The organism is Pseudohongiella sp. O18 (genome assembly GCF_021729085.1).
Lineage (GTDB): Bacteria > Pseudomonadota > Gammaproteobacteria > Pseudomonadales > Pseudohongiellaceae > Pseudohongiella.
In genome coordinates this window covers 457564-513700 of record NZ_JAJSAR010000002.1, presented here as the reverse complement: position 1 = coordinate 513700, position 56137 = coordinate 457564, and the positions used below count along the sequence as shown (strand labels likewise).

62 protein-coding genes and 1 tRNA gene (2 of these 63 running past the window's edge) are annotated in these 56137 nt (G+C 54.5%); 27 read left to right on the top strand and 36 right to left on the bottom strand.

All coding sequences use genetic code 11. From position 1 onward, the window contains the following. The 4 genes from selB to LVD14_RS09665 form a co-directional block, all read left to right on the top strand. Window positions 1-1845: the 3' portion of a selenocysteine-specific translation elongation factor gene (gene selB, locus LVD14_RS09680; RefSeq protein WP_237133881.1), read on the top strand. Its footprint begins 51 nt before the window's first position; 1845 of the gene's 1896 nt are visible here — the last part of the coding sequence; the start codon falls outside the window, past its left edge; the stop codon is at window positions 1843-1845. A gap of 12 nt (window positions 1846-1857) precedes the next feature. Then, window positions 1858-1952, top strand: a tRNA-Sec gene (locus tag LVD14_RS09675). A gap of 165 nt (window positions 1953-2117) precedes the next feature. After that, window positions 2118-2579 (top strand): MarR family winged helix-turn-helix transcriptional regulator, encoded by a 462-nt coding sequence (locus LVD14_RS09670; protein WP_237133880.1) that lies wholly within the window; start codon window positions 2118-2120, stop codon window positions 2577-2579. Between the two features lie 28 nt (window positions 2580-2607). Then, on the top strand, window positions 2608-4425 hold the full coding sequence (locus LVD14_RS09665) for an MDR family MFS transporter (RefSeq protein WP_237133879.1): 1818 nt from the start codon (window positions 2608-2610) through the stop codon (window positions 4423-4425). Here LVD14_RS09665 and LVD14_RS09660 read toward each other — a convergent pair. Then, window positions 4416-4907: an AAA family ATPase gene (locus LVD14_RS09660; RefSeq protein WP_237133878.1), complete on the bottom strand. Its 492-nt coding sequence runs from the start codon at window positions 4905-4907 to the stop codon at window positions 4416-4418. The genes LVD14_RS09665 and LVD14_RS09660 overlap by 10 nt on opposite strands. 41 nt (window positions 4908-4948) lie before the next feature. Continuing rightward, window positions 4949-5716, bottom strand: a complete 768-nt coding sequence (locus LVD14_RS09655) for a CPBP family intramembrane glutamic endopeptidase (RefSeq protein ID WP_237133877.1) — start codon at window positions 5714-5716, stop codon at window positions 4949-4951. Between the two features lie 190 nt (window positions 5717-5906). Between LVD14_RS09655 and LVD14_RS09650 the strand changes: the two genes are divergently transcribed. Together LVD14_RS09650 and LVD14_RS09645 are read left to right on the top strand one after the other, a co-directional pair. Next, the gene (locus tag LVD14_RS09650; RefSeq protein ID WP_237133876.1) at window positions 5907-7094 is read left to right on the top strand and encodes a PQQ-dependent sugar dehydrogenase; all 1188 of its coding nucleotides are present in this window, start codon (window positions 5907-5909) and stop codon (window positions 7092-7094) included. A gap of 22 nt (window positions 7095-7116) precedes the next feature. After that, window positions 7117-7512, top strand: a complete 396-nt coding sequence (locus LVD14_RS09645) for a DoxX family protein (protein WP_237133875.1) — start codon at window positions 7117-7119, stop codon at window positions 7510-7512. Here LVD14_RS09645 and LVD14_RS09640 read toward each other — a convergent pair. After that, entirely contained in the window at window positions 7491-7943 is a 453-nt protein-coding gene (locus LVD14_RS09640) for a hypothetical protein (protein WP_237133874.1), read from the bottom strand. The genes LVD14_RS09645 and LVD14_RS09640 overlap by 22 nt on opposite strands. Before the next feature lie 57 nt (window positions 7944-8000). Next, a complete protein-coding gene (locus tag LVD14_RS09635; protein ID WP_237133873.1) occupies window positions 8001-9266 on the bottom strand; it encodes a helix-turn-helix domain-containing protein in 1266 nt (421 codons plus the stop codon). A gap of 188 nt (window positions 9267-9454) precedes the next feature. Here LVD14_RS09635 and LVD14_RS09630 point away from each other — a divergent pair, with 188 nt between their 5' ends. Together LVD14_RS09630 and LVD14_RS09625 are read left to right on the top strand one after the other, a co-directional pair. Beyond that, complete coding sequence (locus LVD14_RS09630; protein ID WP_237133872.1) at window positions 9455-12409, top strand: TonB-dependent receptor domain-containing protein; 2955 nt, start codon at window positions 9455-9457, stop codon at window positions 12407-12409. 163 nt (window positions 12410-12572) lie between these two features. Further along, window positions 12573-13886 (top strand): serine hydrolase domain-containing protein, encoded by a 1314-nt coding sequence (locus tag LVD14_RS09625; protein ID WP_237133871.1) that lies wholly within the window; start codon window positions 12573-12575, stop codon window positions 13884-13886. 2 nt (window positions 13887-13888) lie between these two features. Here the strand turns inward: LVD14_RS09625 and LVD14_RS09620 are convergent, their stop codons facing one another. Both LVD14_RS09620 and LVD14_RS09615 read right to left on the bottom strand, forming a co-directional pair. After that, window positions 13889-14065 (bottom strand): DUF2256 domain-containing protein, encoded by a 177-nt coding sequence (locus tag LVD14_RS09620; RefSeq protein ID WP_237133870.1) that lies wholly within the window; start codon window positions 14063-14065, stop codon window positions 13889-13891. Window positions 14066-14068: 3 nt separating this feature from the next. After that, window positions 14069-14827, bottom strand: coding sequence for an SDR family oxidoreductase (locus LVD14_RS09615; RefSeq protein WP_237133869.1), 759 nt, complete (start codon window positions 14825-14827; stop codon window positions 14069-14071). A 201-nt stretch (window positions 14828-15028) separates the two neighbouring features. Here LVD14_RS09615 and LVD14_RS09610 point away from each other — a divergent pair, with 201 nt between their 5' ends. Both LVD14_RS09610 and LVD14_RS09605 read left to right on the top strand, forming a co-directional pair. After that, window positions 15029-15559 carry a GNAT family N-acetyltransferase gene (locus LVD14_RS09610; RefSeq protein ID WP_237133868.1) on the top strand — a complete coding sequence of 177 codons (531 nt, stop codon included), beginning with the start codon at window positions 15029-15031 and terminating at the stop codon, window positions 15557-15559. 63 nt (window positions 15560-15622) lie between these two features. Next, window positions 15623-16735 (top strand): histone deacetylase, encoded by a 1113-nt coding sequence (locus LVD14_RS09605; protein ID WP_411268273.1) that lies wholly within the window; start codon window positions 15623-15625, stop codon window positions 16733-16735. Window positions 16736-16749: 14 nt separating this feature from the next. Here LVD14_RS09605 and LVD14_RS09600 read toward each other — a convergent pair whose 3' ends face one another. From LVD14_RS09600 to LVD14_RS09580, 5 genes are all read right to left on the bottom strand, one after another. Further along, window positions 16750-17829: a GGDEF domain-containing protein gene (locus LVD14_RS09600; protein ID WP_237133867.1), complete on the bottom strand. Its 1080-nt coding sequence runs from the start codon at window positions 17827-17829 to the stop codon at window positions 16750-16752. A gap of 286 nt (window positions 17830-18115) precedes the next feature. Then, window positions 18116-19945: a matrixin family metalloprotease gene (locus LVD14_RS09595; protein WP_237134643.1), complete on the bottom strand. Its 1830-nt coding sequence runs from the start codon at window positions 19943-19945 to the stop codon at window positions 18116-18118. A gap of 119 nt (window positions 19946-20064) precedes the next feature. Next, window positions 20065-20370: a hypothetical protein gene (locus LVD14_RS09590; protein WP_237133866.1), complete on the bottom strand. Its 306-nt coding sequence runs from the start codon at window positions 20368-20370 to the stop codon at window positions 20065-20067. 199 nt (window positions 20371-20569) lie between these two features. Next, window positions 20570-20893: a TfoX/Sxy family protein gene (locus LVD14_RS09585; protein ID WP_237133865.1), complete on the bottom strand. Its 324-nt coding sequence runs from the start codon at window positions 20891-20893 to the stop codon at window positions 20570-20572. Between the two features lie 96 nt (window positions 20894-20989). Continuing rightward, the gene (locus LVD14_RS09580) at window positions 20990-22057 is read right to left on the bottom strand and encodes a helix-turn-helix domain-containing protein (protein WP_237133864.1); all 1068 of its coding nucleotides are present in this window, start codon (window positions 22055-22057) and stop codon (window positions 20990-20992) included. 129 nt (window positions 22058-22186) lie between these two features. Here LVD14_RS09580 and LVD14_RS09575 point away from each other — a divergent pair, with 129 nt between their 5' ends. Then, entirely contained in the window at window positions 22187-23020 is an 834-nt protein-coding gene (locus tag LVD14_RS09575; protein WP_237133863.1) for a DUF2306 domain-containing protein, read from the top strand. 66 nt (window positions 23021-23086) lie between these two features. Beyond that, window positions 23087-23599 (top strand): CIA30 family protein, encoded by a 513-nt coding sequence (locus LVD14_RS09570; protein WP_237133862.1) that lies wholly within the window; start codon window positions 23087-23089, stop codon window positions 23597-23599. Here LVD14_RS09570 and LVD14_RS09565 read toward each other — a convergent pair whose 3' ends face one another. The 3 genes from LVD14_RS09565 to LVD14_RS09555 are packed head-to-tail and all read right to left on the bottom strand — an operon-like array spanning window position 23600 to window position 25424. Next, complete coding sequence (locus LVD14_RS09565) at window positions 23600-24520, bottom strand: PhzF family phenazine biosynthesis protein (RefSeq protein WP_237133861.1); 921 nt, start codon at window positions 24518-24520, stop codon at window positions 23600-23602. It lies immediately after the preceding gene. Window positions 24521-24538: 18 nt separating this feature from the next. Beyond that, complete coding sequence (locus LVD14_RS09560; RefSeq protein ID WP_237133860.1) at window positions 24539-25027, bottom strand: GNAT family N-acetyltransferase; 489 nt, start codon at window positions 25025-25027, stop codon at window positions 24539-24541. After that, entirely contained in the window at window positions 25020-25424 is a 405-nt protein-coding gene (locus LVD14_RS09555; protein ID WP_237133859.1) for a rhodanese-like domain-containing protein, read from the bottom strand. Before LVD14_RS09555 ends, LVD14_RS09560 begins: the two co-directional genes overlap by 8 nt. Before the next feature lie 143 nt (window positions 25425-25567). On the opposite strand from LVD14_RS09555, the gene LVD14_RS09550 reads away from it, so the two are divergent. Next, window positions 25568-26533: a helix-turn-helix domain-containing protein gene (locus LVD14_RS09550; protein WP_237133858.1), complete on the top strand. Its 966-nt coding sequence runs from the start codon at window positions 25568-25570 to the stop codon at window positions 26531-26533. Window positions 26534-26541: 8 nt separating this feature from the next. Here LVD14_RS09550 and LVD14_RS09545 read toward each other — a convergent pair whose 3' ends face one another. After that, window positions 26542-27027 carry a hypothetical protein gene (locus LVD14_RS09545; RefSeq protein WP_237133857.1) on the bottom strand — a complete coding sequence of 162 codons (486 nt, stop codon included), beginning with the start codon at window positions 27025-27027 and terminating at the stop codon, window positions 26542-26544. A gap of 267 nt (window positions 27028-27294) precedes the next feature. On the opposite strand from LVD14_RS09545, the gene LVD14_RS09540 reads away from it, so the two are divergent. The 3 genes from LVD14_RS09540 to LVD14_RS09530 all read left to right on the top strand — a co-directional run bounded on the left by LVD14_RS09540 (window position 27295) and on the right by LVD14_RS09530 (window position 31149). Then, complete coding sequence (locus LVD14_RS09540; RefSeq protein ID WP_237133856.1) at window positions 27295-27672, top strand: helix-turn-helix domain-containing protein; 378 nt, start codon at window positions 27295-27297, stop codon at window positions 27670-27672. Further along, complete coding sequence (locus LVD14_RS09535; RefSeq protein WP_237133855.1) at window positions 27672-28976, top strand: type II toxin-antitoxin system HipA family toxin; 1305 nt, start codon at window positions 27672-27674, stop codon at window positions 28974-28976. Before LVD14_RS09540 ends, LVD14_RS09535 begins: the two co-directional genes overlap by 1 nt. Before the next feature lie 328 nt (window positions 28977-29304). After that, window positions 29305-31149 (top strand): M61 family metallopeptidase, encoded by a 1845-nt coding sequence (locus tag LVD14_RS09530; protein ID WP_237133854.1) that lies wholly within the window; start codon window positions 29305-29307, stop codon window positions 31147-31149. Window positions 31150-31231: 82 nt separating this feature from the next. Here LVD14_RS09530 and LVD14_RS09525 read toward each other — a convergent pair whose 3' ends face one another. From LVD14_RS09525 to LVD14_RS09515, 3 genes are all read right to left on the bottom strand, one after another. Then, the gene (locus LVD14_RS09525; protein ID WP_237133853.1) at window positions 31232-31459 is read right to left on the bottom strand and encodes a hypothetical protein; all 228 of its coding nucleotides are present in this window, start codon (window positions 31457-31459) and stop codon (window positions 31232-31234) included. Continuing rightward, window positions 31432-31905, bottom strand: a complete 474-nt coding sequence (locus LVD14_RS09520; RefSeq protein ID WP_237133852.1) for a glutathione S-transferase N-terminal domain-containing protein — start codon at window positions 31903-31905, stop codon at window positions 31432-31434. Before LVD14_RS09520 ends, LVD14_RS09525 begins: the two co-directional genes overlap by 28 nt. A gap of 192 nt (window positions 31906-32097) precedes the next feature. Beyond that, window positions 32098-32523, bottom strand: coding sequence for a nucleotide triphosphate diphosphatase NUDT15 (locus LVD14_RS09515; protein ID WP_317622729.1), 426 nt, complete (start codon window positions 32521-32523; stop codon window positions 32098-32100). Window positions 32524-32745: 222 nt separating this feature from the next. Between LVD14_RS09515 and LVD14_RS09510 the strand changes: the two genes are divergently transcribed. Both LVD14_RS09510 and LVD14_RS09505 read left to right on the top strand, forming a co-directional pair. Next, window positions 32746-33123 carry a hypothetical protein gene (locus LVD14_RS09510; RefSeq protein WP_237133851.1) on the top strand — a complete coding sequence of 126 codons (378 nt, stop codon included), beginning with the start codon at window positions 32746-32748 and terminating at the stop codon, window positions 33121-33123. A gap of 110 nt (window positions 33124-33233) precedes the next feature. Beyond that, window positions 33234-33710 carry a Rid family hydrolase gene (locus LVD14_RS09505; RefSeq protein ID WP_237133850.1) on the top strand — a complete coding sequence of 159 codons (477 nt, stop codon included), beginning with the start codon at window positions 33234-33236 and terminating at the stop codon, window positions 33708-33710. Between the two features lie 104 nt (window positions 33711-33814). On the opposite strand, the gene LVD14_RS09500 is transcribed toward LVD14_RS09505, so the two are convergent. The 5 genes from LVD14_RS09500 to LVD14_RS09480 all read right to left on the bottom strand — a co-directional run bounded on the left by LVD14_RS09500 (window position 33815) and on the right by LVD14_RS09480 (window position 36096). Beyond that, window positions 33815-34270, bottom strand: coding sequence for a Rid family detoxifying hydrolase (locus tag LVD14_RS09500; protein WP_317622161.1), 456 nt, complete (start codon window positions 34268-34270; stop codon window positions 33815-33817). A 53-nt stretch (window positions 34271-34323) separates the two neighbouring features. Beyond that, window positions 34324-34728, bottom strand: a complete 405-nt coding sequence (locus tag LVD14_RS09495; RefSeq protein WP_237133849.1) for a nuclear transport factor 2 family protein — start codon at window positions 34726-34728, stop codon at window positions 34324-34326. A gap of 69 nt (window positions 34729-34797) precedes the next feature. Then, the gene (locus LVD14_RS09490; RefSeq protein WP_237133848.1) at window positions 34798-35208 is read right to left on the bottom strand and encodes an SRPBCC family protein; all 411 of its coding nucleotides are present in this window, start codon (window positions 35206-35208) and stop codon (window positions 34798-34800) included. Window positions 35209-35318: 110 nt separating this feature from the next. After that, window positions 35319-35624, bottom strand: coding sequence for a DUF2007 domain-containing protein (locus LVD14_RS09485; protein ID WP_237133847.1), 306 nt, complete (start codon window positions 35622-35624; stop codon window positions 35319-35321). A 145-nt stretch (window positions 35625-35769) separates the two neighbouring features. Next, the gene (locus tag LVD14_RS09480; protein WP_317622728.1) at window positions 35770-36096 is read right to left on the bottom strand and encodes a GFA family protein; all 327 of its coding nucleotides are present in this window, start codon (window positions 36094-36096) and stop codon (window positions 35770-35772) included. Window positions 36097-36313: 217 nt separating this feature from the next. Between LVD14_RS09480 and LVD14_RS09475 the strand changes: the two genes are divergently transcribed. After that, window positions 36314-36652: a hypothetical protein gene (locus LVD14_RS09475; RefSeq protein ID WP_237133845.1), complete on the top strand. Its 339-nt coding sequence runs from the start codon at window positions 36314-36316 to the stop codon at window positions 36650-36652. Window positions 36653-36890: 238 nt separating this feature from the next. Here the strand turns inward: LVD14_RS09475 and LVD14_RS09470 are convergent, their stop codons facing one another. From LVD14_RS09470 to LVD14_RS09460, 3 genes are all read right to left on the bottom strand, one after another. Next, window positions 36891-38093 carry a serine hydrolase domain-containing protein gene (locus tag LVD14_RS09470; protein WP_237133844.1) on the bottom strand — a complete coding sequence of 401 codons (1203 nt, stop codon included), beginning with the start codon at window positions 38091-38093 and terminating at the stop codon, window positions 36891-36893. Window positions 38094-38177: 84 nt separating this feature from the next. Continuing rightward, window positions 38178-39185, bottom strand: coding sequence for a hypothetical protein (locus LVD14_RS09465; RefSeq protein ID WP_237133843.1), 1008 nt, complete (start codon window positions 39183-39185; stop codon window positions 38178-38180). A 132-nt stretch (window positions 39186-39317) separates the two neighbouring features. Continuing rightward, entirely contained in the window at window positions 39318-39899 is a 582-nt protein-coding gene (locus tag LVD14_RS09460; RefSeq protein WP_237133842.1) for a TetR/AcrR family transcriptional regulator, read from the bottom strand. Between the two features lie 105 nt (window positions 39900-40004). On the opposite strand from LVD14_RS09460, the gene LVD14_RS09455 reads away from it, so the two are divergent. After that, a complete protein-coding gene (locus LVD14_RS09455) occupies window positions 40005-40481 on the top strand; it encodes a (2Fe-2S)-binding protein (protein ID WP_237133841.1) in 477 nt (158 codons plus the stop codon). Further along, window positions 40481-42661 (top strand): xanthine dehydrogenase family protein molybdopterin-binding subunit, encoded by a 2181-nt coding sequence (locus LVD14_RS09450; RefSeq protein WP_237133840.1) that lies wholly within the window; start codon window positions 40481-40483, stop codon window positions 42659-42661. Before LVD14_RS09455 ends, LVD14_RS09450 begins: the two co-directional genes overlap by 1 nt. 60 nt (window positions 42662-42721) lie before the next feature. Here the strand turns inward: LVD14_RS09450 and LVD14_RS09445 are convergent, their stop codons facing one another. Both LVD14_RS09445 and LVD14_RS09440 read right to left on the bottom strand, forming a co-directional pair. Continuing rightward, window positions 42722-44860 (bottom strand): PAS domain-containing hybrid sensor histidine kinase/response regulator, encoded by a 2139-nt coding sequence (locus LVD14_RS09445; protein WP_237133839.1) that lies wholly within the window; start codon window positions 44858-44860, stop codon window positions 42722-42724. Window positions 44861-44936: 76 nt separating this feature from the next. Further along, complete coding sequence (locus LVD14_RS09440) at window positions 44937-45878, bottom strand: hypothetical protein (protein WP_237133838.1); 942 nt, start codon at window positions 45876-45878, stop codon at window positions 44937-44939. Window positions 45879-46171: 293 nt separating this feature from the next. On the opposite strand from LVD14_RS09440, the gene LVD14_RS09435 reads away from it, so the two are divergent. Beyond that, complete coding sequence (locus LVD14_RS09435; protein WP_237133837.1) at window positions 46172-47098, top strand: hypothetical protein; 927 nt, start codon at window positions 46172-46174, stop codon at window positions 47096-47098. Window positions 47099-47100: 2 nt separating this feature from the next. After that, a complete protein-coding gene (locus tag LVD14_RS09430; protein ID WP_237133836.1) occupies window positions 47101-47754 on the top strand; it encodes a methylamine utilization protein in 654 nt (217 codons plus the stop codon). 18 nt (window positions 47755-47772) lie between these two features. On the opposite strand, the gene LVD14_RS09425 is transcribed toward LVD14_RS09430, so the two are convergent. Both LVD14_RS09425 and LVD14_RS09420 read right to left on the bottom strand, forming a co-directional pair. Further along, entirely contained in the window at window positions 47773-48609 is an 837-nt protein-coding gene (locus LVD14_RS09425; RefSeq protein WP_237133835.1) for a YfdQ family protein, read from the bottom strand. Window positions 48610-48742: 133 nt separating this feature from the next. Then, the gene (locus LVD14_RS09420) at window positions 48743-49036 is read right to left on the bottom strand and encodes a DCC1-like thiol-disulfide oxidoreductase family protein (RefSeq protein WP_237133834.1); all 294 of its coding nucleotides are present in this window, start codon (window positions 49034-49036) and stop codon (window positions 48743-48745) included. Between the two features lie 104 nt (window positions 49037-49140). Here LVD14_RS09420 and LVD14_RS09415 point away from each other — a divergent pair, with 104 nt between their 5' ends. Then, window positions 49141-49992: a delta-class carbonic anhydrase gene (locus LVD14_RS09415; RefSeq protein WP_317622711.1), complete on the top strand. Its 852-nt coding sequence runs from the start codon at window positions 49141-49143 to the stop codon at window positions 49990-49992. On the opposite strand, the gene LVD14_RS09410 is transcribed toward LVD14_RS09415, so the two are convergent. Both LVD14_RS09410 and LVD14_RS09405 read right to left on the bottom strand, forming a co-directional pair. Beyond that, entirely contained in the window at window positions 49981-50670 is a 690-nt protein-coding gene (locus LVD14_RS09410; RefSeq protein WP_237133833.1) for a response regulator transcription factor, read from the bottom strand. The two genes, LVD14_RS09415 and LVD14_RS09410, sit on opposite strands and share 12 nt — an antisense overlap. Next, the gene (locus LVD14_RS09405; protein ID WP_237133832.1) at window positions 50667-52226 is read right to left on the bottom strand and encodes a sensor histidine kinase; all 1560 of its coding nucleotides are present in this window, start codon (window positions 52224-52226) and stop codon (window positions 50667-50669) included. The genes LVD14_RS09410 and LVD14_RS09405 overlap by 4 nt, the downstream gene beginning before the upstream one ends. A 68-nt stretch (window positions 52227-52294) precedes the next feature. Here LVD14_RS09405 and LVD14_RS09400 point away from each other — a divergent pair, with 68 nt between their 5' ends. Continuing rightward, a complete protein-coding gene (locus LVD14_RS09400) occupies window positions 52295-52771 on the top strand; it encodes a YbhB/YbcL family Raf kinase inhibitor-like protein (protein ID WP_237133831.1) in 477 nt (158 codons plus the stop codon). Here LVD14_RS09400 and LVD14_RS09395 read toward each other — a convergent pair. The 4 genes from LVD14_RS09395 to LVD14_RS09380 form a co-directional block, all read right to left on the bottom strand. Further along, window positions 52759-53184 carry a hypothetical protein gene (locus tag LVD14_RS09395; protein WP_237133830.1) on the bottom strand — a complete coding sequence of 142 codons (426 nt, stop codon included), beginning with the start codon at window positions 53182-53184 and terminating at the stop codon, window positions 52759-52761. The genes LVD14_RS09400 and LVD14_RS09395 overlap by 13 nt on opposite strands. Window positions 53185-53404: 220 nt before the next feature. Further along, a complete protein-coding gene (locus LVD14_RS09390; RefSeq protein WP_237133829.1) occupies window positions 53405-54784 on the bottom strand; it encodes a serine hydrolase in 1380 nt (459 codons plus the stop codon). 83 nt (window positions 54785-54867) lie between these two features. After that, window positions 54868-55248 carry a type II toxin-antitoxin system VapC family toxin gene (locus tag LVD14_RS09385; RefSeq protein ID WP_237133828.1) on the bottom strand — a complete coding sequence of 127 codons (381 nt, stop codon included), beginning with the start codon at window positions 55246-55248 and terminating at the stop codon, window positions 54868-54870. Then, window positions 55245-55451 (bottom strand): AbrB/MazE/SpoVT family DNA-binding domain-containing protein, encoded by a 207-nt coding sequence (locus LVD14_RS09380; RefSeq protein WP_237133827.1) that lies wholly within the window; start codon window positions 55449-55451, stop codon window positions 55245-55247. The genes LVD14_RS09385 and LVD14_RS09380 overlap by 4 nt, the downstream gene beginning before the upstream one ends. 175 nt (window positions 55452-55626) lie before the next feature. On the opposite strand from LVD14_RS09380, the gene LVD14_RS09375 reads away from it, so the two are divergent. Further along, window positions 55627-55899, top strand: coding sequence for a type II toxin-antitoxin system Phd/YefM family antitoxin (locus tag LVD14_RS09375; RefSeq protein ID WP_237133826.1), 273 nt, complete (start codon window positions 55627-55629; stop codon window positions 55897-55899). Further along, window positions 55880-56137, top strand: the 5' portion of a protein-coding gene (locus LVD14_RS09370; protein WP_237133825.1) for a Txe/YoeB family addiction module toxin. 15 nt of this gene lie beyond the right edge of the window; 258 of the gene's 273 nt are visible here — the first part of the coding sequence; its start codon is at window positions 55880-55882; its stop codon lies off the right edge, out of view. The genes LVD14_RS09375 and LVD14_RS09370 overlap by 20 nt, the downstream gene beginning before the upstream one ends.

Genomic DNA, 56137 nt, shown 5'->3' with positions numbered 1-56137 from the left:
AAAGCTCTGACAGGCAAAGACACCGACCAGCTGGCTGAAGAAAAACGCCGTGGTCTGACCATCGATCTGGGCTTTGCCTGGCTTCACGACAAGCAGGCAGGCGCGCTGTGCTTTGTTGACGTGCCAGGTCACTTGCAATTTATCCGCACCATGCTGGCTGGTCTGGCCGGTGCGCATGCCGCCCTGCTGGTGGTCGCCGCCGACGAAGGTCCGATGCCACAAACACATGAACATATGGCGCTGCTGGATCTGCTTGGTATTGATCGCGGCATCATCGTCATAAGCGTTGCAGATCGCGCCAGCCCGCAACAATTAGATGATTGCCTGTACGCTGTCCGTTCGCTTATTAAGGGTAGCAGTCTGGCAGGCTCGCCTGTTGTTGTAACGGATGCCGTCAGCGGCTATGGGATGGGCGAACTGCTGACATGCGTCAGGGAGTTGGCCCAGACAAACCCGGCGCGCGCCACAGAGGGTTCACCCCGTTTCCTGATTGACCGGCGGTTCACCGTTCCAGGGGCAGGTTGTGTGGTAACGGGCACGCTGATCAATGGAAGGCTGAACTCAAAAGAACCAATCGCACTGCGGCTGGCCGCCACTGAAGGTGAGCTACGCCTGCGAAGCATCCAGATCGACGGAGAACCTGCAACTGAAATCGTCAGCGGGCAACGCGGTGCCTTAAACCTGACGGGCGACATCAGTGAGGCGCACCCACAGCGCGGTGACTGGCTGCTGGCGACCGACATGGTGCAGAGCAGTCAGCGACTGGATGTGCAGCTACGCGTGCTCTCGAATCAAAATGTGCACCGTGGCACACTGCAGATTCTCAGCGGCGCCACAGCCGTCAGTGGTCGACTGGTCTGGCTGGAAGAATCTTCCGGGCTGGCACAACTGTTGCTCGACAAACCGGTGCACAGCATTGTCGGTGACACAGTGATCGTGCGTGAGCCTGCAGCCAATATTACACTGGCTGGCGGCCGGGTACTGGATCCGCAGGGGCGTCAGCGCGGACGCAGCAAGCCCGGGTCTATTGCGCGGCTGCGGGAATTGGCTGGTATCAGTGCTGCTTCTGATGCCTTATCGATCGAGCTTCAACACCAGGCTGAGATTGAGATATCAAAATTCGCGCAACGCTGGAACTTGAGCGAATCGCAGAGTAACAAGCTATTGGCAGGGTCCGATGTCGTAAAACTGGGTGATATGGCTCTCAGCAAAAACCGATGGCAAAAATCACAATTGCTGCTGCTGGAGTTCCTGAGAAAGGCACACCTGCTACAAGCTGAACAGCTAGGCTCACACCAGCAGTCTGTACTAAGAGCTGCGATACCTGAGCTGTCGCCAGCGACCGGCCTGGCCCTCATCAAACAATTGGTGAGCGACGGGCAGCTCCGGCGGCACGGCAGCATCCTGGCACTGCCTGATCATCAGCCGCAACTGCCAGTCGAGGATCAAAAGTATTGGCCTCAGATTCGTGACATCATCAGTAATGCGGGATTACGTCCGCCGATTGTCGGAGAGCTCGGCGATCAGTTGGGATTGCCGCGAGACGAGATGCTCGCGATCATGCAGCGCCTGCAGACATGGGGGTACGTGCTGCCAGTGGCTCCCAATCGCTTCTATCTGCCCGAGCAACTGGATGAACTTACTGCGGTGGCACAACAGCTTTGCCAAAATAGCAGTGACGGCAGTTTTTTAGCTGCCGAGTATCGTGACCTCTCGGGTATAGGCCGCAACCTGACCATCAAAGTGCTTGAATATCTGGATCGCGCAGCTGTGACATACTACCGCGATGAACGAAGATACATGCGGGCAGCCTGGCGTGAGGAGGCCGCTCCAGGCAAGTGTTAAGTTGCCATACATGGAAGGACATCGTCCCCGGTGGGGCGCCCGGACTTCAAATCCGGTGAGATGCGCAGCGCGCGTCTGGTGGGTTCGACTCCCATGTCCTTCCGCCATTAATTTTGTTATCCCTCTTTCTGATTGCGCATCTTCTGTACCTCGGTGACACCCAATGAGTCTCTCTGGTGATAAGGATCTTGACTATTACATGGATATAGGTAAGCTACTTATCTATTAAGTTACTTACCTATATTCCAGCTATCCACCCACGCCAGAACACCATGCCCAACCGTAAACAGACCATCTCCAGAATTCTTGGCAGCTTCCAGATCATCCGGCGCGCCATGCTGCAACAGGTAGCTGCTCACCAGTCGTGCCATGACAACGAAGACAATGTCAGCCTGGCGCAGCAGATGACACTGCTGACCATCGCCGCACGGGGTGCGATGAGCGTCAAGGAGATTGCCGCAGCGCGCATGATCAGCAGCAGCGCCGCGACACAGGTCGTTAATTCTCTCGTCGACAAAGGCTTGCTGATTCGCAGTCAGGACTCGCGCGATCGCCGTGCCTCCGTTGTGACTCTGGGCCCCAAATATGAACAGCTGGTGGCAGCCCGAACAGAGAATGCGGCCTCTTACCTGGCGCCAATTTTTGATGCGCTGAGTGCCGACGAATTACAGGAATACGAACGCCTGAACAAAAAACTGGTCGATGCCCTGCGCAAGACCAGCTCCCCCGAATAGAAAAGACACCATTCAGGACACAACCACCATGAGTGACACCCAAACCGCGATTACGGATCAGCAACGCCGTATATCACTGATCGCCATCCTTGTTGTATTCATGCTCGGCGCGCTGGACATGACCATCCTGTCCACCGCCACGCCCACTATTGTGGCAGATCTAAATGGCCTGGAACTGTATGCCTGGGTAACCACGGCGTACATGCTGTCATCGACTGTCCTGGTACCAATTTTTGGCAAGCTGGGTGATATGTATGGTCGCAAGCGCATCCTGGTATGGGGCATCTCTATCTTTTTAGCCGGCTCAGTGCTCTGTGGCATGAGTGGTGAGTTCGGTGACCTGCCCTTACTCGGTGACGGCATGATGCAGCTCATTATCTTTCGCGCAGTCAAAGGGGTTGGCGGCGCCGCACTGTTCACCAGTGCCATCGGTATTGTCGCTGATCTTTACCCGCCCCTGAAACGCGCCAAGTTCATGGGGCTGTTCGGCGCAATATTTGCGCTTGCGAGTCTCATCGGACCGACGATTGGGGGGCTGCTCACCGATCACGCCAGCGGTGTGTGGTTTGGTCATCCTGTAGCCGGCTGGCGCTGGGTTTTCTACGCCAATCTGCCGCTGGGACTCGTGGCACTTTACATGGTGGCGAAAAAAATGCCCACGCTGAACAACCACCAGGGTGGCAAAATCGACTACCTGGGCGCATCGCTGCTGTTGCTGGTATTTATCCCCTTCCTGCTGGCCTTGACCTGGGGTGGCAACCGTTACGCCTGGGACTCTGCCCAGTTGCTTGGCATGTTTGCACTCAGCGCAGTCTCGCTCGTCGCCTTTATTGCTGTGGAGTCACGCACGCCTGATGCGGTCATGCCGCTCGATCTGTTTAAAAGCCGGGTGTTTGTGTTCGCCAATCTGTCCTCTTTCATTCTCGGCATGGCTTTCATGGGCGCGGTGATGTTCATGCCCCTGTATATGCAGGTGGTCCTCGGCGTTGACGCCACAGGCAGTGGTTTTGCCATGCTGCCGCTGATGGGCGGACTGATGTTCACCAGCATTCTCAGCGGTCGCCTGGTTTCAAAATCGGGCAAGTACAAGGCCTACATGGTCGGTGGTGTGATCATTCTGGTGGCCGGTGTTTATCTGCTGACACGACTTGATGCCAGTTCCACGCTCACGCAATTGAATATTGCCATGGTTGTGGTTGGACTGGGTCTGGGGCCGTCGCAAAGCCTGATCAATCTGATCGTACAAAGTGCATTTCCGATTGCAAAAATTGGTGTCGCAACCAGCTCAACGCAATTCTTCCGGCAAGTGGGCAATACCGTTGGTGTCGCCATCTTCGGTGCAGTCATGGTCAGCAGTCTGGCAACTGAACTTCCCAGACAGTTGCCACAAATGGCAGGCAGCGGCGCGACAATGAACATGAGTCAGGCGCAGTCCAGTGCCATGAATCCGCAGGCAGTGCAGGACATGGTGCGTGCCCGGTTTGACGCATATACCCCGACGGTGGAGCAGGCTTTTGCCGGTGACCGCAGCGCCGCTTCGGAGGTGGTCGGTAACCCCCTGCTGCCCGATGAGTTCAAGGCGCCACTGGTGGAATATCTGGGCAGCAAAACTGACAGTGCAATTCCCAATGCGCAGCGCTATCTTGCCGCCTACCATGCCAGTGTCGACGCTCAGGTTGAGGCTGCCGTGACCACCATTCAGCAAGGCACCCGAACGGCGTTTTCGAACGCAATCACATCAATGTTCAGCGCCAGTCTCTGGATTTGCCTGATCGGGCTGTTGATCACAGCGTTTATCCCGGTGATTTCGCTCGGAGCGCATGGAGAGCGTGAAGCTCAGGCCTGATTGTTGGTGACGAGATTGAACCCCTCATCCGCGGTGGGCGCTACAAAATGTTTGCTGACGCTCGCAAACATTTCCTCGGTGTCTGTTGCTGCTCTTTCCGGATGTGACTCGCGCCGTCTGGCGATCTGTTCCAGACACACCGCATCAGACTGGTTGATAAAGATCAGCTGATGCGGCGCATTGATCTCTGAATAAATATCTCTGAACCATTGCCGCTGCTGCACGGTATTGGCCGGAAAATCCATCACAACATCGGTTCCGGCAAGCAGAATATCCTGCACCAGTTTTTTGATTGGCGGTTTAAGGCGACGCGAATATTCAATGTAGTCCTGCAGCATCTGAATGCGGCCCGGATACAGTGACGCCAGCCACTCATCTTCTGACAGCAGCACTGCCCCACTCTGCCTGGCAATTTCCACCGATTTTGTGGATTTGCCTGCGCCCATTTTTCCGCAGAAGAAAGTCAATTGACCTGTTTGCATTGTCTGTCTTACCTGTTCGGTGTTGAACCATTCCGCTGGATTTACATAACAAGGGTCATCATCACAAAACTGACAATGTGTGACGCGCCATGGGCAATAATCGCAGCCTCAAGCCCGTATCGCCAGAACAGATAGCCGAACAACACACCAAATACACTGTTTGCACCCACGATGAACAGAACAACTTCGCTCGTCAACTCACCAAGCATGGCTGCCACAGCAGGCAGATGACCGATACCGAATATCACTGCACTTAACAGTATCGCAAACCATACGTAAGCCTGGCGAGGTTCGCCGGTTTTGCCTTGCAGTAATCGCCATGGCAGCCAGACCAGCAGGCTCATCAGCCCCCAACGCAATAACAGTTCCTCAGTCACGCCGCCGTAAAGCACGCGGGCGACCAGCGGCAAGGAAAACGCCTGCCCGCCTTCCGACAACACGACGGGTGTAAACATTGCAAACAGAAACAGGCCGACGCCACCCGCCAGGCCGCCCAGCAACCCCACTCGCCACTGTGGTCTCAGGGCATCAACCACCGAAGCGCCGGTCGCCGCCGCCAGAAACGCATCCGCTCTCAGGCCGAGCTTTGGCGCCAGTCGCAATCCCAACCAGACAGCCACTGCCAGCAATAGTCCGCTTTGCAGGATACTCACCAGGGTCACCAGCCATAAGGGCACGGGTAACACGGCGTTAGCGGTTTGCTGCGGTATGACCATGATCGTAAGTGTTACAACACCGAGCATCCCGGCAAGCCACAGGTAGAGCCCAAAGTGCAAACGAGACGGTTTGATAGCGGATTCAGCAGGCATTGTTCCCTCTACAACTACGACATTAATTCGGTCGCTTCATCATACACCGCGAACAGCTCACTTATTCGAGGCCGCCAAGAGCTTCAGCGAACAAAACTGATACAGCGCTTTCCGACGTTGCCCTATTGCCGTATGCTCCACTCTCTCCAACTGAATCCATTCACAAATACCACTACCAGAGTTTGACGCTATGCACCTACGTTTTACATTGGCCCTCGCCATTATCACGCTTCAGGCGATCCTGGCCGCGCCTGTCCAGGCCCAGGGCCGCCCGACACCTTATCCGTTACCAGATTCGCCAACTGTCCTGCAAACTGTTAACGCCGACGTTCGCGTATCGGTCATCGCGCAGGGCATACCGCGCCCGTTTGCCTTCGCAGTCCTGCCTACTGGCGATATCCTGATCACGGATCGTTACACGCCGGCCCTGCGTGTCATCCGTGACGACACGCTTGATCCCCGGCCGCTGCAGGGTCTCCCGGAGATCCGCACGGGCTTTCATTCCGGGCTGTTGGATGTTGAGGCGCACCCGGACTTTGCGGAAAACCAGCTCATTTATCTGAGCTACCACACCGCCCTGGAAACCGAGGGTGAATATGCCATCACGGTCGGTCGTGCCCGCTACGACGGCAGTAATCAGCTCAAAGACTTTGAGCAGCTATTTATCGGCACACCGATGACGATCTCCGGCGGCTCGCGGATGGTATTTGCGCCGGATGGCAAACTTTTCGTCACCGTGGGTGGCGCCATGGACCGCCGTCCGCTGGCACAGGATCTGATGCGCCTGGAAGGCAAGGTGTTGCGTCTGAACGCAGACGGCAGCATTCCTGTAGACAACCCCTTTGTGGGCCGCGCTGATGTGCGACCGGAAATCTATTCCTATGGTCATCGAGACCAGTATGCTGTCACCATCCACCCGACGACCGGCGAGCTGTTCCACGCCGAACTTGGTCCACTGGGCGGCGACAAACTGAACATTATCAAGGCCGGGGGCAACTATGGCTGGCCGCTGTACGGCTATGGCAGCTATAACGATGGCGAGCCCATGGCCAAATTACCCCAGGAAGGTTTTGAATCAGCCTTGCTGATCTGGCAGCCGGGCATTGTCCCGTCCGGCCTGATCTTTTACACCGGCGATGCCTTCCCGCAATGGCAGGGCAATCTGTTTGCCGGCAGCATCCAGCGCGGCCGCCTGCCGGGCACCGGTGGTCTTGAGCGGGTTGTGTTCAATGACAACATGTGGGAGCTGCAGCGCGAAACGCTGGTCACGGAACTCCATCAACGCGTGCGAGATGTGGCTCAGGGTCCCGACGGTTTTATCTATCTGCTGACCGAGGAAGAAAACGGCGCGGTACTGCGACTGGAACCCGCTCAATAAAATCCACAGAGGGACTCGACTAATGCAAGACAGTCATAAGACACGCCGGATCGTTGCGTGGGTGCTGGTCGTGCCAGCCACGATGTTCCTGCTGCTGGCAGGCTCTACCAAAATGCTCGGTGCGAACCCGCTGGCGAGCATCGAAGCCATGGCACCCTGGGTGTTCTGGATCGGGCTGGGCGAGGTCACGGCAGCACTGCTTTACGCGCTTCCCAGAACTTCAATCATCGGCGCCCTGTTCCTGAGTGCGCACCTGGGTGGCGCCATCCTGTTTCACATCATCCGCGGCGAAAACTTTTTCGGACCAGTGCTGACCAGTTTCTGGTTTCAGTCACTGATGCTGGCCAGTGTGTGGTTAGTGGTTGTGCTGCGCTATCCGGCGATTGTTAACAACTTTCAATCTGACTCGATGAGCTGATAGCTGTCGCGTTCAAAGCGAATCAGTAATTGCTTATAACCGGTTAGCACCGATGCGTGCTGACCGGCTGGAGACAGGTAATTGGCAAACAGCAAGACTGTCTCAGCACTTCGGTGCCAAGAAGGTCTCTCAACTTCAGTTACCACGTATGCGGGTACGATCTGGAGACTGACGACAGACAGTCTGTCTGCATGAGCAGCCAACAGTTCGGCTCTTCGCTCAAACCAGTCGGGCCCGGACAGTGACTTCAACTCTGACGTCAAGACTGGATCATTTACAGCGACAAGATCAACAGCGATTGCCGAACTCTGATTGCTGTCCGCCATTGACTCTATACGGATTGCGTGCGGCTCGGCAACCGAGCACCCCACGACCAGCAACATGATCAAATGCAAATTTCTCAATCGCCACAAACGGGGATCAAATCTCAATCCGACCTCCTGATTATTATGCTGTGAACGGCTCACTATCTAATTGCAGCGCTTTCCTTACATCTGTTGAGTCAGCCATGGCTCTTCGTCAAACTCCTGGCTTCCAAGCTGGTTTCGAAATGCACTTGGCGTGACGCCATGTTTCTCCTTAAACGCCTTGTTGAATGAAGATAACGAGGCATACCCAACCTCGAAAGCGATATTGGATATCTGCGTATCAAACTCCGAGGGATCTATCAGGCGCGCGGTGGCTTTGTTGATACGATACTCATTGAGAAACTGGTTAAAGTTACGGTAGTGCATTTTTTTGTTTATGAAGCGCCGCAGCAGATATTCCTGAATTCCCAACGCCATTGCCAGATCCTTAATCGTTAGACCGAGTTTGGTATAAAGCTGGTCCTTCTCCATTGCTGACTTTAATCGCTCCAGAAGAGCTTTATCAGACCGACTTTCAAAATCAGCAAGATTGATGTTATGTGCCACACCGACCGCCTTGTTTCTGATCAGTTGCGGCGAATCGTGATGAAGCCGGAAGATGACAATATTAAAAAACAGTGCACAAGCAAAAATAACAGTAAAAAATCCAATTCGCACAGCGCCGGGGACGGAATAGAAAAAACCAGAGGCGACAATCACACCGACTATTAAACCCATGGAAACAACAAAAGGCCCCCTCAGTCGCCTGCGTGACTCTACAAGATCAGAATTGAAGTGCTTTAGCGCCAGATATATCGCATGTACCGTAAATCCGAGCATGACTGCCAAAGGCAGTTGCATAAGCAATAGCTGCGATAAAAAAGGAAGCTCGCCCGTGGTAGAAATCAGGATCGAGCCGATCACTCGCAGACTCACATAAACCGCTAGCGTAGCCCAGGCCCAGGCCGGCGTGCCATGTTGGTCCATGAATAGATGTCGACTGATCAACCACAAGAGAAATGGGGTACTACTGGCGAACGCTCGAAAAGTTTGCTGCGCCGCCGTGGGAGCAAATTCTGTGACGGGCATCACGAGAATGATATAGAAAATCAGACCCACGCTGTATAGCGCCATCAGGCGTGCCAGCGTCTGGTGACGATAGTGCACGAGGCTGCTCAGTCCCATGAACAACAATTGGGAGACAGCGAGTGCACTAACTGAATAGTGCAATACGATCTGCATTAAAGCCTGACTTTTATTGTTTATTATCCTTCGAAGATAGTCGACCTGAATTGAATTGGCAATCACTACAACCGCCATTTTCCAGTTTCGTTGTGACCCAGTTGGCATTGCTGAACAAAATTTAAAATACGTCGGCTGACGAATTCTGTAATCGAACGTTTCCAAAGTTCGTCATAACTTTTTTCATTTTACGCAAGACATCACTGCCAGCCTTGTATGGTAATACGATTGAGCGTTCTGTTCCGAAAACGATCAATAACAATAATCAGACGAGGCCCAAGATGCTTTCTCACCTGCCAAAACAGTTACCCTGTTTCAAAAGAAAGACCGGCTTGCTGTGTACAGCCATTTCAATGACTTTCTTTACCCTGTCGACACAAGGTCATGCTCAATCTGACTCACCCGAGATGGAAGAGATAATTGTCACAGGATCATTCATACGCCGTAGTGAAGGCCTGAATGCCGCATCACCAGTAACTCAGCTCAATGCCGAAGACCTGGAAGCCCAGGGTACTGTCAATATGGCTCAGGTTGTGCAAAATCTGACATTTAATAACGGTACTGCTGTGACCAATTCCATTCAGGGCGTCACAAGTACTACCTCTAATTTCAATTTGCGCGGCCTGGGACCTCGCGCCACGTTGACACTGATCGACAGTAAACGGATAGCTACTGATAACGTACAGTCCATGCTGCCAGCTTCCGCCTTGCAACGAATAGAGGTTGTAACCGACGGGGCTGCGGCATTGTACGGAACGGATGCAGTCGCGGGAGTTGTCAATCTTATCCCGTATACATCCTACGACGGCGTCAAGCTAGAGTATTTCGAAGAAGGCGACAGCCGCGGTGACTATAGCAAGTCAGAGATTTCATTCCTCGGTGGACGCAGCCTTGGCCCCGTCGACCTCGTCGTGGCAGGATCCTATGTTGACGCCTCCACTCTGGAATGGGCGGAGCGCCCTGACTATGTACGATCAGGCCTGACACACAATGGCGGCTCCAATCCGGGCAACTTTCTGGTCCCCAATCGCGATGCGAACGGCAATCTGACCGGCACCGCAGGGAGCCGGGTCGATCCCAGCTGCGGATATCAGACCGAACCGGATCAGGTAAGCCCAGGAAACAATCCCTGGGGCAATCCACTGGGTGGTCGATGCTTTTTCAGCTTTGGCGATACCCGTGATTTCCAGCCAGAGTTTGATACAGCCTCGCTGTATGGAAATCTGAACTGGGATATTAACTCTGAGACCAGCTTCAGGTCCCAGTTAATCTGGAATCGACAGGTAACACGCAACCGGAACAATACCGGCAATCCTGGCGCCAGAACTGCCGACATCCCCGTAATACGCGGCGAACTGCCGGGCAACACCTTCCGGGCCAGAAGCTCTACTGGCGCAGATCTGTTTGCTGAGCCCCTCAGGGATAGTTCGGGAGCAATCGTCACTGACGGCCATGGACGTCCCCTGCCGCGAAGGGACGCGTCGGGTCAGGTGCAGCTTGCCAATAACCGGTTTGCATCAATCGATAACGATCCGCTGGGCGGAGTACCGTTCAGTGAGGATGTCACTATCAATGGATCGCAATGGCTGCCATTTGGTAAATCAGCCGCCAACACACTGCCCTCTGAGATGGCCCGCCATGGCGATGTGCAGATCAATCATGGGGATCGGCGTGCATTTCGCTTTGCAGCCGGGCTGGATTTCGCAGTCCCCTTCCTCAATGACTGGGAGGGAACGACCAATTATGTCTACAGTCATTACGACAACGTTAGCAACAGCACTCAGCAATTCAGCCTGGGTGCATTGGCGCAGGGATTGAATTGCGACGTCATCAACGATGTCGATAGCTGTTTTAATCCGTTCGGCGCGATTGATCCGCGCTTCAGAACGCCTCAGCACGTGGCGGATGCCATTTTTACTCAGGATCAGCTTAACGACCGTGATGCACTTCAAACGTTTGATCTTATATTGAATGGCGCGGTGCCGCTTGGGGACTTTGAGCTTCCTGGGGGACCTGTCGCTATGGCAGTTGGCTATCAACGCCGCCAGGAAACTGACAAGGATGGCCCTACCGCAACATCGATACGCAATGATCAGCTGATCGGAGTGCAGGCACTGCCTAACAGTCAGAGCCGTTTCAGTAATTCCTGGTTCGCCGAGCTCGCGTTTCCAGTACTGGAGAACCTGGAGGTATCGGCTGCCGTGCGCGATGAGAGTTTCAGCACCGGGCAAGGCGCCGTGGTCGACAAGTTTGGCCTGGTCTATGTGCCCACAGACTGGCTGAGTGTGCGCGCCACCCGCGGCGAGGCCTTTATCGTGCCAACGCTTGCTCAGCTGAATTCACCCGAAAGCTGCGGTTTGAGTAATGTGGATGATCTCTTTACTCAGTTCCAGGGTTTTATCACGTCCTGTCGAACCGGTAATCCAGGGCTCACTTCGGAGACCTCAGACAGTCTTTCATTTGGTGTGGACCTGGCTCTCCTTGACAACCTGACCTGGTCGATCACCTGGAGTGAGACTGACTTTGCCGATCGAATCGTCAGCACCACTACCCAGGACATCATTCGCTCGGACTACCGTAATTTCCGCGCCGCCACAGGCTTCAATCCAACGGATGCCAACCCCTATCCGACAATTGCCCAATTGGAAGCCTGGGTTAATGACCCTCGCTCAGACAAACGCATCATTCGTAATCCTGGCGATATCACAACGCCAGATCGCATATTGCAGAGCGATTCGAATGCATCATCGATGCTGGTGCGCGCCTGGGATACTCAGCTCGACTACGGTTTCAGCCTGGATGACTGGAATTTGACCGGCTGGGGCGACATCAGTGTCCAGTTGCAGGCCACCTACATGGACACCTATACCTTCCAGCTAGCCGATGACCTGCCCCGCATGGAGGCCGTAGGTAAGCAGAACAACGATTTTGGTGCCGTGCCGACCATTCCCCAGCTCAGAGCAAATCTGCGTATCAACTGGACGATGGGTGGGCATTCGCTAAACGCAACCACCCGTTACATCGACGAAGTGATCTTCGATGCCAATGAGTTCAGTTTTCAGCGATTCTTCCCTGGCGCTGAGTGGGGCGGGCCAACCGACAAGCTGCGAGCCTGGACACAATTGGACATGTTCTATTCCTATCGTGGGCTGGAAGCATTTGGCAGCGATATCAGTCTCTCCATTGGCGCTCGCAACCTGACTGACCGTATGCCACAAAAGACAGGCATGATTGCCGGTGTCGCTGCCGAATCACAGGATGTGCTGGGACGTGTGGTTTATGCGCGGGTAGCGTTCAGCTTTGAGTAGGTGACTTAGCCGTCGCAGTAACGGCCCCGCTCTGCAGCAATGCAGAGCGGGTTTTCTTTGTAAAATGCCCGACTGTCCCAAGCTGCCCTACAAATAGACGTATTTTGGGTTATCCTACGGCAAGCCAGCCATTCCAATAATAGAAAAAGTCCAGGAATAACTCATGAAACTACCCACACCGCCGCCCTGCTTCAAAAAACTGTTCAGCGCTTTATTCATAGCCTGCCTGGCAATGCCATTACACGCGGACTCCTGGCCCCAGGCCGAAGTTGGCGCTGAAGCGGCTGGCTTTACTGCTGAAGGCATTGAGAGACTGGACGACGCCATGCGCGAGATCGTGGCGAATCAGGACGTGGCCGGCATGGTCTGGATGCTGGGCAAGGATGGTCAGATCGCCACCTTCGAGGCTGCCGGACTCGCCAGTATTGATGATCAGACACCCATGACCAAAGACTCACTGTTTCGAATTTACTCCATGAGCAAACCGGTAACCGGCGTTGCCATGATGATGCTCTGGGAGCAGGGCCTGTGGGATTTTGATGATCCGATCAGCAAGCATGTCCCTGAGTTTGCCAATCTGAAAGTGCTTTCCAGTTACGACAACAATGGCAATGTCGAACTGGAAGAACTTGAGCGCCAGCCCACCATGCGTGAGCTGATGAGCAACACCGCTGGTTTTGCATACGGTCTGTTTGGCAATGACCCGGCGAATCAGGCATTCCGCGAGCAGGAAGTGCTGGCGTCCAGCGACCTGAATGAACTCATCCAGAAAGTCGCCGCAATCCCGCTGATGGCACAACCCGGCGAGCAGTGGTATTACTCTATTGGCATGGACATCCAGGGCTACATTGTTGAGCAGCTGACCGGCATGAGCTTTGGCGAATATCTGCGGCAGCATCTGTTTGAGCCGCTGGACATGATGGATACACGCTTCTATGTGCTGCCGGAAGATGTCGATCGTTTTGCACAGGTTCACTACTGGGATGCTGAGCGCAATACACTGGCCCAGCAGGCCGAGCGCCCCGATCGACCCAGCTACCTGGACGCTGACAGACTGGAGTCTGGTGGCGGCGGTCTGGTTTCCTCCACTCATGACTACGCACGTTTTATCCAGATGCTGGTCAATAATGGCGAGCTTGATGGCGTGCGTATCCTGAAGCCGGAATCCGTCCGCATCATGAGCACCAACAGCCTGACCGGTGATGAAGACATGCGCTACGGCATTGGTGGTCCCGGCCAGCCTGGACAGGGCTGGGGCGTTGACATGGCCGTGCTTTACGATCCACAAGCCGCCGGTTCACCACAAGGACCAGGCACCTATTATTGGGCAGGCGCTGCCGGCACCTCATTCTGGATTGATCCGGTCAATGACATTTTCTGGCTGTCCATGATTCAGGCTCAGGGCCCGCGACGCCCTGGCGCAGCCAATATGGGTGAGGTGGCACGCGATATCATTTACGAAAGTCTGGCAGAGTAAGATCAGGGGCCAGCAGATTTATTTTTGCTGGCCCGGCACTTGTCCGAACAATACAGCACCTGATCCCAGTTTTTGGCCCAGGCCTTGCGCCAACTCATTTCCCGACCGCAGGTCTTGCAGGGTTTACTGGGCAGATGTTGTTTGTTGCCTCTAAAGTGTTGTCTCTGACGCTCAGTCACAGGCTATCGCCCTCCCGCCAGATCAATAAACGTCCCTGTTGTATATGAAGCCTCTTCCGACAATAACCACATAATCGCATGTGCCACCTCTACGGGGTGGCCGCCGCGTTGCATGGGAAGCGATTTACTGATGCGATCAACGCGACCTGGCTCTCCACCATCGGCATGCATATCTGTATAGATGAACGCAGGACGCACTGCATTTACGCGAATACCTTCGCCAGCCACCTCACGCGACAATCCAATTGTCAGCGTATCAACGGCGCCTTTGGAGGCAGCATAGTCAACATATTCACCAGCCGAACCAAGTCTGGAGGCCGCGGATGATACATTGACAATCGCACCGCCCTGCCCGCCATGTCGCGTTGACATGCGTTTTACCGCCTCACGGGCACAAAGAAAGCTTCCAATAACATTGGTAGCCAGTATCCGGTTTAGCCTCGCGGCATCGATGTCCTCGACACGCGTCTGCTTTTCCAGAATTCCCGCGTTGTTGACCAGCGCGGTGACTGGCCCAAAAGCATTGTCCACATCTGCAAAAAGGCTAATGACATCTGACTCGCTGGACACATCTGCCGCTACTGCAATCGCGCGTCCACCGCCATGCTCAATTTCAGAGACCAGGGACTGCGCAGCTGCTTGGTTCCTGTGATAGTTAACACAGACAGCGTAACCGCGTTCGGCGGCAATGCGGGCAGTCGCCGCACCAATACCGCGGCTCGCACCGGTAACAATTAAAACGCCTTGTTTGCTGTTGGTCACGTTAAAAACCTGCTCCAATCTGATTGTCATACTATCGGTATATTTATAAATATTTTCAATATCTTGATTGTAATCGTTGCTGCCCAAACAGCTTGGACGTATTCGGATCAGAGGCTCGAAGCTATCTGAACCGTGTGATTGGAGCACTGCATGTTTATGCTGGTACCATGGGGCTGACATTCACTTTTACAGGACCTTGGCATGGCCTCCCGAATACCCAAGCCAGCCTTCACAATTCGCGATGCAGTCACCGCGGATTTGCCAGTGCTGGTGGATTTTCTGACCAGGCTCGCGCTGCATGTGAACGGTGGATTGGAAATGCAGCTCAAGGAGTCAGAGTATCAACGCCTGTACGAAGTGCTGGAGACGGCGCTTGAGTCGCCAGACAAACGTATTGTGGTCGCGGATTTGCCCGGTGTCGGACTGATTGGCATGGGTGACGTCACCGTCTGGTCCAGCCAGAGTATCTGGGAGCAGGCCACTGTGGCAGAGTATCGCTCGGCAATCATTGACGATATCTGGGTGGAGCCCGATTATCGTAAATTCGGTGTCTTCCGGTCATTGTTAAAACGCCTGGTTGAATTTGCAGATGAACGTGGTGCCTACGACCTGGTGCTGGAGTACTCCTCATCAAACAAAGAAGCTAAACAGGCATGGACGCGTCTTGGCTTCGTAACAACCGGCATTCGCGCCGCCGCCTTCACACAAAATGTGAAGGAAGCGCTGAAGTGAGACGAGTGACACCACTTGAAAACAGCCGAACTCGCTGACACAACAAAAAGGGGAAATCAGCTGATGACTACACGCACTGTCAATGTGTTTTACGATGAGGTCATGCTTGGCCACAACCCTGAGGTTGACGTGCCCTACGTCCCCAGCCGCGTGGAAAAACGCGTCAGGCACATCCTCAGCGAGCTGGACTTCAAGTGGAGTTATCCTGAACATCCGGGCCGCATTTCTGCAGTCAAATCCTACTTGGATGAAAACCCCATACCTGGCGTGCAGTACCGAACCGGACCAAAAGCGAGCTACAAACAACTGGCACGCGTTCACACCAGTGCCTATCTGGATTATCTGTTCTCTCTGACCGGCAAACGTGCCTGGCTGGACTCGGATACAACCGCCGTATCGCCGGACAGCATTGAGGCAGCCGTCATGGCCGCAGGGCTGGCTATCGCCGCCGTAGAATCGGTGGTTAAAGGCAAGTCTGACAGTGCATTTGCACTGGTCAGGCCACCGGGCCATCACGCAGAGCCGGTGCGCGCGCGTGGATTCTGCCTGATCAATAATGTTGCCGTGGCGGCCGCGCACGCGCACGCCAAGTTAGGTTGCGAACGTATTCTGATCATCGACTGGGATGCGCACCATGGCAATGGCACTCAGGATATATTTTGGGCTGACTCCAGTGTGCTGTTTTTTGATACTCACTGCGCCGCGCCTTTCTACCCAGGATCGGGCCACCTTGAAGAAGTTGGCGCAGGCATCGGCGAGGGTTACACCATCAATGTGCCACTTCCGGAATCGGCAGGTGATGTGGCATTCGAAAAGGCCTTCAGAGAGATTCTCGTTCCAGCAGCCGACCATTTCAAACCGGACCTGGTGCTGGTTTCAGCGGGTTTTGACCCCCACCGCAACGATATGGCCCTGAACCTGACTTATGATGGCTTTAAGGTCATCACCAGCATTGTGCAGAGGATTGCAGAAAAACATTGCGATGGCAGGTTGGCGCTGGTCCTGGAGGGCGGGTATAACCTGACCTCCCTATCACAGGGCGTACATGCAGTTCTTGAGGTACTGGCAGGCGGCGAGGTGCCGCAAGTCAGTGCAACTGGCGTCAAAGAGGTCGAAGAAGCCGCAGAATTTCATTTGTCGGCCTTCACCGACCAAGCGCATGAAGAAACAACGTAACGCAGGAAAAAGTTTTACGAAGGATCAGCACACACGCGGTTGCGACCTTCGTCCTTGGCTCGATAGAGGTTCTTGTCTGCTCTGGCTATCAGAGTTTCAGGATTTTCTTCGCCAGCGTATTCGGCCACACCCAGGCTGATTGTGATGCTTAATGACAGACCATCAATTTCAAAAGGTCTGGCGCTGACAGCACGTCGGATACGCTCAGCAGCAAGAAGTGCCTGTTCTGCATTTATCTCAGGCATCAGTATCAGAAATTCCTCCCCGCCCCAGCGCACAGCGCGATCTTCATCGCGTATGGTTTCACTGATCCGGATGGCAAGCAGGCGCAGTACCGCATCACCAACATTATGACCGTGATCATCATTAACGCGCTTAAAGCGGTCCAGGTCGGCCATCACCACAGAAAATGTCTTGTTGTATCGCCGTGCCCGGGCAATTTCGCTGTGTAATTGTGGCTCGACAAAGCGTCGATTGTTCATTCCGGTCAACGGGTCAGTTGCAGCCGACTTGCGCAACTCAACTTGCTGTTCAAACAGGGCGGTTCGGGTGCGGAACAGCAGTTCTGAGATGATCAGCGCGATGATCAGTGAGGTGACTACGTTATAAAGGACATAGCTGCTATCGCGAAACGACTGATCCAGCCACCCCATCAACAGCAAAGTGGCAATAAAAGGTACGCCAAAAATCAGCAACAACTCGCGAGCCCCACGCAGGCAGGCAGGCGCCGCAGCGAAGATAATAATGATCAGTCCATTCACCATCAGGGTGACATTGCCATCAGGTGCGAAATAGTTGCTGATGAAAAGTCCAAACATCATCAACATCACGTTCATAACCAGCAGGCGCAACATTAAAGGTGCGCCCTGCCCATCCTGCCGCCTGAATACACACAACAGTCCGAACAGCGCCGTTATCACAGCCAGAGCACGCCAGGCTGCATTGCTCCACCACAAGGAAGGAATGCCATCAGTCCACATCAGGTCCAACACCTGATAAATCGGCAATAGAAGTACAGCCAGCAGCGAGTAGGCCAACAGCATCTTGCGGGCAAACTCACGGTGCTGCTGATCAATCTCTGGGTCGTTCAACATGCTGACCGGTGCCCCAGGCTCATAAATACTCTCAATTTCTGCATTCGATTGTGGTTGAACGACGCGTTTTGCTACTCAAGGTCGTTATATAAAACGCTACTTTATAGAACACGTGATCAGGGATGTCCATATTCACATGGAGCTGCGAAGTTTAAGGGGCACAGTGGCGGCTGGTCACAATCAAAACCAATAAGGCAGATATCACTCAATGAGTTGAGCGAGAACTTCAAGCGTGTGAAAGAATAAGCAGCCTTCCAGCATCAGCCTGTCCTGGCAGACCAAACACTCAGATTCGAGGCAGCAGTTCACGGAGGCCCTGAAGCCGGAAGGTTAATGCGGTGTCGTCTGTCATTGTGAACTCAACATCCAGAATCTGCTCACCGAGCCTTATGATATCTGTATATAGACCAGTGCTTGTCTCAAACCGGCCGCTGCAGCGTTGTTGTGTGGGATTTGCCCCGGGCACAGGAGCCGACGCTCTGCTGGCCTGTAACTGAATTTCACCTTCACCCACGGAAGTAATCACAAACGTAACGTCTGTATTCTCAGCAAAACCGGGGTCAGGTTCACCTCGTGTCGTTACCCTGACACATGAATACAGACGTTGTTCGCCATCGCCGATCGTGCCTATGCGCTGGTAAGGCAGCTGATAGTCCGGATGCGCCTGAACGCCATTCAGACTTGAAAGCCATCGCCTGCGACCATCCGGCACGTAGGATGACACGGTTTTGATGTCAGCACTGGATTGAATGGGCACCGTGACTGTCACTTTCAATAAGGTCTGGAAACCTTTCCCTGCTCTGGTATTTTGCTCCAAGCCAGGTCTGTTTTCGTATCGTGCCGCCTTGTCATTTATTTGAATGAAAAATTCGTGTATTCCCGGACGCTTAAAGTCTATTTGTTGCCACGCAGACTGCATGTTGCCGCCCAGGTCTTCTGTCAGATGGTAGTCTGCAATGCCATCACCGTCCTTGTCGCTGCGGGGCTCCGGCAAATGCCAACGCACAATAATGTCGTCACCCTCTGGATCGTCTGCAAAAACTTTCACATTGATGCTATAGGGCGTATCCGCCTTTTCAACAAGTGCTCTGGCTTCTGGGATGCGGTTGTATTGCCGGAAAGCATCCACTTCAAATGAGGTAGCGAACAGAAGCTCAGGCTCGGAAACCAGCGCACTGTCTTCGCGCAGGAAAACTGACCAGGTACCTGGAAAATCCTTGAAATAGCTGGCCAAACCCAGGGCCTTGAGGTAGTAACACCAATGGCAGCCCGGCGCAAAAGGCAAACTGGAATGCAGCATCCCGTCTGGACCCACAATATCAAGCCGCGCTCGCAAACCGTCAGTCGACAGGACCGGCGTCTTCAGAATTAACCAGGAATCGTCGGGAGTGTCATCGTTGATCACTGAAGCGGCGGTCATACTGTCGGAATCTTGAAAACTTCCGAGTAACAGACTGGCAGCCTCCGACCCCATAAATCGTCTGACTTTCGCTGCAGATGCGGCAGGCGGTTGTATGTAGCTTGAGTCGAAAGCCGCATCGGGATGACCATACAGCACCTGAACAGCACGTACATCGTCAGCCATAGGAAATGCCATTCTGTTGTAGGGGTTCGCAAACATGATGGAGTTCGGATTTTCAGAGTGCCCCAAACCCAGGAGGTGGCCCAGTTCGTGAGTAAGAATCGACATCATTTCGTATGGATCTGAGGACCAGGTGCCGGCGCTATTAAGGGTTAAATCACCACCTGAAAACTCGAAATATCCACGACTTTCCAGATAATCACCAAAATCTGGGCCGGCCCTGCCGGCCCAGGTCTCACCCGCAGCATGTTGCCAGCTAACGATAACATCTGTCTCGTCAGGAGCAGCAACTGAGGCCAGCTCGACGTCAAATCTGATCCCACTAACTCTCTCCCAGCGCTGCGCAGCCTCCCGCAACATCTCCAGCATAGCTTCGCTATCAGAATACGCTGAATGCGCACCTGCCGGCTTATAACGCAAGTTGACGGAATCGAGCCAACGGCCGAGGAAAGTTGATATGCTCAGCGCTGGAAGCTCGTATTGCTGGCGGACGTCCGAGACTGGGGGCTCAACGGTGGCGTGTGCGATTGACATAAACAACGCGAAAAACGACACGATGACGGCCATTACCAATCTGTGGCGTTTGATTTGACATGGCACCCAGGCAGTGAAGCAACACACTTGCGCGTTCTTGAGTATCGCCGCCCACATGTTCATGACTGGATGGCGGCCTGCGGACCGCTCATATCTTCTGAAGTGAATTGCACAAACTCGTTTCTGATGGCAATGCCGAGTGCCACACTGAACCAGAGTAAAATAGTGCCAAATTGCTCGACCCCTTCAAAACCACCACCCTCCGGCGCAACAATAAGGTCCGAGAGCGAATTGGCTTGCAGCAACAGACTGGCTATCTGTAATTCCTCGCTACTAAATATGATCGATACCATCACGACTTGTGAAAGTGAGACCAGGGTCGCAAACCCGGCGAAAATAATAAAGATCCAGGCCAACACAGTCACAAATGTCGATCCAGGTTGCATAGTGAGATTCTCGGCTACGAGCCATGGCCCGGGACTAAGATAGTCAGCAATAAGACCAGACGATCAAGCTCGGTACAACTAGCCGATAGTCTAATAGCTGAGGCCATCTGGTTGACAGGCACAACAAGCTCGGTACCGGGCAGGCAAGCAGTGATATTCGTGCTGACCAGCCCGGCTTTCAGTTTCTCGACCGAAGCGCAGCCTCATACGCCAGGGCCGCCCAGTGCCGCATTTCTGACGGGTCTTCCAGGGCTTCTTCGGGCGCCTGATAGTAGGACATGCCGACCATCTTCTGACCTTTCTGGTACATGAACTGCGACATACCACGATGCCTGAACTTACTGACCGTCACAGCGTCGACCTTCAGATAGAGCATGTCATCTGCGACCAGACCGATCATCAGATCATTGTGATAGATGCCATGACCGCCGAACATTTTCCTCGCGCGAATGTCGCCAAACTCGGCAAACATCTCTTTCAGGAATTCAATGTAATTACTCATGATGCATCCGAATCATCGGTCTATTCAGACTTCAGCAGGAAGCCTCATCATCGAGCCAGCCAATCACCTCGCCAAGCATCTTCTTGACAGGCCGTCTCAGGCCGCACCAGATCGCTGACGATATTCTTTGGGGGTGACACCTGTATGCTGTCGGAAAGCCCGATTAAATGGGCCAAGAGAGTTAAACCCGCAATCGTAAGCAATACTGGCAATGGTCATGCGCTGACGCTCCGGATCCTCGAAAAGGCGTTTGGCCCGTTCTATCCTGAAGCTGTTCACCAGGTGGTTAAAGTTCCGGTAGCCAAGGTGGCTGGTAATACACCGCGTTACCTTGTATTCCTGGTCCCCAGTGTGTTCTGCCAGATCAGCCACTTTCAGATAGCTTGACGTCAGCAGTTTATCGTCCTTCAGGGCGGTGAGAATCCGGCTGGCCAGCTCAACCGACTCCCCTTCGACAGAGCTCGCGCGTTGGTTTCTCCCCGGCCCGGCAGTTTCATGCAGCGGGTGGCGCAAACGAAACTGCACAGCCAGTAGGCTAATTATCAGCGTAAGCAGCGCGCAAAGGGTCAGCATGGTGTCCTGCCACTCTGCCGCAATAGAACCTGGCGCGGCCCCTGACACCCACAGCAGTGAAACACCAACGAGAAGGCTGAATCCAGCTAAAAAAAGCACTCTGACACGGCGCTCCGCCGCGTTTGGCTGTCCCGAAAACCCATGCAGGGTCTCACGCCAGACAAATGCGATAGCGGTAAAACAGACCAGCGCTTCGGCATTGCGGATGATGCGACCAGCCTCCGTGGCAAACACGGAAGCCCCGCTAAACGGGGTCAACGCAGCGGCGGCTTCAATAGCAATAACAAGCGGTACCAGACTGAATACGCCTACGCCCAGGTGTTTACGGTCACGAAACAGTGCTCTGCTAAGAAACCATAACCAGGCACAGGGACCAGCGCCGGTGATGACTAGTGCGACGTAGGTAAATCCGGTATCAGTCGGATAATAACGGGCGAGAGATGCACTCAGGGTGGCCAGGGCGAAACACCACCAAAGCAGCACAACTGGTTCAATATCCTTTAAGCGGTAAATCAGTGAGGTAGCAACTGACGCCGCGTCCCGGGGCCTTCCAGCTGTTAGTTCGTCAGGCAGCGAGCTGATTTTCCACATAGTCGTCAACTTAAAACTGGTCGATTTCCAAAACGGCAAGACTACGATCTGGCAATGCGGATACTGGGTGGCGTAGTCCTGCATTCGTGGTGAGTCAGGACGATAGTACCACAAGGGAGAAAGTCAGTTATGACATCACAAGCGATGCTCGATTCGGGGTGGCGGTCCCCGGTGTTTGCCAGCAAGGCCTTGGATGCAGCCGCCAGATGCTGGTTTGCGACAGTCCTGCTGGGACAGGCGATATTTTCTATGTATATCGTTATGTTCTACTACGGTTCCACCCTGCAGGGTAATTTTGCGCGATTCAATCAGGTGATGCCGGCCGGCTACATCGAGGGCGACGGCCCGGGCAATGTCGCCGTGATTACGCATGTGATGTTTGCTGCGCTGATTACAATGGGTGGCTTGCTTCAGCTGTTACCGGGTATTCGTCGGCGTCTGCCCGCTTTGCACCGCTGGAACGGCCGTATTTATGTTCTGATCGCAATCGTAATGAGCCTGAGCGGTGCCTACATGATTGTGACGCGAACTGACCTGGTAGCTGGCGGTGCATTCGGACATACGGCGCTTATGATTAATGGCGGCATCATATTGCTCTGCGCGGTCATGGCATTCAAATTTGCGCGCCGAAGACAGTTTGCAAGCCACCGTGTCTGGGCCCTGCGTCTGTTCGTGGCGGTCAGTGGTGTGTGGCTGTTCCGGATTGGCATGATGGCCTGGCTGGGCCTGCACGGAGCGCCCGTCGGTTTTGACCCGGTGAGTTTTACCGGTCCATTTTTGACAGCGTTGCATACACTGACGTATATAGTCCCCCTGCTCTTTCTCGAAGTGTATTTGCGGGCAAAGGCACACGGGTCGGCAACTCAGAAGCTGATGACCGCCAGCGGCGTGGCTCTGCTCAGTGTTGTTATGCTTGGCGGTGTGCTGAGTGCAACATTCGGGATGTGGCTGCCGCGCGTCTGACTGACGGCGCAGCAGGCCTGTGATCGCTGCATTGCCAAGCGTCGACAAAGACGGTAGCTTGCCAACATGAACTCAAGGCAAACACCAGACACAGTTCTGCTCGACTTCTCCAATAGCGTGTCCCAAACCAACTGGCGCGCCATAGACGATGAGGTCATGGGCGGCCGTTCGAACAGCGCTCCAGAGATCGCCGACGGCTGCCTGCACTTTTCCGGTGTCATTTCGCTGGAGAACAACGGTGGCTTTGCATCCATCCGCGGGCAGCACCGTCAGGATTTGAGCAAGCTGCATGGATTGATGCTCTGCGTTCGTGGTGATGGTCGCCGCTACCAGTTCCGGCTGTACACGGACGCCTCTTACCAGGGCTCCAGAATTGCCTACAGTTTCGGTTTAGATACCGTTAAGGGTCAGTGGCTAGAGATACCCATTCCATTTTCCGGTCTGAAGCCTGTTTTTAGGGGCCGCAACCTGCCTGGCCCCGTATTTGATGCCGCAAAAGTCGAACAGATAGGCTTTCTGCTGGCAGACAAACAGGTTGGCTCGTTTCATCTTGCCGTGGCATGGATCGCCGAGCTCTGATCACAGCGTCGCATCTATTTCTATCTGCAGCATTCTGCTCAAGACGCCACGCCCGCCTGCTGACAGAGACGTGATTTGAGTACCCGATTTCTCAAGTGTAATGTGGATACAACTAGGCGACGGATTTGGCATGCAGTAGCCCTGCTCAATTTCAAAAGCTCTTTTGTGAATACCCAGATGGTCGTGGAGAAAAGAGGCCAGTGGCCCTGCGGCCATCCCAGTGGCCGACTCTTCCTGGATGCCATAGCGCGGCGCAAACATCCGGGCGGAGGCATCTCTGCCGGCATGGCAGGTTTCCTGCGCAAACACATAAAACCCGATTAAGTCCCACTTCTCCGACAATTCTTCGATCAAAATCTGATCGGGTTGAATGCGCTTCAATGTTTCCAGATCCCGAACGCCCACCAGGACAAATGAGTTTCCGGTATTGGCGATAATTGGAGCTACCGTCACGCTGCCGCCTGCAAGCCGCAGTGATTTCAAAATGGCTGTTTCGTCCTCAGTGACGTCAATGTACTTAGGCTTGAGTTGCTCCATGTAAGCAAAGCCATTCTGCATCCGGATACCTCTGCAACCATCAATGGTCTCTTTCGACGTATTTGCGGCCGGCACCAGGCCCTGCTCTGCCAGGTAACTGAATGTCGCGATCGTCGCGTGTCCGCAGTGAGCAATCTGTCGTGTCGGGGTAAAAAACTCCAGTTTGAAGTCCGCCACCGAAGACTTCGAGACGAAGGCGGTCTCTGACAGGCCCACTTTTCTGGCGATCTCCCGCTTTTGAATAGATGTCAGACTATCCGCATCAAGTACAACGCCCGCCGGATTTCCACCGATAGTATTTTCCAAAGCTGCGCCATTCATTGCGGCACCAGTATCAGCCGCACCATCGACAAACGCATTAACCACTGCGACATTAATTTGCATTTCAACTTCCTGTCATCTCTATCTCAATTCAAGCCCAACTTCAGTTGCCTCACTCAGATCCAGCGCATACAACTCCCAGCTGCAGTCATGTCGGGCACCCAGCGTTTGATAAAACCTTTTGGCTGGCAGGTTATCGGACAGCACGTCCCAACGAATCCTGCGTCCACCCCGTGCCCTGCACTCAGCAATCAATTTATTCATCAAACATCTGCCCACGCCGGCGCCACGGAAATCCGTCTCGACATACAGTTCTTTCATGTAGACCCAAGGGGTCAGGTCGTAAGTGAATGGCAGGTGATAGTAGGTCAGGATACCCACCAGCCTGCCCTCGACGCTGGCAACCAGTACATTGAAGCTGCGTCGTTCAAACAGACCTTCATACAGTGCTGCCTCAGTGACTCTGAATCTTTCAGCATAACCTTCAAATTCTGCCAGCCCCTGCATTAAGCCGAGTACAGCCCGACTGTCGTCGGGCTCTGCGTGACGGACAACAATATTGCTAGACATTTTTACCAACTTCCAAGCTGAAGCCTTCATCCAGCCAGCCGGTGGCACCACCGATCATTTTTTTCACGGGGCGCTGCAGGCGTGCCAGACGGATTGCGGCTTTGTCGGCACCGTTACAGTGAGGACCGGCGCAGTAAACAACAAACAGAGTCTCTGCCGGGTACTGCGCGAGTGTTTCCTCGCTGATCCTGCTGTGCGGCAGATGAATAGCTGCCGGCAAGTGCCCCTGCTGGTAACTCTCCTCACCTCTGACATCCAGCAGCACAAAATCCTGCCGCTTGTTGCTGATGGCATGGTGTACATCCCAGCAGTCTGTTTCAAACTGCAGCAGGCTCTCGTAGTGCGCCAGAGCTGAAGCACTGTCGGCGGCGGGTGGTCGGGATACGGCTGATGACATGATGATACCTCCTGTTTACGTTCGGGATTGTCCGTCCCTGTCTGACGGTTCGAAGCTATTGTCTAACGCATGGAGCTATCAGGACATTGGCTGAAAGGACAATATTCGTATATATTCAGCCAAACACTCAGGGAGACATTAAAATGCATCGTGTGGCCATTCTGGTACACGACCGGATCGCACTGTTTGAACTGGGCTGCGCTGTAGAGCTGTTTGCGCTGCCACGACCCGAAATGGACGACTGGTATCGTTGCGACGTGGTGTCGTTCGCCGAGGGTTCTATTGTCGGCACCGGCGGCGTCAGCATTGCCGTCAAGACAGTCAGCAGCCTTGCCGACTACTCCATGATCGTCATCCCGAGTTGGTCGACCGACGGCAAACCCGTACCCGAGGCCATCCGTTCGGAGCTGATAAACGCCCACAACTCTGACAAACGTATCCTGACCTTTTGCTCGGGCGCCTTCCTGTTGGCGCAGCTGGGAATACTGGATGGGCGCAAGGCGACAACCCACTGGCGTTATGCGGACAAACTCAAGACGCTTTATCCGCAGATCGAGTATGAAGACGACGTGCTGTACGTCTACGACGGGCAGATTGGCTGCTCAGCAGGCAGTGCTGCCGCCATCGACCTGGGCATGGAGGTGATTCGCAGTGACTTCGGCTACCGCGTGGCCAATCGTGTGGCACGCCGCCTGGTGATGTCCGCCCATCGCCAGGGCGGACAGTCCCAGTTTGTGGAAACTCCAATGCCAGAGAAACCCAGCCAGTTTTCCAGATCTCTGGACTGGGCCATGAACAACCTTTCCCGTCCGATTGGCATCGACGAGTTTGCGGAAAAAGCGCGGATGTCGAGACGCACGTTCGATCGTAAGTTCAGGGACACATTTGGCGTGTCCGCCAAGGAATGGCTGACCACACAGAGACTGGACGCCGCGCGTCAGCTGCTGGAAAGCACGCGACATGATGTAGAGAAAGTGGCCGAACTGTCCGGGTTCAGCAATGCAAGCAATCTGCGCCATCACTTTCGGGCGGCGATTGGAGTGTCACCCAGACGCTACCGTGAGCAGTTTGGACGACAAGAGTCTGCGCCGCTGGCGCAGACCCACTAGCACAGTTTTTACTCTTTAAGTTCGTTAGACGCTCGCTCCAAAATCAACGAACCCAGACCACTGCCCTTACCACCGCCGATACTGTTGAATACCAGAAAGCCCTGCAGGCCAGTACAGGCATCCAGCAATCGCCTGACTCGGTCCATTTCCAGATCCAGGATCTCCTTCGCGGTAGCAGCATCCAGGGTCCTGATGTCTGGACCCATGTGTTTCAACATCTCAGGCGACACGCCAACAACCATATTCCACGCCATGGGAATGTCTTTACGCATGTCGATATCCATACGCATGATTGTGTCGTAAAGGACTTGATGGACCTTTTCATTTTCCAGTGCCATTACCGAGATCGGGTTATGAAACTCAACTTCCTGATCAGCAGACACCGCAGGCAGGGCTGTGTGGGAACCCAGACTTTCGGCCAGATCACTGGCCAGACTGGCTTTGACCTCGGGAGAAAGTGCACCCAGTAATTCTGCAAGTTCGCGATATTTCATTGGCATTCCCTTAGATTGATTAGCGTTCTCGAGACGAAAATCGAATATAGCACCGGGTCCGTGTCAATGTTTCTTTTTTCCACCAGCATTCACAAACACCTTTATAAAAGGCAATATATGGCCTTTTGATATTGATATATCGTATTAATAGGCATATTATGACCTTTTATTTACATCCAATAGCACGATCAACAGGCACTTAAAACATCATCTTTATTAGCCACTTCTGACCTCTTATTCGCATATTATCGATATTAAAGGCAATATATGGCCTCTAAAATAGATTTTACAATAGCGCCTCCTGCCATAGTCCTGCGAGAACTCGGCGATCGCGTCGCGGCCAGCCGTCTGCAGCAAAACATTACCCAGGACGAACTGGCGGAAAAATCCGGCGTCGCTGTCCGCACATTGCGCCGTTTTGAAGCCGGCAACGGCGGCTCGCTGGAAACACTGGTTCGTCTTCTGCAGGCACTTGGTCAGGCGGATTCACTCGAACTGATACTCCCCCGCGCAGGTATCACTCCCATGCAGGCGATTAAATCGCCCGGCAAACGGGTCAGTAAAGACAAGTCGCGACAGCGAGCGCGCAAGAAAGCCGTTAAACCCATGCCCGCCTGGTCCTGGGATGAGCAGGAGACGCCCTGATGAGCGCTGCCGTCCGGCTGTGGGGAAAAACGATTGGCGCCGTTGTCTGGGATGATGAACGCGAACTCGGCGTATTTGAATACGATGAGGCATTTCGCCACTCTGGCATCGAAGTCAGCCCCATCACCATGCCACTGAGCCAGGCGATTTATCAGTTCCCCCAGCTCAAAGGCAGTTTTTCAAACCTGCCGGGACTGGTCGCCGACAGTCTGCCTGACAAGTTTGGCAACCGGCTGATCGACGCATGGCTGGCGGCTGAGGGCAGAAAGCCCAACAGCATGAATCCGGTGGAGCGACTTTGCTACATTGGAAGACGCGGCATGGGCGCGCTGGAGTTCGAACCAACGGTTGGCCCGCAGGCCGATAATGATTCCCATGTGGATGTGGCTGCACTGACGAAACTGGCCAACAAAGTGCTGTCTCAACGCGGTGAGTTGGCTGGGCTGCTTGATGGCAGCACCGAAGATCAGGACCATCTGCAGAATATTCTTCGTGTTGGAACCTCGGCAGGCGGCGCCCGCGCCAAGGCCCTGCTGCTCTGGAATCGAAATACCGGCGAGTTCCGCTCTGGCCAGCTTGCCGGCCCCGAGGGTTTTGAACACTGGCTGTTGAAATTTGATGGCATCAGCAATAACCGCGACCGTGAGCTGGCTGACCCTCAGGGTTTTGGACGGCTGGAGTATGCCTACTACCTGATGGCCAGAGATGCCGGCATCGACATGAAAGAATGCCGTCTGCATGAAGAAGGTGGCAGGGCGCACTTTATGACGCGCCGTTTCGACCGGACTGCCGAGGGCAAAAAGATTCACATGCTGTCCCTGGGTGGCCTGTGTCACTTCGACTACAACGATCCGAGCAGCTACAGCTATGAGCAGGCCATGCAGGCCATCCGACAGATCTGCAAAAACCCTATCAAAGACGCCGAGCAGCAATTACTGCGCGCAAGTCTGAACGTCATTGCCAGAAATCAGGACGACCACGTCAAGAACATCGCTTTCCTGATGAATCCTCAGGGACAATGGTGGCTCTCCCCCGCCTTTGATGTAGCTTACTCCTACAATCCGCAGGGTAAATTCACCGCGCAGCACCAGATGAGCATCAATGGCAAGCGTGATGGTTTTGTGCTGGAGGACCTGATGGCGCTGGCCACGCTGGGCGGGATTAAACCCAGGCGTGCCAGAACGCTGATACGGCAGGTTTGCGACAGCGTAGATAATTGGCAGGCTTATGTCGAAGCGGCAGGTGTGGATCCGCAGATGGCTGAACAGGTTCGACAGACACACCGCTTGTCCATTGCCCCCTGATCAGGGCCGAATCACCCCGATATTGCCTTCAATTTCGATTCGCGTGCCCAATGGCTCTGAAAGCTCCTGCAGGCGCCGCAGGATACGTTGGGCCACCTCAGGTGGTGCAATCACCGGAATACCCCGACGGGCCAATTTCTGCTCGTCATAGCGCAGCTCAATCGGATATGGTGCTCTCCTTCGCTGGCAGGTGCTGGCATTATTATTGTGCTGCTAACTCTGGGTCAGTTATACCAATCATTGCTCAAACATTTAAGCACAACTGAGCTCACTATCGTGTCTGATCAACCGTTTTGGGTTATCCTTCGGGACATTCGGAGGAGTATCTATGAGACTTAAGCAATCAAACATCCCTGCCCTGACAGCCATCATGTTGTCACTGGTGCTGAGCTGCCTGAGCTGGAGCGCCAGCGCACAGGAAACTCACTACCAGGTAGACCTGTCCGAGCGCGCGACGCAGACAGTCAATATTGAGGCGCGATTCAGCGATGTCACTGGCAATACGCTGGATTTTCACCTGCCGGTCTGGCGCTCCGGCCTGTATCTGATCCTGGATTTTGTGGGCACGGTTTCAGGCATCGAAGTCACTGATGGCAATGGCAATGCTCTGCCATTCGAACAGACCGCAAAGTCATCCTGGCAGGTCACCCGGCCCAATGCCCGCTCTGGTGATGTAGTCGTTACCTATAGAGTCTATGCGGACAGTCTGACCGACCGCACACGCCATGTGGATGCCGATCATGCCTTCCTGAATCCGGCCGCCGTATTCATGTACGCCGACCAGCTGCGCGATGAGCCCATCGAGGTCAGCATGGACCTGCCGGATGGCTGGCGAGCCGCCAGCGGCATGGAACAGCCGGACTCCGGTCGATTTGTGGCCCCTCACTACGATCGCCTGGTGGACTCACCCATAGAAGCCGGAACGTTTGATCTGGTCACCTTTGAAGCCGCAGGCATGACGGTTGATTTCCTGATCCACGGTATCTGGGATGGTGATGAAGAGCGTCTGGCCAGTGAAATGGCGGCACTGGTCGAAGCGACCGCTGAGGTATTTGCGGCCTCAGACACGGGTCTGCCAACCGACTACTATCTGTTTATTCTGCACAGCGGCGATGGTCTCGGTGGCGGCACCGAGTACTACAACAGCACACTGGTCCATACTGATCCGCGCGCATTCTGGGACGAGGATCGCTGGCAGGGTTTTCTGGGACTCATGGCACATGAGTTTTTCCACACCTGGAACGTCAAGCGCTTCCGCCCAGCTTCAATCGATCGCTACGATTACCAGGACATCAATTACACAGAGCTGCTGTGGGTCGCCGAAGGCCTGACCAGTTATTACGATCAGTTGCTACCAGTACGCGCCGGCCTGGTGTCGGTCGACGATTACCGTGACCAGCTGGCCAGCGCCATCACTGGCGTGGTGGACGCACCCGGCTACCGTCAGGACACACTGGCGCGCGCAAGCTTTGAAGCCTGGACCAAAAACTTCCATCGCGGTGCCGACCGCGCCGCCGATAAACCTAACCGTACCGTGTCCTTTTATAGCCAGGGTGGCCTGTTGGGCCTGGTGCTGGATCTGGAGATCCGTCGCATCAGCAATGGCGAGCGCAGCCTGGATACGGTGATGACCGCGCTGTATGACGACTTTCCTCTGGGCGGCGGCGGATTCACCTATGCCGATTTCCGCGAGCGACTGGCGGCAGCCGGTGGCGATGCGCTTGCCGAACAGCTGGACGGCTGGGTCTATGACACGCAACCCCTGCCACTGGCTGAGGCGCTGGCGTCAATTGGCTGGGTGCTGGAGCGCGAGGACACTAGTGAAGACCGGGTGCAGGTATCCATTGACGCTCCCGTCCGTGGAAACCCGCCGGTAGTCTCTTACGCACGCCTGGATGGTGCGGCGTGGAATGCCGGCATCAACGCGGGCGACGAACTCATTGCACTGGATGGCGTGCAGATCAGCAATGGACTGGATGTAATGCTGAGACGCTACAGTCCGGGTGAGGAAGTTGAGTTTACGCTCTTCCGTGATGGCATCCTCAAAACGCTGCCGCTGACCTTGAATCCGGTCATTGGAGATTTTGAGGTCGACGTAAATGAGGACGCTGGCGTAACAGCTGCTGAATTGAGAAGCGGCTGGCTGGGCAGTGTCGAGGAAGACGAAGAGTAGTTCCCGCCAATAGTTTTAATCGCTGGAACAGTCTCTGTCACCCATGTGCTGAGTAACAGAGACTGTCCAGAATTCACACCTCTTAATTACCCAATGTAATCGGCGGTCTTGCGCTGTCCGGCAGCGGCTCGGGAGGGCTGGGCATACCGTCTGGCTTGGAGATTTCCGCCATACGCTGATAGGCAGGCCGAGCTTCGACCTTTTCCATCCACGCATTGATGTTTGGGAACAGGCTTCGATCCACTACATTGATCAGGAACGTGTAGTTGATCGGGAAGTGCATCATGATGTCGGCCGCTGTGATTGCCATACTCGATAGTCGATGCCCATGCGGGCAGCCAGCGAACCTTCTGCGTAGTGCATCCAGATCTGATGGTGGGGATAGTCCGGACTGTGCACAGGTGGCTGCAGCCGGTCCGGCGCATGACGATTGAGGATCACATCAATAATGGCACCTGACTCCACCAGAATCTCATCACCATAAATAACCGTGGGTGCCACCGGCATTTCCGGATTCGCGCGGCGGATGTTCATCAACGATGCGCCGAGATTACCGCGCACGAACTCCAGCTCGTAAGGAAAACCCAGCTCTTCCATCAACCAGACGATACGCTCCGAACGACGCGCCTCCAGGTGGTAGATGGTGATGGGCGGCAACGGTGCGATTTCCCGTCCGTCTGCCGTGGTGGTATTGGACTGGGCTGACACCGTACCAGCCAATAGAATTCCGATAAGACTCATCATGAGATGGCGCATATGTACTCCCCTGTAAGGTAGATTCCAGAAGCTGCAACAGCGACAATATTGCTCGCAGCATCCAGGAAGTCCAGGTTATCGCCCATATCCTGTCATCCGCACTTATCCCATAATCAAAGCGTTGTGCCGCGCCACTGCGATCGATCGATCAATTCAATAACCTGACCGCGGAGTACAATGTCTGGACAGGGCTCAGTCCGGGGATGAGTGAAGCGCCAGCAGGTCAGACACTGCTTTGCGGTTATTGGTGTCTTTCAGGAAATTACTCAGGGGCAGAAATAATGACTGCGGCAGATTATCCAGCTCAAACCAGTCCCAGCGCTCACAGAATTCGGGCTCCAGGTTTATAACCTCGCCCGTCGGGCAATGCGTGCCAAAATATATTGTCACCCAGTGCCTGCCTGTCTCTGTGAAGATATCATCGGAGAAGCCGCATTTAACAAGTTGGGCCAGCTCCAGTCCGGTTTCTTCCAGAACTTCGCGGCGGGCGCAGGCTTCAATTCTCTCGCCCGTGTCGAGCTTGCCGCCAGGCAGCCCCCACGAACCCGCGCCGTCAGCGCCAATCCGTTTGCCCAGCAGAATCTTTCCATCACGTATAACAAAAGTGCCTACGCCGATTTTTGCGGGTTGTATCGCCTTGATAATATGCTCCCGGGAAGTTGCTTAATGCCTGCCATGACTACGAGATACGAAGCCAGGCCGATCAGTCCTTCAGTGATAACCAAGAAAGTATCAAGCTGTCAATGAAGCGGGAGTGGATTAGTGGCATACTTGAGTCTGGCCATGTCCAATCACCCGCACGGCCAATAGACACCAATCAACACAATAACAGGAAAAAATATGAAAGCAGCCATGAAAGCCGGAATCTTTGTATTCTTGGTCACCGCCCTCGCTACCATAAGCTCCACGCTGTATGCACAGAACTCAGCCGATGGAGTGTGGAATTTTGTCATGTCAGGCCCCAATGGCGATGTCACCGCGGTCGTCGACCTGTACGCCGACGGTACCTCCCTGATTGGTCAGTTTGAGTTGAGCGACGGTCGCATCTGGCCGATCAGCAATGGATCAGCCAACGGACCCACCTTCAGCTTTGAGCTGGAACGTGGCGACTCTGGCGTTATTTATGAAATGTCAGGCACTGTAAACGGTAATCAGGCGACTGGCACGGCTACGGCCATGGGAACCACCCGCGAATGGAGCATGACACGAGCGCAGTAAGCTCAAACAACAGGCGCAGCTGGCGTCGAATAATGGCATACTTGAGTCTGGCCTGGTCAACAAACCTTAGCGGCCATTTGACATGAATTTGGATAATAAGAGGAAAATGTATGAAAGCATTGAAGTTACTCTCTCTGGCAGCAGTGCTGGGCGGGATGTTTATGGCACCAGCAGCAATGGTCACGGCGCAGGAAATTGAGCGTAAAGGCGAAGGCCGCCATTTCTACACCACCATCCGCGTGCCCGCCAATGCCGAATTCCTGTATCTGAGCGGCTCGGGCGCATCTCCGATGGAAGATGGCACCTGGGGCGATATGGAACAGCAGACCATTGATACCTTCAACGGCTTCAAGGAAACGCTGGAAGCAGAAGGCTGGTCAATGTCCGACATCATCCAGGTACGCGCTTTTGGCGTCGCCGGTGACAATGGCACGGTAGATTTTGACGGCTTCAATCGCGGCTACCGTCAGTTCTTCGGAACCGAAGAGAACCCGATGAAGCCCGTGCGTTCTTTCGTGGAGATCAAAGATCTGGTCGTTGATGGCTGGTTGATCGAAATTGAAATACGTGCGGCACGTGTGCCTTAAAACTGCACAGCTGCTAAAAGAGCGGGTCACCCCGCTATGAACAAAGGCCTGGCGCAAAATTGCACCAGGCCTTTTTTGTTGGACTCTTCGCGCCAGTCCGAACCCTAGGGCGACCGGCTGGCGATGACAGAGATCTCAATTTTCACCCCTCTTGGCAACTCGGCCACCCCAACAGTCGCTCTGGCTGGAGGCGCCTCGGAAAAATACTCGCCGTAAACACCATTCATCGCTGCAAACTCACCCAGGTCTGTCATATAGACTGTTGCCATAACCACATCGGCCAGTGAAAGACTCTGCGATTCGAGCATTGAGGTGATATGTTCGAAGACCTGGCGCGTCTGCTGTTCAATGTCATCTCCCACAACAGAACTCCCTTCACTGTTCAGCGGGATCACGCCAGACAGGAAGTAGAGATTGCCCGTCTGTACCATCTGTGAGTACGGCCCGACGGCCGGGTAGACGGCATCGGTTGAATGGATTGTCCTGGCGCTCTCTTCTCCGGCACCGCAGGCGACTAACATGGACACTAGAAGTGCCATCGATACACGTTTTACGATCATCACAGATAATCCTTAATAGGCTTGCTGATATAGTGGCCTGGCAGCTCGCCGAATTAATGGTCGTCGGTTTTCCCGAAAATAGAGTCGATCAATGCCGTGTCCATGTATTCTGTCACTGATGCGATTTTCCCGTCACTAATCCTGATGACCTGACAGTACCTATTGTTGTACGGCAGTCCATCCACGGTTTCTGCGGTACCGACTGTCTGCGCGACAACGATATCGTCCTCCGAAATCAGCCGTTCGATTTTTGTGGATATTCCTGCTTTGAGTTGAGCAAACAATGGGCCCAGAAGGTTTTCCGCAAGCGACTGCTTGCCCTGGAACGTTCCAGAGAAACGGGTAGAACCGATGTTGGTCCAGCTGATGTCATCCGACAGAAGCGCGAAGCAAGCATCTGTGTCACCCCGCGCACCAGCCTCATAAAAGTCGAGTACAAGCTGCTTGTTTTGTTTCATTGGCAGTAGCTCCTGATGATTATAGTGCCAACCCTGATATCCTCTGGTGTTTCGCATTCGGGCGCCTGGCTAAACAAGTGACTGCGCATGCCTTGCAAAATTATCCAGAATTGCCTGCCAGCCATCCCGCTGCATCTCAGGTGGATTCTCTGACTCCGCATCAAATACTGAATTAATATGCACACCGTCGGCAGTATCAATAAACGTTGTGGTAACCTCGCGGCCATCACTCATTTTGTACTCGATAAGCTCGTGCGGCACAATGCGAGTGTACGTGCCTTCAAAGTCAAAGCCGAAGCTGCCGTCTTTGGCTTCCATGCGCGACAGAAAACTGCCACCCACGCGCAAATCAACAGTGCTGCGTGTCGTGTGCCAGTCGTCTGATGCCGCATTCCATTGTTTGATATCGTCCGGGTTATTCCAGGCATCCCAGACAGTGTCCAGTTTAGCCTTGACCAGGGTTTCAATGGTAATTTTCACAGGTACTCTCCTCAGGAAATCGTGATTGATCTGACTCCAGTCGAATGAACACGGAGGAATTCGACACAAAGAGAATTCTACCGGACAGCCCGCGGCGGGCGATTGAAGAATTACTGCGGCGTGGCCTGGCACTTCCAGCAGGTCTCAAATGTGCTGGCATTCCACTCCGAGCAGTGCCTGCATTGCCAGTCGGGGAGATCGCCAATCTGATTGAGCTCTTTCTCAATGATAGAGATTGCATTGTCTGCTGACTGATCGTCATAAACCCAGAGTTCAACAGGAACGGCATTCAAACCAACATGACCACCAGAGGCGTGGTATTCGTTTTTTACGAAACAATCGATGCCATTGAGTTCGAGCAGGTTCTTGGCAGATGAAAGAATCATCATGTTCTCGTGGGAATAGACTCTTTGCATGGCTTGGCCTTTGTGGTCAGGGGTTTTGCGTTTGTAGTATGGCCCGCTCCATGGCAGATGTGGGCAAGTCGCCAGTGTTGGCTGGGCGCAGGGTGATATTCATTGCGTGAACATTTCGTAATCTGACGCGTGTCGATGCCGCAGCTCAGGGTTTCTCATGATACACAGGAATATCCCCATCGATCGCCAACCAGCTGCGATCGTGTGAAGTCCAGATATGCGCCTTAGGGACCGCACCTGGGTCCTCATCCAGTGTTGCGACTCTTACTATCACCTCTGGGCGATCAGCCCACTCGGCCATCAATTGGCTGCCGCAGTTTTTGCAAAACCATCTACGTTTACCTGGGGAAGACTCGAACGACCCTAATTCACTTTCGCCCGCCAGCCAGCGAAAATCACTGCGGCTCACGCGTGCCGTTGTGGCGAATACTGCGGAGTGAGCCTTCTGGCAGGTCAGGCAGTGACAATGCACGATGGGACCCGCCAGGGCGTTTATTTCGTATCGGCTTGTGCCGCACAGACAGCTTCCTTTCACAATGCACCTGTTATTTAAGAGTTAAAGTATTGTTGGTGAGGAACACGGATAGCATCTGGATTCATGTGATAAAGGTCACACGATTCGCAGCGGACTTTGTGAGATTCTAAGCGTGACTCAATCACAAGGAAAGGTCATCAAGGAGAGAAACATCATGAATGTGAACATTAAGCGAGCCTGTCTGGTCGCTATATCCTTTGCAAGCACTATTTCTGGATTGGCGCAGGCCACAGAAGTTACCGAGTCAGGTGAAATCACAGAGTACTGCATGCCCCAGACCTCCGTCCGCGGTGGATACGAAAATCTCATCATTGATCATAATATGATCATCCCTGCTACTGATCAGTTTAAACGCGCCGATGTATTTGTCGCTGCACGGTTAAAAAGCGATCCAGACGCCCTTTGGCTATTAAGCAGTGGTTCAAACTGGAAAAGCATTGGCGGCTCAGCCGACCGGAGGTATTGGCGGTGTTGCTGCCACCTGCGCAGCTGATCCGCATTGATGCCTTTTGCCAGGCTCAGCGCTGGATGATTGAAGATGCGGCCACTGACTTACTACTCGAACATTCCGAAATGCCAAGCTAAGAGCGGCACTGCCAGGAAAATATCAGATTAACATGCATTTCCTGTGCTTTGTGCCTGTTGCGACAGAGCGTCATGGCCGCACTACGAGGATTTATCAGCCAGCCATTGAGCTTTATGCAGGGGAGCAGCCAAATTGGGCAAACCTGTTACTCAAAATAATCAGACAGGGCACGCAGAAACACGTATTCATTCAGGCCGGCACGATTAAGCGGCTTGGGTTGCGCGCTCCAGATGGCCACGACCAGGTCTTTGTCCGGATCCACAAACACGTACTGACCAAAAATGCCCTCGGCAGCATAACTTCTGCCATGCAATGGCCACAGCATATACCCATAAGGCACCGTCTCACCGCCTACCACTTTGCGGGTACTGGCAGCCTCTACCCAGCCTTCAGGCAACACCCGCTCACCGTTGATGACACCGTCGTTGAGCAGAAACAGCCCAAAGCGGGCATAATCACGCAGCGTGGCCGACAGACCACTGCCACCGACTTCCAGACCGTCTTCCGATTGCAGCCACCAGTTGGCGTCCGCCTCCATCCCTGCTTTGGCCCAGATTTTCTGTGACAGGTAGTCGGCTACCGGCATCCCGGTAGCGGCCTGCACCAGCGCACCCGCCAACTGGGTTTCACCGGTACTGTAGTTCCAGATTGTGCCAGGCTCCCCTGCCCGCGGCAGGGAGGCCATCAAATCCAGAACTGCCCCCGGCTGCTGACTGATCTGCGCCTCCAGCATGCGGCGCCGATCAGACGTCGGATCAGTGTAGGTCTCGTTCCAGTCCACGCCTGAGCTCATCTGCAGCAGGTTTCTGACCGTGACGCCATCATAGGCAGTGCCTTCAAAACGCGGCAGGTAATCCACAATCGGATCGTCAATATCGCTGATAAAGCCGTCGTGGATGGCGGCGCCTATCAGGGTCGCGGTAATCGACTTGACCACCGACATGGACATCCAGCGTGTGTGTTCATCGTTGCCCAGCAGGTATTTTTCGAACAGGATTTCCCCATCCTTGATGATCAGCATGCCGCTGACGCGATTCATCGCCAGCACGTCGTACAGGTCATAAGTCTGACCATCTACCACATAAGAGAAATCCTGCAGTGGCTGATCGCTCACAGGTATCGCGCTGACCGAATCGCCACGTGCCACGGTGCGTGTGGGAAACAGACGGTCAATATTGCGGAAGGTGTTGACCTGAATATCAGGATACAGTTTGCCATCGTAGACCTGACGAACGGTGCCAATCTGCTCATCGGCATGCTGGTAGGGTTGTTCTGCTGCGCTGGCGGAACTGACCAGATGCAACATAATAAAGAATGCGTATACTGTTTGGACGCTAGTGCTCATCATGTATCAGTCATCCCTATTAACGTAGCTGGCCGGTGCTGGAGTCGCCACTTTGATTATTCTGGATCGTGGCGAGGCAGGCAAGCCTCAGAACTCCAACCTGGCGATGGCAATCCCACTTTCACCGGCAACCGAATACAGCAGATAGATTTCACCGTCTGCCTCATAAATGGCCGGATCGCGCAGCTGGTTGACATCGCCTTCGGCATGCCCGCGCGTTGAGGGTTCAATTGGCAGATTGCCACCTTCCCAGTCGGTCTCGGGGCGCATAAGCTCAATGGCTTCCGACTCCTGCCAGCTCATCCAGTCGCCATCTAGCTCGATGGTCGACATCAGAATGCGCTCGGGGGCGTGGCCGACCTGTGTCCAGAACACATACAGGGTATCGCCCCTCAACAATAACGCCGAATGACGCATGTCATCATTAAACAGGCGCGGACCTTCTTCGAAATTGCTAATGCCATCTTGTGATCGATACAGATAACCCGGCATGGCCAGACCGTAGTAATAGTCGCCGTGCTGGATCACGCGAAAATAGGGTCGCCCCAGAATTTCAGGATGGCCGGTAAAGTTGATGCCATCTGTGGACGTTGCCAGTCGGGTGACCTGGGCGGACAGCCCTTGCGAGGTGGCTGAATCAAAGGCGCGGGCGTCGCGGCCATGCACGTACATCACAATCTGCTGCAGATCATCGCGTACATGTACGTCGGGCGACGCGATGTGTGCATAAGCGTTTGCGGCGGCACCCTCTTCCAGCGTCTCCGGGAAAAAAGATTCTGCCAGTTGCAGGGAACCCGGTTCGTGCGTTGTCCACGGACCCAGCAGGTCATCGGCGTACGCCAGACGAATATAGGTGCCGCGATGATCGGCAAAATACATATAGTACTCACCCAGCGGATTTTCGACCCAGTCAGGCACCTTGATCAGCGACGGGCCCTGAACGTTGTAGCCCATTCGGGAATCCATGTGCTGCGTGATGATGGGGCCGTCATTCAGGCGGGTGACCGTGGGTATCTCCGCAGCCATGCTGCTAGAGGCGGCAAATAGAAGGGCAAAGATGGATGGCAATGTTCGCAGGCGAAGTCTTGAATACATGCTGATCACGACACGTCTCCCAGATAGCTGTTTTTCTTGTAAACGGGGACTGGCAACTGAGTGGCTGTCGCCAACAGGCTGCCCGCGCTCGTCCGGTCATTGTATATCAGTCATATCGACTGGCGAGCGGTCTTAATTTGCAGGTCGTGCCACCTGCAGCACCAGGGCTTTCAGTGAACTGGCAAGCGTTTTGAGATGAGCCATGTCTGTGGCCTCATGCTTAAGCGTCAAGGTGGACTTCTGGATGAAGTCAGCCAGCGCGGGCACGCTCATGCCAGTGCCGCTGATGCGCTCTGAATATGGCTGCAGCATCGCTTCGATCAACGTGCGATAACGGGCGGTATTGCGCTCAAGCTCTTCTTTGCAGGCAGCGTTAAAGCCGCTGACAATATCGTCTGCATCCGGTGACGCACGCAGCAGCTCAAAGCTTCGCCCGGCTATCTGCCAGATCACCGCGTCCAGCCGCTCGCCCAGGTCGCTGGTACGGGCAAATTCCGCCTCGATTTCCGCCACGGTGCGGTTGGCCAGGTGCCGGATGATGGCACGCAGCAGCTCGTCCTTGCTCGAAAAGATGGCATACAGAGTCTGCCGGGATATGCCGGCCTCCTGGGCAACGTCGCTCATCGTGGTGCGTGCCATGCCATAGCGAAGCACCACTCGCATGGCGGCGTCCACGATATCGATTTCCCGTTGGTCCATTGCAGGTGCTGTCATGGAATGACATCTTTACAGAATTTGACTATTTGTCAAGTTTGGCTTTTAATGTCGAACGATCCCTATAAATTTCTGAACAGTTCCTGAAAAGTCTGCGGAGGACGTATGGCCTACCTGTTAACAATCAATGGTCAATCCCACGAGGTTGACGTCGAAGGAGACATGCCTTTGCTATGGGTGGTGCGCGATCATCTCAACCTCACCGGCACCAAATTCGGCTGTGGCATGGCGCAATGTGGCGCCTGCACCGTCCATGTCGACGGAGTCGCCACGCGCACCTGTGTGATGACCGTGGCTGATTCGGTCGGCAAGAACATCACCACCATCGAGGGCCTGCAGTCACCGCAGGCAAAAGCCGTGCAGCAGGCCTGGGTGGAATTGCAGGTTCCACAGTGCGGTTACTGTCAGTCCGGACAGGTGATGTCTGCTACGGCACTGCTGGAGCAAAACCCCAACCCGACCGACGCCGACATTGATGCCGCCATGTCCGGCAATATATGCCGCTGCGGTACTTACCCGCGTATCAAGGCCGGTATCAAGATGGCCTCGGCCCAATTCACCAACGCTGCGGAGACTGCATAATGAATATCAGACGTTTTCTGAAAACCGACACCGCAGTGCCCGATAGCAGCCGTCGCAGCTTCCTGAAAGTCAGTGCCGGAGCGTCTGCCGGATTGATGCTGGGAGTCAGTTTTTCTGCACCGTCCGCTCTCGCCCAGCAGGCGTCAGATGCCGCCCTGGAGATGAATGCCTTTGTCAGCATCAGCCCGGACAACACCGTCAAGGTGCTGATCAAACATCTGGAGATGGGCCAGGGTGTGTATACCGGTCTCGCCACCTGCGTGGCCGAAGAACTTGATGCGGACTGGAGCCAGGTGGTCTGTGAACACGCACCGGCGGATGTCACCAAATATGCCAACCTTTTGATGGGTCAGCAGGGTACCGGCGGCAGCACCGCCATCGCCAACAGCTTCATGCAGATGCGCCAGGCTGGCGCGGCCGCTAAAGCCATGCTGGTTGCAGCAGCTGCGGCACAGTGGCAAGTCGATGCCAGTGAGATCACGGTCAGTAACGGTGTCGTGTCACACGGTAATCATTCAGCCACCTTTGGCGAGCTGGCGGTTGCAGCGGCACAGCAGCCTACACCGGACAGAGCCTCACTGACCTTAAAAACGCCTGGCGAATTCAAGCTGATCGGCCAGGACAATACGCTGCGCAAGGATGTCGGCAAACACAATGGCACCGCCATCTACACGCAGGACGTCAAACTGCCGGGCATGCTGACGGCAGTCGTGGCACACCCGCCCCGCTTTGGCAGCACAGTACGCTCCTTCGACGCCAGCGCTGCCCTTGCCCGCCGCGGCGTGCAGCAGGTGTTTGAGATCGACAGTGGCGTTGCGGTGGTGGCCAGTGATTACTGGACCGCAATAAAGGCACGCGAGCTGCTGCAGATTGAGTGGGATGCCAGTGACGCGGAAACCCGCAGCTCCGGTGACATCCTCGCGCAGTATCGTGAACTGGTGGAAACACCCGGCGCTATTGCCGAAGCGCATGGCAATCCGGATTCAGTGCTGTCGGCCTCTTCAGATGTGACAGAGCTGATGTTTGAGTATCCGTATCTGGCGCACGCACAGATGGAGCCGATGAACTGCGTTGCGCAGGTCAACGGCGATTCAGCGGTAATGTGGTATGGCTGTCAGTCACCCACCAGTGACAAGGCAGCAATTGCTCAGCTGCTCGGTACCAGCGGTGACAAGGTCACCATCCATACGGTATTTGCTGGTGGCGGTTTTGGTCGCCGCGCCAACCCGGCCTCAGACTATGTGCTGGAGTCGGTACAAATTGCGCGCCAGGTACCAAATACGCCCGTAAAGCTGGTGTGGTCGCGAGAGGATGATATGCAGGCGGGATATTATCGCCCGGCCTATGTGCACAAGCTGTCTGCCGCGCTGGATGCTGCGGGCAAACCCAACGCGATGAAGATCCGTATTGCCGGACAGTCCATCATGGCTGGCACCTCAATGGCAGCGATGATGGTCAGAGACGGCATTGACAATACCTCAGTGGAAGGTCTGACCGAGTTTGCTTATGAGGTGCCAGAGCGCCAAGTAGAACTGCATTCACCCCAGGTGGGTGTGCCAGTACAGTGGTGGCGTTCGGTGGGTCACACGCATACGGCGTTCAGTAAGGAAGTGTTTATTGATGCGCTGGCACGAAAAGCGGGTGCAGACCCGGTAGCCTATCGCCTGGAACTGTTAAAAAACAATCCACGCGAAACCGCAGTGCTGAAACTGGCGGCAGAAAAAGCGGGCTGGGGCACGACTGAATTGCCGGAAGGCTGGGGTCGTGGCGTGGCCGTGCATACCTCATTTGGTTCAACCGTGGCAGAGATCGTCGATGTCTCTGTTGATGGCAACAATTTCAAGGTTGAACGGGTGGTCGCAGCAATTGACTGCGGTATCGCGGTGAATCCAAGCATCGTAAAAGCACAGGTGGAAAGTGCCATTGCTTACGGTCTGTCGGCAGCGCTGGCGGATGAGGTGACACTGACAGATGGTCATGTGGATCAGACCAACTTCCACAACTATCGTGTGTTGCGCATGAATGCGATGCCGGTGGTAGAGACGCATATCGTCCCATCCACCAATGCACCTTCAGGTGTGGGTGAGCCAGGCACGCCGCCGATTGCACCGGCGGTGGCGAATGCGCTGGCAGCTGTGACTGGAAGGACGTTTACGCGCCTGCCGCTGCGATTGGCCTGATGTTGTAATGATCCGGGTGCCGTTGCCTGGCGGCGCCCGGATTAGTACCTGACCGGGTGCTTAATCCGACTCCCTGTCCAGTACCTCGCGAATCTTGCTCATCGGCTCAGCCCGTCGATAAGGCTTGCCGAGCAAATCCACACCCGGGTCCAGACGGCCCTGATGAACGATCGCATCTTCGGCGTAACCGGAGGTAAACAGCACCCTGATTCCAGGCTGTAGCGATTTTGCGGCATCGGCGAGCTGCTTCCCATTCATGCCACCCGGCATCACAACATCGGTGAACAGCAGATCGACTGTCTGCCCATCATTCATGAGCATCAGCGCTTCATCGGCGGATGCAGCCTGTCTGACCTGGTAACCAAGATCGGCAAGCTGAACAGCAACCTGCTCGCGCAGCAGTTTGTCGTCCTCAACAACGAGGATACGCTCAGTGCCGCCGGTCAGTCTGTCATTCGTGGTCGGAGTAGTGGCCCGGGCCTGCGCGGTTTTAGCCGCCGGGAAGTAGAGTTTTACGGAAGTGCCCTCGCCGACCTCCGAGTAAATCAATGCCTGGCCTTTTGACTGCCGGACAAACCCCCAGACCATGGACAGCCCAAGCCCGGAGCCTTCTCCAGCCTCTTTGCTGGTAAAAAATGGCTCAAATGCCCGTTCCATGGTTTCCGGCGACATGCCAATACCATTGTCGGAAACAGCAATCACTACATAGTCGCCTACCTGCATGCCGTCATAATAGGGGAGATCATCGGCAGCAAGCGTGATGTTCGACGCTTCAATGGTCAGTTGCCCCCCATGGGGCATGGCGTCGCGTGCATTGATCACCAGATTCAGGATGGCGTTTTCAAGTTGGCTGCGATCAACTTCAATGGGCTGCACATTTTCAGCCACACTGACAACGATCTCGATGTCCGCAGATATGGTTCGATTTATCAGACCGTTGATATCGCTCAGTAACTGTCCCGGATTTATATGTTCAGGCGCCAGGGCCTGGAGGCGTGCGAATGAGAGCAGCCGCCCGGTCAGGTCCGCACCGCGCTGTGCAGCGAGCATGGCGTGACTGGCCAACTCAAGCGCGTTGGGGTTGTCGGGAAACATGTCCGCCAAGGATTCCGAACTGCCCATGATAATGGTCAGCAGATTGTTGAAATCGTGCGCGATGCCGCCTGTCAACTGCCCCACCGCTTCCATTTTCTGTGACTGGCGTAACTTGTTTTCCAGAACACGCAGTTCAGTGACATCGGTGGTACTGCCAATCAGTCGAACAGGTTTGCCCACTGAGTCCCGCAGCACAACGCCTTTTGATACAACGTCCAGGACCTCCCCGTCCGAGCACAGCAATCGAAATTCACTGGTCCAGTTGGTCCCCTTTTTGATGGCTTTAATGAGTTTACTGACCACCCGGTGACGGTCATCGGGGTGTATCCAGCGCCGCCAGGCATACAGGCCGGACCTGGCATCCTTTGTTGAGTAACCCAGTGTTTCGAGCAGGGACTCGCTCCACCAGACTTTTCCGGATGTCAGATCGGCGTCCCAAATCAGGTCGTCCGTCGCCCGACTGAGCAGTCTGAAGCGCTCTTCGCTAACCCGGAGCGCCTCTGCGCTGCGCTGCGCTTCTTCAGCCATCGCCACCCGCTGGACTTCCGCGTCACGATGACGCGCGTAAAGTCCGAAGCAGATAACAAAGATGTAGAAGCTGAACAGAAAGGTTACGACGGCGTCTGCCGTTGCAATGGACAGAGGCTGTGGCAGGTCCATCAGCACAACCCCGGCTACCGGTAGCGGGCTCAAGCCCACCAGGATAGTGATGGCGCGTTTATAAAAACCAAAATTCGTGAAATGGTGAAAAATAACGAGTGGAAAGAGCCAGATGACATAGGGGATCAGGCGCACAATCTCCCCGGTGGCACGGTAAAGGACGATTGCGCCAGCATTCAGATGAATGGCGAAGTAGATGGTCAGCGAACCGGCGATCACGCTGGTCGCTAGCGTGGGTTTAAGGATGAGCAGCAGCGTCAGGACCCCGGTGACGATGCCCAACAAGCTGATCAGCCAGAAATCGGGCCCGACCAATGTGCCTGCCGAGATCCCGAAAACAATGCCCAGCACCGTCCCCAAAAGCCCGACGATCAATGCAATCAGCACAAGGTTCCGGGCCTGCTTCTGGCGGCGGTCGGTGCTGAATTCGTTGTCTGTCGTCATGCGCGGCAGGGTCCGTGGTTCGGTCAGACCTCTAGACTAGCATACCGGCATGGCGACGCACGTGCTGGCTACATTTTTAAACGCTCACCGAACAGGCTTTTACCAGATTCAGATCTGACAGGTATCGCTCCACTCTCAGGCTGGCCAAGGCGTTCATTGCTGCGAGAGCCGTTTCCAGTTGTTGTTGAAGACGTGCGTCCAGAGAATCAGCGAGACCCAACAGAGGTACGTTGCCAGCCGGCGTCTCACTTACCTTGCCGCCCTCTTCCAGTTCAATATTCTCAGCAATCTGCGTCCGAAGCTGTGTGGTAATCGTGTCGATATCAGGAAGCTGGCCGTTAAAGCGCTGCAGGATTGTGATTTCGATTCTTTGTATGCTCTTTACAACTTCATTGTCGGCGGTTTCAAGCGCCTCCAGGGATCGTTCCGCCAGGTCCAGAGCTCGGTCTAACCTGGCCGCGACCTGACTGTATGAGCCAAGCTCTTCATAATGATCGCTAATAATTTGATTTATCGCCGATTGATTAGTATCCAGAATATTTTTTGACTGATTCAACTGTGAAGCAATGCTCTGTATCGTCTGAAAATGCGAAAAGCCTTCCTCCAGTCGCTGTGAGTTGTCGTAAACACACTGGGTGGCACTGATGGCACTGGTGTATATCTGCAACTGAAACGGGATACTTCGATACGTTTTCCTGGCAGACTGATAACCAAGACCCATCGCAGATGTCTTTAATACGTCTGAGTGAAGTTCGGCCACTTCAGCGCCAATACCCAGGGTGACCAGATTGAGAATCCAGGAATCGTACTCATTATTTTTATCGTAGTTTTCAAGCACTGCGGTTTTATATTGCTGAGAGGCGCCAGACGCATAGAGTCTGGCCTTGCAAATGTCTGTGACTGGAGTGCCACAAGCGCTGGTATCAGTAATGCTCTGAACGCTTCCAAGCTCTACAGGCTTGAATGACACACAGGCGGTTGTAAACAGGGCCAGAAAACACGCAATAAAAATTTTCATAGTACCTCCTTGTTGGCGCGGTGGAGGCTTAGTGGTCAGATGGGCTCTCCACTGAGTGACTGAGTATTGGATCTCACTATGATTACTGCCGTGTGTTTATGAATTGTCTCAACCATGATCTCAGCCCAGGGTATATTCTGGATTTATCAGTTATGTATTCTGTAAGTTATGACGCCAGCCATGCTCTTTACATGCGCAGGGATGTGACTACGTAGTTCTGAGGCGTCATACAGCGTAGACAGCGCACAAGTTCAGGCGCAAAATACCTGAGATTCAGACATGGAGAATCTCTGGTGGAGATCAAGGTTAATCGGGACAGCAAGGACCCACATCGCAGCCTGATCAAAAGTGCAGTGGTACTACTTTGTGTGCTGTTGCTGCAGCCGGCAAGCTCCCTCCGAGCGGCAGAATCGGATGCCATTCTGAGTGTGCGGCTGGCACATCACAGCAACGTCCCCAATGCGGCTGATGACTTCAATACATTTTCGGATAGATTGCTGCAGGTGGACTACAACCGGGACTGGCGATTTGTGACCTCGCCAGGAAACTGGTTCAGCGTTGGCCTGCTCACCCAGGGTGACCTGTGGCAGCAGACCAGCGGCATGAACAGGCTGGCGGCTGGCGTAGCTGTGGGCTATAGCCACAAATTCGGTCTTGGCCCCGAAGCACCCCGCCTGAATCTGCGCTCACAATGGTTATATCAGGAGTTTGATGGCTCGGTTCGAAGCGGCCCGGTGCACTCGCACAGTGCAGCATTGAGCCGCTGGATTGCTGATAACATTCAGCTCAGTGGCAGCTGGTCGTGGACGGCACAATCAGCTCCATCGCGGCGCGAATTACTTGCGAATCCTGCTTTTGACGTTGATGTTTTTAATCAGGAGCAACAGCAACTGACCATTCAGGCAGACTACCTGCTCTATAACAGCCATGCCCTGAGTGCGCACCTCAGCGCGACAGATGGTGACACGGGTGCCAGTGCGCGACCTGGCAGTGCCCTGCTCCGGATCGGTGAGGCAATTGCCCGTGATAACGGTATTGACCGAGGATACCTGGCGTATCGCGTCGAGGCGCGCCGCTACGCCGCCGGCCTGCAATGGAGCATGCCTTTATCAATGGACAGTTCGCTGTCACTGGGCGCTGAACGTCGTCTGGCACGCGCTGATGCGGGTGTGCGTTATCGGGAAACGCGCGTTCATCTCGATTACCTGAAGAGGTTCTGATCATGGCCTGTACCAAAACTGGTGTGTCGATTGCTGTCATGCTCAGCCTGAGCCACGCAGCATATGGAGGCGACCTTGAGGTATTAATTCGCGATGAAGCGGGTAATCCTGTCGAGGGTGCCGTTGTCGAGCTGATCAACACTGGCCTGCCACAGCCGGCTGACTGGCCGCAGTCGGCTGTCATTGATCAGATCAACAAAGAGTTTGTCGAGCCGGTGATTGCTATTGTTGCTGGTACCTCGGTCAGTTTTCCAAACAGTGATGATGTGCATCACCACGTTTACTCTTTCTCGCCGACAAAAAGATTTGAACTGCCACTTTACACCGGCGACCCGGCCGCCCCTGTGGTATTTGAAACACCGGGCGTTGTCACGATTGGATGCAATATCCACGACTGGATGGTCGGTTATATCTATATCGGCGAGTCGCATCTGATGGCCATCAGCGATATGGAAGGTGTAGGCAAAATTGTGGATCTGCCGGCAGGAACTTACACGGCAAGAATGTGGCACAAGGGTTTAGGTGTCGGGCAGGAACTGACAGAGTTTACTGTGGAGGTGCCGGCAGCCGGTGTGGCGCAGCACAGTGTCAGTTTGACTGAACAGCCAGCGTTTGCGACGCGACGGGCGCCGCTGCCGGGGTTGCGGAGTTATTGAAGCCAGGCATAATCCGTGTCAGCCATGCTCGAACTCAATCTCAGTCACGTCCGCCACAAAAAATGGAAAGTACTGTTCAGTCTGAAAGTGATTGCCTGCTTCAAGGTGTGTCGGCAGACGAAAACCGCCAAAATCGCGAAATTCAGATAGATAACCGCCAAACGATTGCAGCTGATACTGTTTCCTGGGATTAGCATTGCTCCAGCGATCAAACCTGATCTGAATCGGCTGACCATTCTCGCTCACGGTCAGTTCTACAACCTGAGTCAGCCCTTGATACTCGACGGTTACCTGTGCACGATCAGCTGCCAGGGCCTCCCAAACCACGCCGGGACCAGGCAACAACGCGGCAGGTGTCCAGAAGACGGCTTCGGCGACATAACGACCAAAGGCTGAACGGGTATGATCGGGGTCTCCCCCCATGCGGGCGACTGGCAATAAACCCATCAGCCAGAAACGTGTCCAGCTTTGACTGTCGGACCCAGACAAGACCATGGCACCGCGCCGTGCACGCATCTTCCAGACGAATCCGGCCGGCATTGCCAGGACTTGAGTCGCAGTGAAGTCCAGGTAATTGGGTTTGTCTTTGGTGCCCATGCCAAAGCGCCCTGCCATGGTGATGTTGACTACCTTCAGCAGCGGCGTGCCCGATTTAATGGTGTACAGGAAGTAACGTCGAGCAGGATCAGGCAGGTCAGCAACCCGTTCCGGGGTAAAGACGGGAGGGTTTGCGGGCTGCGAGGCCAGCAATTCATGCATGGTGTTGAGGTCTGCGCGATGATCGAGCAGTCGCCGGTCAAACAATACAATCACAGTGATGACGAGAATGGCGAGCAGATAAACAGTGACGGACATTGGGGTGAATTCCAGGCAAGCATGTAAAAGGTCGCGGTCTGGGTTGTGTTAGCTACCCCCACAATACCTGCTGGTGCTCGCGCTGCTTTTGATTTGGGTCAAGCCTGTCCGGGATAGCGCTTAGGGGTGGTACTTACCCTCGCCCGGTGCGTTCCAATCGTTTATCCACCATGCGCCGGTACAGCCTGGAAAGGATGGGTTTGATCACGGGCAGACCAATCAGCCAGCCCACTGGGCGCAGAATGGGGGCGCGGCGCATCAATAGCTGGTAGGCATCTATTTCGATGTGAATCTGCCCGTTGGCATCTTTGACGTGGAGTTCTCGCAGCGCCCGCTCGGGGTCGATACTCTGTTGGCGTAACTCTTCGTCTCTATCGGTGATGTCGACCCAGTGGACGTTGGCGTTGTCGGCCGCCAGTCTGGTCATCACCTGCCACCACGCTGTTCATAAACTTTTAATAATTAATTCATTATCAATTCGGAATCTTTCACTACCTTTGGGGCCACTTAATCCACAGCAGGAGTGAATAGATGAAATCAATGGCAGCAATGGCTGGCATTATCAGCATGTCAGCTTCCCTGGCAGTGTATGCCAATGACAACGGCGCAGCCGTCGCCGACAGCGTTATCGAGCAACAGAATCAGAAACTGCTGGAGAATACCGCTGGCAAAGGCTTCGGTCCGCAGTCGCCTCGTGATCTGTCAAACCCGCTTGGCGAGAACACGCGTCAGTTCAGTCTGGCCCCGCAGTACGAGCAGTTGAACCTGTGCAACATCCATTTCCACAAGAATGCTGAGCACAAAGGTGGGGAGTTCACTGTCTATGCCGGTAACGGCGACGGCCACGGCAATCACACCGGTTTTCTCTATGACGGCGAACTGGCTGCCAGCCAGCTGGCACCAATCACGGGGAACATCTGCCCCACCAATAACGAGTCCCTGATGCCGGGAGATACCATTGAAGTACATTATGTGTTCAGCAGCGCGCAGATCAATCCAGGCCCTACACTGGGCGCCTGCCTGAATGACAACACCATGAACCCGCAGTTGCGTGTGGAAGGACAGGTACTGGTGCTGGTCAATGATCGCTCGGCGCTGGACTTCAATGAGCTGGCGGCCATCGGTGAGCGCAATGGCTATCACCAGGCATTGAACATTCCTACTGACACTGGCACGCCGATTCAATACGCCGGATCAACAACGGGTCCTGCCTACAATGAAAATGGTTCGCCCTTGCTGGTCAGCTGGAGCGTCCGGCCCAACGTTGCCTTTGTCGACATCGAAACGGTCGGGGAATGGTGTAATGACAATGTGTTTGAGGAGACCCAGGCACACGGCGTGCGCAACCTGGTGACGCATCCGTCGCTGCTGTCACCCATGTAATGCCCGGAAGCGGTATCCGAGCCCCCTCACCGTCTGGATCATGGATTCAGCTGGTGGGGGGCTGTCAAGCTTCTGTCGCAGCCGGCTGACGTAGACATCAACGATATTGGTCAGGGGCTCGGACTGATGCCCCCAGACCTTGTTGAGAATGCGCTCGCGGGAAAGAGCCTTGCCGTGGTTCTGCATCAGGAACATCAGCAGATCAAATTCCAGACTGGTCAGGGATATCTCCTCACCGTCGCGGACCACCAGTCGGCTGCCAATATCCAGCGTAATCGCGCCCTGTTGAATGATATCGCCGCTTTCCTGCGCCGGTGCATCGAGGCGTCGTCCCAGTGCCTGCACACGGGCCAGCAATTCGTCAAAATCAAAGGGTTTGCACAGGTAGTCATCCGCGCCGGCTCGCAGTCCTGCAACTCGGTCAGCGACGTCATCCAGTGCGGTCAACAGCAGCACCCTGCTCTTCGGCGAACGCTTCAGAATCGCCGGCAGTTCCAGCAGGCTGTCCTCATCGGCAAACATGCGATCCAGCACGATGACATCCGGTTGCTGCTGATAGGCCTGCATGCTGACCTCGTGCAGCTGGTTGACCGTCGTGCATTCAATACCTTCCGCGCCAAGCCCGCGCGCAATGAAGTTAAGCAGGGATCGCTCGTCATCGGCTATCAGCACCCTCATGGCTGCGGCTCCCTGGGCAGTGTCAGCGTAAAGGCTGATCCCCTGCCGACGACTGACTCAACGCTCAGCTCGCCATGATGGGCTTCGGCGATGGTACGTGCGATCGCCAGGCCGAGTCCCGAACCTTCAATGGAACGGTTGATCCTGACAAATCGCTCGAAGATATAAGGCAGATCGGAGGGAGAAATCCCGGGTCCCTGATCAATCACGGAGATCCTGAAGTCAGTGGCGGACTGTGACGCCTTAACCATGACACGGGTATTCGGGTCACTGTACTTAACGGCATTGTTGACAAGAATGGCAATGACCTGTGTCAAACGCTGTTCATCGCCGTAGAGCTGCGCCCCCTCGTCATCAAAGGCCCATTCCATTTCTATACGGTGGGTCGGTGCAAGCCGTTGCCAGTGTTCAGTCTGCTGTCGCAACCAGCTGGCCATGTCAATCCACTGCGGCTCAATTACCAGCTGGCCGGAATCGGCACGTGCCAGGAGTAACAGGTCATCGACCAGCCGGCTGAGTCCGACGGCCTGGCTAAGAATGGACTCCAGAGTTTGCCGGCTGGCGTCTTCAGTAACGATAGGCTGGCGCAGGGTCACTTGAGCCTCACCGCGGATGACTGTCAACGGGGTGCGTAACTCGTGACTTAGATCTGCCAGAAACTGACGCCGGCGATTATCGATGTCAGTCAGCTTGTTATTCGCGTCCATCAGTTCTTTGGTGCGCTGTTCCACTTCGAACTCAAGCTGTTTGCGTGAGCGCTCTGCCATGAGCTTGTGCTCCTGCAGTTGCCGTCCCATGGAATTGAAGGACTGCACGATGGGCAGAAACTCCTGATCCAGCGTGTCTGGCAGACGGTGGTCATAGTTGCCCTGTGCCAGCGCCTCGGCGCCGCTGGAGATGGTCTGCAAGGGAGGATAGAGCTGATTGATCAGCCAGCGGCAGGCCAGCACGATCAGTGGCAGTCCCAGCAAACCGAAGGCAGCGGTAAACCAGACAATGGCGGTGTTCAGCGTGTCGATGCGGGCATTGATGGCAGCCACGACATTGCTCTGACGCGAAACGGCATCATTGATGGCTTCGCGGAACTGGTTATCGATGGTCACCTCAAGCAGGGTTCTCACCCTTTCCTGCCGGCTCAGGGGCACATCACTGCCGCTTGCAGCGATTGACTGGAATTCTTCAATAATCTGCGTAATCAGCAGCGCCAGGTCTTCGGTGTCTTCAACGCTGCCACGGGTCGCTTCTGCACCCAGCGATTCACGCTGCGTCAGTTCCAGACGCCGGATGTTGCTGAGTGACTCATCTATCTGCTCCTTTTTGTTGCGAACCTCGGCCTGATTGGCGGTCTGGCCAAAAATCAGTCCGTCGGTGAGCTGCTTGAACAGGCGGTAGGAGATGCTGGACAGCTGCTGGTGTTCTATCAGCAGAGTCTGGGCCATGGTGCTCTGTGAGAGGTTCTGGCGGGTAATCTGCGCGGATACAGCGGCGGCCAGCAGGACGACGACCAAGGCCACGCTGGATGCCCCGGCAAACAGGTACAGTTTACGCTTGAACATGCGGACCGGTCTCCGTAAGGTAATATTCAAGTATTCCACGATCACAATCTGACAATAAAGGAGTCCTCATGACATTTGCACTTTCAGACATGAAACTGACCAGTCACGACCTGAAACAGGGTGAGCGTATCGATGACAGGCACAGCCATGACGGTGGCAATGTGTCGCCAGAGCTGACGTGGAGCAAGGTGCCCGAGGGCACAAAGTCACTGGCGATATTCTGTCACGATCCGGATGCCCCTCTGATCTCGACAACAGGTAATTACGGCTTTGTGCATTGGTTGGTTTACAACATTCCGCCCAAAGTGAATCATTTGCCACAGGGTTGCACGGACTACGCACAGGGGCTGAATAATTTTGACAGCATCGGTTATGGTGGTCCCAAGCCGCCACCCGGTCACGGTCGGCACCATTATTATTTCTGGGTATTGGCGCTGAATCTGGAGCCGTCGCTGGCTGACGGGCAGGAACTCGCGGAATTCCTGGAAAGAGTCGAGCCACACGTGCTGGGCATGAACCGGCTTGTGGCTTACTACGAGTCTTGACTCTGGTCCGGAATCGCCATCACGTCGGCGCGATGTGACATGACAACGGCGACTTTCCAGGCATCGTCGGTCAGCACCAGAGTGTAGGTAGCGCCCAGTGTTTCGATGACGTCGCCGTTGCTGTCGAGTCGGGTCCAGACGGTGCTGACCATGGCGTTGGTTTTGCCGAGCAGTTTGATGTTGCATTTGTCGAGACGGGTGTGGGTAAAACCGCGTTGGCGCAGGCTGTCGAACACAGGCATCATTTTATTGCGGGTTTCTTCGGTTGAGGCGGATGAGAAAATATTGCCTTTGGATATGATGGTTCTAGGTGTGGTGAAAAGTGCGAGCCAGGCGTCGAAGTCGAGCCTGGAGAAGGTTTCGCCGATGGCGTGAAACAGGTTTTCTATTTCTTTATGATTATCTGTGATCACATGGTGCTCCGCGTTAAGAACTGGCGCTTTTTATAGTGGCAGGTGCATCGAACTCAACGTTCACGTTGTCAAAGTTGGATGTCCAACGAATCTCACCAGATTGTCACCCCAAATCATAACGTATGTATTTGATGGTGGTGTGCCGTCAACCCCATTAGACGAACTCGTAAGGACGACACATGCGCTGCTACTCAATTACGGGATGAGGTCGCGCGCAGCGTCAGCGCACTTTTTGCCCCGGTATGTTCTGTCCCGCCTGATGCAAGACCATGCCCGTCACGATTCCGTTTTCGTCCCGCTCGAAGGTGATCTGTGCATCAACAACCCTGTAGAAGAACTCTGTCTCAGATTCCGCGAAAATCGGAAACCTGCTTTGGTCTGTGGCCTGAGCGAACAGGGCTCCATCTTCCAGCGTGACGGTGATCGAAAAACTTGGTGAGAGCTGATATTCGCCGACGTAGGTCTGAAGAATGTGCTCTGCGACAGCGATTTCATCGCGCTCGCGTGGAGGTGTTGGGGGCGGCGCGAGCGGCAGTTCCGGATTGATCAAATGAAAAGCGATGTCATCGGCGCCGTGCGCCGAGTTGGTAAGGACGATCACCCCTACCTGCGCATCAGGATCGAAAGCGATGATCGTACGAAAACCAGCTGTGCTCCCGTTATGCCAGACAATCCTCTGCTCATCGACGCTCCGAACGAGCCAGCCAAGCCCTATACTCCTACTCATACCGGCACTCTCCCGTACCTGATGGCTGGCGTGCATCGAGCGCTCAAGCTCAGACGTGGGCGGGCCGATGTTCGCAGCAAGAAAAGCAAGCATGTCACGGACGTTGGAGCGAAGCGCCCCCGCACCAGCCAGCGTGGGCAGGTCCCAAAGCGGAACTCTCTCACCCTGTTGATCGTGACCAGCCACCATCCACTGAAGCATCTCTGCGTCGAGAGTAATACCAGTCATGCTCATCCCAAGCGGCTCCAGGATTCGCTCACGCACGAGATCCTCGTAGGTAACTCCTGCCGCGCGCGCCAACAGATGACCAAGTAAGCCGAAGCCAAGATTTGAGTACTCGTACTGTGAACCGACATCGCGCCGCAGCTCATGATTCGAGAGAAAAGCATACAAATGGTCAACTGTGTAGTCAGCGTACGGATTCGCAGGGTTAGCAAAGGGCATGTTCCCGGGAATTCTGGGCAGTCCCGAACGGTGAGTCGCGAGGTCAAGGAGGGTGATCTCGCGGTCGGCCCTGGGGACGGTGACGCCATCAGGCAGGAAGCCGGAGGCGGGATCGGAAAGCGACACCTCGCCCCGTGCGACCATGTCGGCGAGCAGAATTCCTGTGAACGCCTTGGTGATAGAGCCGATCTCGAATAAAGCTCTCTCGCCCAGGGGCAGGTCGTCCACACCAGTGTCGCCGTAAGTTACCACGCGAGTCGAACCGTCCGCCTCCATGACGCCGAGTACGATGCCGACGCCTCGACCCTCTTCGACCCGGGATTGGATCACCTCGATGAGATCCTGGTCCGGGGGGAAGTGTTGGGCAAGCGCAGTGGCCGGAATCAGCCAAGCTAGAGGATAGCAGATCAAGGTGGTGAAGAATCGCATGTTCATGTCACTCCTTTCCGTGCAATAACTAAGAACGCAGTTCGTGTCCGATGTAGCAAAGCGGAACGAATTTGAGCGGGTTGTTATGTGTTGTTTCTGGAAATGTATCTGACATTCGCCAAGCCCTCAAAGTCTTTATCTTGAGTCCAGATGACAGCAGAATACTTTTGAGCGGTGGCAAAAATAATGCTGTCAGCCAAGGGCAGTTTATGGAGAACACCAAGCTTGGCAGCACCCATTGCCAATTCTGAATCCAGCGAGATAACTTTGCCTTGCTTCATGTGGGCCGTGACAATCAAGGCAGCCTCTTCTCCACGTTGACGCAGCACGTTTTTAAAAACTTCCGTAATCGTGATGCTCGGCACCAGCAATTCCGAAAGCCTTTCAATTGGCTCTGCAAATACCGCGGCATTCCCGTCACTGGCGAAATACGACAGCCAAGCCGACGAATCAACAACATTCATTCCCTATCTTCTTCCCTGACTACGGAGGTATCAATCCCTTTGAGGAAGCCCCTCATCTCCTTCATGGATTTTAGCGGGATCACTTCGATGCGTCCTTGATATGACATCATCTGGACTTTTTGCCCAGAGACTATTCCCATGGATTCTCTAATTTCTTTAGGAATTACAATCTGATACTTCGGAGAAACAGTAACTTCTGTCATGACGCCACCCATCGATAAGACTTTGGTATTACGATACCCCTATCGATCTAATGAATCAATACACATAACGCCCATCAACAACGGCGCCAGATAAGCTGGCGCCCAATCGCTTGTGATTGTTGGGGCGGCCAGAGTATACTCGTACGGCATTCCCGTACATATATTGGTGGTTGCGATGGAAACAGTAAGTGTAAATAAGTTCAGGGATAACCTGAAAAAGCTTGTAGAACAAAGTGTTAGTAGACATGAACCGATAAGAGTCTCCCGACGATCTGGGCAAGACTTTGTGGTGATGAGCGCCGAAGACTGGGAGCGCGAACAGGAAACGTTGTACGTGTTGCAAAACAGCAGCCTGATGCAACAACTGGCCGAATCGGTCAAAACCCATGCTGAGCGTAAAGGATACACGCCTACCAAAGAGCAAATGGATGAGATCACTGGTATTTGAGGGTAAGACCTGGGAAGCGTATGAAGCCATGCGCCAGAACGACAAAAAACTGCATGACGCTGCTCGCAAGATGATCAAAGAGCTCATTCGCTGCGAGGACCCCGCTGTTGGGACAGGCAAACCTGAACCCCTCAAGCATAACCTGACCGGTTTATGGTCAAGGCGCATATCCCAGAAGGATAGAATTGTGTATAGGTTCGACGAATCATCAATCTATATCTTTGCTCTGGGTGGTCAC

Coding starts and splice junctions, on each gene's coding strand:
- LVD14_RS09465 (WP_237133843.1), bottom strand. CDS start 39,185: ATGTATTCAAGACTTCGCCTGCGAACATTGCCATCCATCTTTGCCCTT.
- LVD14_RS09630 (WP_237133872.1), top strand. CDS start 9,455: ATGACTTTCTTTACCCTGTCGACACAAGGTCATGCTCAATCTGACTCA.
- LVD14_RS09455 (WP_237133841.1), top strand. CDS start 40,005: ATGGCCTACCTGTTAACAATCAATGGTCAATCCCACGAGGTTGACGTC.
- LVD14_RS09625 (WP_237133871.1), top strand. CDS start 12,573: ATGAAACTACCCACACCGCCGCCCTGCTTCAAAAAACTGTTCAGCGCT.
- LVD14_RS09440 (WP_237133838.1), bottom strand. CDS start 45,878: ATGAAAATTTTTATTGCGTGTTTTCTGGCCCTGTTTACAACCGCCTGT.
- LVD14_RS09475 (WP_237133845.1), top strand. CDS start 36,314: ATGAATGTGAACATTAAGCGAGCCTGTCTGGTCGCTATATCCTTTGCA.
- LVD14_RS09375 (WP_237133826.1), top strand. CDS start 55,627: ATGGAAACAGTAAGTGTAAATAAGTTCAGGGATAACCTGAAAAAGCTT.
- LVD14_RS09400 (WP_237133831.1), top strand. CDS start 52,295: ATGACATTTGCACTTTCAGACATGAAACTGACCAGTCACGACCTGAAA.
- LVD14_RS09460 (WP_237133842.1), bottom strand. CDS start 39,899: ATGACAGCACCTGCAATGGACCAACGGGAAATCGATATCGTGGACGCC.
- LVD14_RS09505 (WP_237133850.1), top strand. CDS start 33,234: ATGAAAGCATTGAAGTTACTCTCTCTGGCAGCAGTGCTGGGCGGGATG.
- LVD14_RS09645 (WP_237133875.1), top strand. CDS start 7,117: ATGCAAGACAGTCATAAGACACGCCGGATCGTTGCGTGGGTGCTGGTC.
- LVD14_RS09565 (WP_237133861.1), bottom strand. CDS start 24,520: ATGCAAATTAATGTCGCAGTGGTTAATGCGTTTGTCGATGGTGCGGCT.
- LVD14_RS09655 (WP_237133877.1), bottom strand. CDS start 5,716: ATGCCTGCTGAATCCGCTATCAAACCGTCTCGTTTGCACTTTGGGCTC.
- LVD14_RS09470 (WP_237133844.1), bottom strand. CDS start 38,093: ATGATGAGCACTAGCGTCCAAACAGTATACGCATTCTTTATTATGTTG.
- LVD14_RS09445 (WP_237133839.1), bottom strand. CDS start 44,860: ATGACGACAGACAACGAATTCAGCACCGACCGCCGCCAGAAGCAGGCC.
- LVD14_RS09420 (WP_237133834.1), bottom strand. CDS start 49,036: ATGACCAGACTGGCGGCCGACAACGCCAACGTCCACTGGGTCGACATC.
- LVD14_RS09575 (WP_237133863.1), top strand. CDS start 22,187: ATGACATCACAAGCGATGCTCGATTCGGGGTGGCGGTCCCCGGTGTTT.
- LVD14_RS09545 (WP_237133857.1), bottom strand. CDS start 27,027: ATGAAATATCGCGAACTTGCAGAATTACTGGGTGCACTTTCTCCCGAG.
- LVD14_RS09485 (WP_237133847.1), bottom strand. CDS start 35,624: ATGCAAAGAGTCTATTCCCACGAGAACATGATGATTCTTTCATCTGCC.
- LVD14_RS09550 (WP_237133858.1), top strand. CDS start 25,568: ATGCATCGTGTGGCCATTCTGGTACACGACCGGATCGCACTGTTTGAA.
- LVD14_RS09405 (WP_237133832.1), bottom strand. CDS start 52,226: ATGTTCAAGCGTAAACTGTACCTGTTTGCCGGGGCATCCAGCGTGGCC.
- LVD14_RS09500 (WP_317622161.1), bottom strand. CDS start 34,270: ATGATCGTAAAACGTGTATCGATGGCACTTCTAGTGTCCATGTTAGTC.
- LVD14_RS09660 (WP_237133878.1), bottom strand. CDS start 4,907: ATGCAAACAGGTCAATTGACTTTCTTCTGCGGAAAAATGGGCGCAGGC.
- LVD14_RS09385 (WP_237133828.1), bottom strand. CDS start 55,248: ATGAATGTTGTTGATTCGTCGGCTTGGCTGTCGTATTTCGCCAGTGAC.
- LVD14_RS09450 (WP_237133840.1), top strand. CDS start 40,481: ATGAATATCAGACGTTTTCTGAAAACCGACACCGCAGTGCCCGATAGC.
- LVD14_RS09650 (WP_237133876.1), top strand. CDS start 5,907: ATGCACCTACGTTTTACATTGGCCCTCGCCATTATCACGCTTCAGGCG.
- LVD14_RS09410 (WP_237133833.1), bottom strand. CDS start 50,670: ATGAGGGTGCTGATAGCCGATGACGAGCGATCCCTGCTTAACTTCATT.
- LVD14_RS09390 (WP_237133829.1), bottom strand. CDS start 54,784: ATGCGATTCTTCACCACCTTGATCTGCTATCCTCTAGCTTGGCTGATT.
- LVD14_RS09555 (WP_237133859.1), bottom strand. CDS start 25,424: ATGTCATCAGCCGTATCCCGACCACCCGCCGCCGACAGTGCTTCAGCT.
- LVD14_RS09525 (WP_237133853.1), bottom strand. CDS start 31,459: ATGGCAATCACAGCGGCCGACATCATGATGCACTTCCCGATCAACTAC.
- LVD14_RS09495 (WP_237133849.1), bottom strand. CDS start 34,728: ATGAAACAAAACAAGCAGCTTGTACTCGACTTTTATGAGGCTGGTGCG.
- LVD14_RS09510 (WP_237133851.1), top strand. CDS start 32,746: ATGAAAGCAGCCATGAAAGCCGGAATCTTTGTATTCTTGGTCACCGCC.
- LVD14_RS09585 (WP_237133865.1), bottom strand. CDS start 20,893: ATGAGTAATTACATTGAATTCCTGAAAGAGATGTTTGCCGAGTTTGGC.
- LVD14_RS09560 (WP_237133860.1), bottom strand. CDS start 25,027: ATGTCTAGCAATATTGTTGTCCGTCACGCAGAGCCCGACGACAGTCGG.
- LVD14_RS09580 (WP_237133864.1), bottom strand. CDS start 22,057: ATGTGGAAAATCAGCTCGCTGCCTGACGAACTAACAGCTGGAAGGCCC.
- LVD14_RS09530 (WP_237133854.1), top strand. CDS start 29,305: ATGAGACTTAAGCAATCAAACATCCCTGCCCTGACAGCCATCATGTTG.
- LVD14_RS09605 (WP_411268273.1), top strand. CDS start 15,623: ATGACTACACGCACTGTCAATGTGTTTTACGATGAGGTCATGCTTGGC.
- LVD14_RS09520 (WP_237133852.1), bottom strand. CDS start 31,905: ATGCGCCATCTCATGATGAGTCTTATCGGAATTCTATTGGCTGGTACG.
- LVD14_RS09425 (WP_237133835.1), bottom strand. CDS start 48,609: ATGTCCGTCACTGTTTATCTGCTCGCCATTCTCGTCATCACTGTGATT.
- LVD14_RS09540 (WP_237133856.1), top strand. CDS start 27,295: ATGGCCTCTAAAATAGATTTTACAATAGCGCCTCCTGCCATAGTCCTG.
- LVD14_RS09570 (WP_237133862.1), top strand. CDS start 23,087: ATGAACTCAAGGCAAACACCAGACACAGTTCTGCTCGACTTCTCCAAT.
- LVD14_RS09415 (WP_317622711.1), top strand. CDS start 49,141: ATGAAATCAATGGCAGCAATGGCTGGCATTATCAGCATGTCAGCTTCC.
- LVD14_RS09595 (WP_237134643.1), bottom strand. CDS start 19,945: ATGTCAATCGCACACGCCACCGTTGAGCCCCCAGTCTCGGACGTCCGC.
- LVD14_RS09610 (WP_237133868.1), top strand. CDS start 15,029: ATGGCCTCCCGAATACCCAAGCCAGCCTTCACAATTCGCGATGCAGTC.
- LVD14_RS09430 (WP_237133836.1), top strand. CDS start 47,101: ATGGCCTGTACCAAAACTGGTGTGTCGATTGCTGTCATGCTCAGCCTG.
- LVD14_RS09670 (WP_237133880.1), top strand. CDS start 2,118: ATGCCCAACCGTAAACAGACCATCTCCAGAATTCTTGGCAGCTTCCAG.
- LVD14_RS09380 (WP_237133827.1), bottom strand. CDS start 55,451: ATGACAGAAGTTACTGTTTCTCCGAAGTATCAGATTGTAATTCCTAAA.
- LVD14_RS09535 (WP_237133855.1), top strand. CDS start 27,672: ATGAGCGCTGCCGTCCGGCTGTGGGGAAAAACGATTGGCGCCGTTGTC.
- LVD14_RS09600 (WP_237133867.1), bottom strand. CDS start 17,829: ATGTTGAACGACCCAGAGATTGATCAGCAGCACCGTGAGTTTGCCCGC.
- LVD14_RS09665 (WP_237133879.1), top strand. CDS start 2,608: ATGAGTGACACCCAAACCGCGATTACGGATCAGCAACGCCGTATATCA.